Annotated in this window: 54 protein-coding genes and 1 tRNA gene (2 of these 55 running past the window's edge); 31 read left to right on the forward strand and 24 right to left on the reverse strand. The window is 70.9% G+C overall.

Annotated features, from left to right (window positions below):
* Window positions 1–518, forward strand: the 3' portion of a protein-coding gene (locus IE209_RS13970) for a metallophosphoesterase family protein (protein WP_189687568.1). It extends 220 nt beyond the left edge of the window; only the last 518 of its 738 coding nucleotides appear in the window; the start codon falls outside the window, past its left edge; the stop codon is at window positions 516–518.
* Here the strand turns inward: IE209_RS13970 and IE209_RS13975 are convergent.
* The 13 genes from IE209_RS13975 to IE209_RS14035 form a co-directional block, all read right to left on the reverse strand.
* Window positions 512–1000: a cyclic nucleotide-binding domain-containing protein gene (locus IE209_RS13975; RefSeq protein WP_189687569.1), complete on the reverse strand. Its 489-nt coding sequence runs from the start codon at window positions 998–1000 to the stop codon at window positions 512–514. The genes IE209_RS13970 and IE209_RS13975 overlap by 7 nt on opposite strands.
* A 33-nt stretch (window positions 1001–1033) precedes the next feature.
* Window positions 1034–2173, reverse strand: a complete 1140-nt coding sequence (locus tag IE209_RS13980) for a zinc-binding metallopeptidase family protein (protein WP_189687570.1) — start codon at window positions 2171–2173, stop codon at window positions 1034–1036.
* Window positions 2174–2256: 83 nt separating this feature from the next.
* Entirely contained in the window at window positions 2257–2574 is a 318-nt protein-coding gene (locus IE209_RS13985; RefSeq protein WP_189687571.1) for a BON domain-containing protein, read from the reverse strand.
* Between the two features lie 71 nt (window positions 2575–2645).
* The gene (locus IE209_RS13990) at window positions 2646–3128 is read right to left on the reverse strand and encodes a hypothetical protein (RefSeq protein ID WP_189687572.1); all 483 of its coding nucleotides are present in this window, start codon (window positions 3126–3128) and stop codon (window positions 2646–2648) included.
* Entirely contained in the window at window positions 3115–3501 is a 387-nt protein-coding gene (locus IE209_RS13995) for a phage holin family protein (RefSeq protein ID WP_189687573.1), read from the reverse strand. The genes IE209_RS13990 and IE209_RS13995 overlap by 14 nt, the downstream gene beginning before the upstream one ends.
* A 40-nt stretch (window positions 3502–3541) precedes the next feature.
* Complete coding sequence (locus tag IE209_RS14000; protein WP_229882842.1) at window positions 3542–3967, reverse strand: hypothetical protein; 426 nt, start codon at window positions 3965–3967, stop codon at window positions 3542–3544.
* An 85-nt stretch (window positions 3968–4052) separates the two neighbouring features.
* On the reverse strand, window positions 4053–4217 hold the full coding sequence (locus IE209_RS14005) for a DUF1328 domain-containing protein (protein WP_114470432.1): 165 nt from the start codon (window positions 4215–4217) through the stop codon (window positions 4053–4055).
* Between the two features lie 159 nt (window positions 4218–4376).
* Window positions 4377–5717, reverse strand: a complete 1341-nt coding sequence (locus IE209_RS14010) for a CHASE3 domain-containing protein (protein ID WP_189687695.1) — start codon at window positions 5715–5717, stop codon at window positions 4377–4379.
* A gap of 59 nt (window positions 5718–5776) precedes the next feature.
* On the reverse strand, window positions 5777–6151 hold the full coding sequence (locus IE209_RS14015; protein WP_189687574.1) for a response regulator: 375 nt from the start codon (window positions 6149–6151) through the stop codon (window positions 5777–5779).
* A gap of 133 nt (window positions 6152–6284) precedes the next feature.
* Complete coding sequence (locus IE209_RS14020) at window positions 6285–6707, reverse strand: BLUF domain-containing protein (protein ID WP_145546902.1); 423 nt, start codon at window positions 6705–6707, stop codon at window positions 6285–6287.
* Window positions 6708–6716: 9 nt separating this feature from the next.
* Window positions 6717–7448, reverse strand: coding sequence for a GTP cyclohydrolase I (folE, locus tag IE209_RS14025; protein WP_189687696.1), 732 nt, complete (start codon window positions 7446–7448; stop codon window positions 6717–6719).
* Window positions 7449–7463: 15 nt separating this feature from the next.
* Window positions 7464–9215 (reverse strand): ATP-dependent DNA ligase, encoded by a 1752-nt coding sequence (locus IE209_RS14030; protein ID WP_189687575.1) that lies wholly within the window; start codon window positions 9213–9215, stop codon window positions 7464–7466.
* Window positions 9212–10216: a ligase-associated DNA damage response exonuclease gene (locus IE209_RS14035; protein WP_189687576.1), complete on the reverse strand. Its 1005-nt coding sequence runs from the start codon at window positions 10214–10216 to the stop codon at window positions 9212–9214. Before IE209_RS14035 ends, IE209_RS14030 begins: the two co-directional genes overlap by 4 nt.
* Window positions 10217–10329: 113 nt before the next feature.
* On the opposite strand from IE209_RS14035, the gene IE209_RS14040 reads away from it, so the two are divergent.
* Window positions 10330–11631 (forward strand): ArgE/DapE family deacylase, encoded by a 1302-nt coding sequence (locus IE209_RS14040; protein WP_189687577.1) that lies wholly within the window; start codon window positions 10330–10332, stop codon window positions 11629–11631.
* On the opposite strand, the gene IE209_RS14045 is transcribed toward IE209_RS14040, so the two are convergent.
* Window positions 11632–12438 (reverse strand): AraC family transcriptional regulator, encoded by an 807-nt coding sequence (locus IE209_RS14045; protein WP_189687578.1) that lies wholly within the window; start codon window positions 12436–12438, stop codon window positions 11632–11634.
* Between the two features lie 216 nt (window positions 12439–12654).
* Here IE209_RS14045 and IE209_RS14050 point away from each other — a divergent pair, with 216 nt between their 5' ends.
* Genes IE209_RS14050 through IE209_RS14070 form a run of 5 tightly spaced genes read left to right on the forward strand, consistent with a single transcriptional unit; the run spans window position 12655 to window position 18102 of the window.
* Window positions 12655–14244, forward strand: a complete 1590-nt coding sequence (locus IE209_RS14050) for an ABC transporter substrate-binding protein (RefSeq protein ID WP_189687579.1) — start codon at window positions 12655–12657, stop codon at window positions 14242–14244.
* Window positions 14241–15449 carry a serine hydrolase domain-containing protein gene (locus IE209_RS14055; protein ID WP_189687580.1) on the forward strand — a complete coding sequence of 403 codons (1209 nt, stop codon included), beginning with the start codon at window positions 14241–14243 and terminating at the stop codon, window positions 15447–15449. The genes IE209_RS14050 and IE209_RS14055 overlap by 4 nt, the downstream gene beginning before the upstream one ends.
* Entirely contained in the window at window positions 15446–16372 is a 927-nt protein-coding gene (locus IE209_RS14060; protein WP_189687581.1) for a 2-hydroxyacid dehydrogenase, read from the forward strand. The genes IE209_RS14055 and IE209_RS14060 overlap by 4 nt, the downstream gene beginning before the upstream one ends.
* 23 nt (window positions 16373–16395) lie before the next feature.
* Window positions 16396–17379, forward strand: coding sequence for an alpha/beta hydrolase (locus tag IE209_RS14065; RefSeq protein WP_229882843.1), 984 nt, complete (start codon window positions 16396–16398; stop codon window positions 17377–17379).
* 3 nt (window positions 17380–17382) lie between these two features.
* Complete coding sequence (locus IE209_RS14070; RefSeq protein ID WP_189687582.1) at window positions 17383–18102, forward strand: class II aldolase/adducin family protein; 720 nt, start codon at window positions 17383–17385, stop codon at window positions 18100–18102.
* On the opposite strand, the gene clsB is transcribed toward IE209_RS14070, so the two are convergent.
* Both clsB and nudB read right to left on the reverse strand, forming a co-directional pair.
* On the reverse strand, window positions 18096–19301 hold the full coding sequence (clsB, locus tag IE209_RS14075; RefSeq protein ID WP_189687583.1) for a cardiolipin synthase ClsB: 1206 nt from the start codon (window positions 19299–19301) through the stop codon (window positions 18096–18098). The genes IE209_RS14070 and clsB overlap by 7 nt on opposite strands.
* Window positions 19298–19750: a dihydroneopterin triphosphate diphosphatase gene (gene nudB, locus IE209_RS14080; RefSeq protein ID WP_189687584.1), complete on the reverse strand. Its 453-nt coding sequence runs from the start codon at window positions 19748–19750 to the stop codon at window positions 19298–19300. Before nudB ends, clsB begins: the two co-directional genes overlap by 4 nt.
* A gap of 162 nt (window positions 19751–19912) precedes the next feature.
* Between nudB and IE209_RS14085 the strand changes: the two genes are divergently transcribed.
* Window positions 19913–20890: a GMP reductase gene (locus tag IE209_RS14085; RefSeq protein ID WP_189687585.1), complete on the forward strand. Its 978-nt coding sequence runs from the start codon at window positions 19913–19915 to the stop codon at window positions 20888–20890.
* Here the strand turns inward: IE209_RS14085 and IE209_RS14090 are convergent.
* The gene (locus IE209_RS14090; protein WP_189687586.1) at window positions 20883–21809 is read right to left on the reverse strand and encodes a PfkB family carbohydrate kinase; all 927 of its coding nucleotides are present in this window, start codon (window positions 21807–21809) and stop codon (window positions 20883–20885) included. The two genes, IE209_RS14085 and IE209_RS14090, sit on opposite strands and share 8 nt — an antisense overlap.
* A gap of 200 nt (window positions 21810–22009) precedes the next feature.
* Here IE209_RS14090 and IE209_RS14095 point away from each other — a divergent pair.
* Window positions 22010–22085 (forward strand) — tRNA-Lys (locus tag IE209_RS14095).
* A gap of 111 nt (window positions 22086–22196) precedes the next feature.
* On the opposite strand, the gene IE209_RS14100 is transcribed toward IE209_RS14095, so the two are convergent.
* Together IE209_RS14100 and IE209_RS14105 are read right to left on the reverse strand one after the other, a co-directional pair.
* The gene (locus tag IE209_RS14100) at window positions 22197–23570 is read right to left on the reverse strand and encodes an ATP-binding protein (protein WP_189687587.1); all 1374 of its coding nucleotides are present in this window, start codon (window positions 23568–23570) and stop codon (window positions 22197–22199) included.
* Window positions 23567–24232 carry a response regulator transcription factor gene (locus tag IE209_RS14105; RefSeq protein WP_189687588.1) on the reverse strand — a complete coding sequence of 222 codons (666 nt, stop codon included), beginning with the start codon at window positions 24230–24232 and terminating at the stop codon, window positions 23567–23569. The genes IE209_RS14100 and IE209_RS14105 overlap by 4 nt, the downstream gene beginning before the upstream one ends.
* A gap of 231 nt (window positions 24233–24463) precedes the next feature.
* Here IE209_RS14105 and IE209_RS14110 point away from each other — a divergent pair, with 231 nt between their 5' ends.
* The 6 genes from IE209_RS14110 (at window position 24464) to IE209_RS14135 (ending at window position 31286) form a co-directional block, all read left to right on the forward strand.
* A complete protein-coding gene (locus IE209_RS14110; protein WP_189687589.1) occupies window positions 24464–25093 on the forward strand; it encodes a 2Fe-2S iron-sulfur cluster-binding protein in 630 nt (209 codons plus the stop codon).
* Window positions 25090–26064 carry an FAD binding domain-containing protein gene (locus tag IE209_RS14115; protein ID WP_189687590.1) on the forward strand — a complete coding sequence of 325 codons (975 nt, stop codon included), beginning with the start codon at window positions 25090–25092 and terminating at the stop codon, window positions 26062–26064. The genes IE209_RS14110 and IE209_RS14115 overlap by 4 nt, the downstream gene beginning before the upstream one ends.
* Window positions 26061–28217: a xanthine dehydrogenase family protein molybdopterin-binding subunit gene (locus IE209_RS14120; protein WP_189687591.1), complete on the forward strand. Its 2157-nt coding sequence runs from the start codon at window positions 26061–26063 to the stop codon at window positions 28215–28217. The genes IE209_RS14115 and IE209_RS14120 overlap by 4 nt, the downstream gene beginning before the upstream one ends.
* On the forward strand, window positions 28214–29227 hold the full coding sequence (locus IE209_RS14125; protein WP_229882844.1) for an AraC family transcriptional regulator: 1014 nt from the start codon (window positions 28214–28216) through the stop codon (window positions 29225–29227). The genes IE209_RS14120 and IE209_RS14125 overlap by 4 nt, the downstream gene beginning before the upstream one ends.
* 98 nt (window positions 29228–29325) lie before the next feature.
* Window positions 29326–30120, forward strand: coding sequence for a MipA/OmpV family protein (locus tag IE209_RS14130; protein ID WP_189687592.1), 795 nt, complete (start codon window positions 29326–29328; stop codon window positions 30118–30120).
* Entirely contained in the window at window positions 30120–31286 is a 1167-nt protein-coding gene (locus IE209_RS14135) for an alpha/beta hydrolase (protein WP_189687593.1), read from the forward strand. The genes IE209_RS14130 and IE209_RS14135 overlap by 1 nt, the downstream gene beginning before the upstream one ends.
* A 116-nt stretch (window positions 31287–31402) precedes the next feature.
* On the opposite strand, the gene IE209_RS14140 is transcribed toward IE209_RS14135, so the two are convergent.
* The 3 genes from IE209_RS14140 to IE209_RS14150 form a co-directional block, all read right to left on the reverse strand.
* Window positions 31403–34210: an endo-1,4-beta-xylanase gene (locus IE209_RS14140; protein ID WP_189687594.1), complete on the reverse strand. Its 2808-nt coding sequence runs from the start codon at window positions 34208–34210 to the stop codon at window positions 31403–31405.
* 39 nt (window positions 34211–34249) lie between these two features.
* Window positions 34250–34825 (reverse strand): cohesin domain-containing protein, encoded by a 576-nt coding sequence (locus IE209_RS14145; protein WP_189687595.1) that lies wholly within the window; start codon window positions 34823–34825, stop codon window positions 34250–34252.
* 610 nt (window positions 34826–35435) lie between these two features.
* Window positions 35436–36410, reverse strand: coding sequence for a LysR family transcriptional regulator (locus IE209_RS14150; protein ID WP_189687596.1), 975 nt, complete (start codon window positions 36408–36410; stop codon window positions 35436–35438).
* Window positions 36411–36567: 157 nt separating this feature from the next.
* Between IE209_RS14150 and IE209_RS14155 the strand changes: the two genes are divergently transcribed.
* The 16 genes from IE209_RS14155 (at window position 36568) to gspD (ending at window position 53018) form a co-directional block, all read left to right on the forward strand.
* Entirely contained in the window at window positions 36568–37575 is a 1008-nt protein-coding gene (locus tag IE209_RS14155; RefSeq protein ID WP_189687597.1) for a TRAP transporter substrate-binding protein, read from the forward strand.
* Between the two features lie 67 nt (window positions 37576–37642).
* Window positions 37643–39424 (forward strand): IlvD/Edd family dehydratase, encoded by a 1782-nt coding sequence (locus IE209_RS14160; RefSeq protein ID WP_189687598.1) that lies wholly within the window; start codon window positions 37643–37645, stop codon window positions 39422–39424.
* A 61-nt stretch (window positions 39425–39485) separates the two neighbouring features.
* Window positions 39486–40706, forward strand: coding sequence for a fumarylacetoacetate hydrolase family protein (locus IE209_RS14165; RefSeq protein WP_373305342.1), 1221 nt, complete (start codon window positions 39486–39488; stop codon window positions 40704–40706).
* Window positions 40707–40741: 35 nt separating this feature from the next.
* Window positions 40742–41299: a TRAP transporter small permease gene (locus tag IE209_RS14170; protein ID WP_229882845.1), complete on the forward strand. Its 558-nt coding sequence runs from the start codon at window positions 40742–40744 to the stop codon at window positions 41297–41299.
* A gap of 19 nt (window positions 41300–41318) precedes the next feature.
* Entirely contained in the window at window positions 41319–42599 is a 1281-nt protein-coding gene (locus IE209_RS14175; RefSeq protein ID WP_189687601.1) for a TRAP transporter large permease subunit, read from the forward strand.
* Window positions 42600–42651: 52 nt separating this feature from the next.
* Window positions 42652–44370, forward strand: coding sequence for a GspE/PulE family protein (locus IE209_RS14180; RefSeq protein WP_189687699.1), 1719 nt, complete (start codon window positions 42652–42654; stop codon window positions 44368–44370).
* Window positions 44363–45592 carry a type II secretion system F family protein gene (locus tag IE209_RS14185; protein ID WP_189687602.1) on the forward strand — a complete coding sequence of 410 codons (1230 nt, stop codon included), beginning with the start codon at window positions 44363–44365 and terminating at the stop codon, window positions 45590–45592. Before IE209_RS14180 ends, IE209_RS14185 begins: the two co-directional genes overlap by 8 nt.
* Window positions 45576–46031: a type II secretion system major pseudopilin GspG gene (gspG, locus tag IE209_RS14190; RefSeq protein WP_189687603.1), complete on the forward strand. Its 456-nt coding sequence runs from the start codon at window positions 45576–45578 to the stop codon at window positions 46029–46031. The genes IE209_RS14185 and gspG overlap by 17 nt, the downstream gene beginning before the upstream one ends.
* Before the next feature lies 1 nt (window position 46032).
* Window positions 46033–46512, forward strand: a complete 480-nt coding sequence (locus tag IE209_RS14195) for a GspH/FimT family pseudopilin (protein WP_189687604.1) — start codon at window positions 46033–46035, stop codon at window positions 46510–46512.
* On the forward strand, window positions 46509–46910 hold the full coding sequence (locus IE209_RS14200) for a prepilin-type N-terminal cleavage/methylation domain-containing protein (RefSeq protein WP_189687605.1): 402 nt from the start codon (window positions 46509–46511) through the stop codon (window positions 46908–46910). Before IE209_RS14195 ends, IE209_RS14200 begins: the two co-directional genes overlap by 4 nt.
* The gene (locus IE209_RS14205) at window positions 46907–47551 is read left to right on the forward strand and encodes a prepilin-type N-terminal cleavage/methylation domain-containing protein (RefSeq protein WP_189687606.1); all 645 of its coding nucleotides are present in this window, start codon (window positions 46907–46909) and stop codon (window positions 47549–47551) included. Before IE209_RS14200 ends, IE209_RS14205 begins: the two co-directional genes overlap by 4 nt.
* A complete protein-coding gene (locus IE209_RS14210; RefSeq protein WP_189687607.1) occupies window positions 47551–48402 on the forward strand; it encodes a type II secretion system protein GspK in 852 nt (283 codons plus the stop codon). The genes IE209_RS14205 and IE209_RS14210 overlap by 1 nt, the downstream gene beginning before the upstream one ends.
* 3 nt (window positions 48403–48405) lie before the next feature.
* On the forward strand, window positions 48406–49503 hold the full coding sequence (locus IE209_RS14215; RefSeq protein WP_189687608.1) for a PilN domain-containing protein: 1098 nt from the start codon (window positions 48406–48408) through the stop codon (window positions 49501–49503).
* Entirely contained in the window at window positions 49500–50069 is a 570-nt protein-coding gene (gspM, locus tag IE209_RS14220) for a type II secretion system protein GspM (protein WP_189687609.1), read from the forward strand. The genes IE209_RS14215 and gspM overlap by 4 nt, the downstream gene beginning before the upstream one ends.
* Window positions 50066–50710 carry a hypothetical protein gene (locus tag IE209_RS14225; protein WP_189687610.1) on the forward strand — a complete coding sequence of 215 codons (645 nt, stop codon included), beginning with the start codon at window positions 50066–50068 and terminating at the stop codon, window positions 50708–50710. The genes gspM and IE209_RS14225 overlap by 4 nt, the downstream gene beginning before the upstream one ends.
* Window positions 50711–50747: 37 nt before the next feature.
* Complete coding sequence (gene gspD / locus IE209_RS14230; protein WP_189687611.1) at window positions 50748–53018, forward strand: type II secretion system secretin GspD; 2271 nt, start codon at window positions 50748–50750, stop codon at window positions 53016–53018.
* Between the two features lie 3 nt (window positions 53019–53021).
* On the opposite strand, the gene IE209_RS14235 is transcribed toward gspD, so the two are convergent.
* Window positions 53022–55037 (reverse strand): 4-oxalomesaconate tautomerase, encoded by a 2016-nt coding sequence (locus IE209_RS14235; protein WP_189687612.1) that lies wholly within the window; start codon window positions 55035–55037, stop codon window positions 53022–53024.
* 83 nt (window positions 55038–55120) lie between these two features.
* A protein-coding gene (locus tag IE209_RS14240; RefSeq protein ID WP_189687613.1) for a Bug family tripartite tricarboxylate transporter substrate binding protein crosses the window boundary here: on the reverse strand, window positions 55121–55774 show its 3' portion. Its footprint extends 330 nt past the window's final position; the window shows 654 of its 984 coding nt (coding positions 331–984); its start codon lies off the right edge, out of view; its stop codon occupies window positions 55121–55123.

Below are 55774 nucleotides of genomic sequence, written 5' to 3' on the forward strand. Positions count from 1 at the left end.
ACAGCCGCAATGCCGCGGGCGAGAAGACGGCCGACTGGCTCGACGGCCTGCGCAGCCCGCGGCTGGCGGTCGACGGTGACAGCGTCTGCATCGGCGGCACGCTGTTCACGGTCTGTCCATGGTGGGATGGCCCGCATGCGCAGGACGCAGTGCGCCGGCAGCTGGACGCCGCCGCGCTGCGCCGTGGCGAGACCGCGCAAGGCCGCTGGGTCTGGGTCTACCACGCCCCGCCCGAGGGCGGCCTCAGCTGGACCGGCCGGCGCCACTACGGCGATCCGCTGCTGCCCGAGCTGGTCGCACGCCTGCGTCCCAGCGCCGTGCTCTGCGGCCACATCCACGAAGCGCCATTCAAGGCCGGCGGCGCCTGGGCCGAGCGCATCGGCGGCACCTGGCTGTTCAACGCAGGCCGGCAGATCGGCGATGTGCCCGCGCGCATCGAGATCGACCTCGCGGCCGGCACCGCCACCTGGGTCTCGCTGGCCGGCGTGGAAACCCGGGCGCTGGAACAGCTTCAGTAGTCGGGCACGTCGGCGCGCTCGGAGCCCGGCGCGTGCGGCGGCCTGGGCTGTTGCTCCATGAGGCGCGCCAGCACCTGGTCCATCAGCGCCAGGTGCGTGCCGATGTTGGCGTACTGCTGCTGCAGGTCGACGAGGTAGGCTGTGACGGTCTGCAGCCGGCGCGCCAGCAGTTGGGCGATGGCCAAGGTGAGGGCAGGGTCGCTGCGCACCGCCGCGCCAGCGGGGTGGATCACCTGCACCAGGCTGTCGGTGGCGGCGACCACGCTGGCGCTGGCCGGCGCATCCAGCAGCGGCGCGATCTCGCCCAGGAAGGCGCCGGCTTCGCGCACCTGCACGATGCGCACGCCCGCGCGCACGATGTCGAATGCGCCCTGGCGCAGCACGTAGAGGTGGTCGCTGCGCTCGGCCTCCCGGATCAGAACCGTGCCGGCCGGAATCGCGCGCTCGGGCCAGGGGCTGGCCGGGGAAGAGGGGTGGGGCATGGCCCCGATTCTGAGGCCCGCGCGCGCAGGGGTCTACGCCGGCGTGGGCTCGGCCGGGGCATCGGACGGAACCGGTGCGCCGGCCTGGGCGATCACGTCGTGCACGAAGCGCAGCTTGCGCAGCGCCTCCTCGCTGAGCGCGAACGGGTAGGCATCGTCCTGGCCCAGGCTGCGGTTCAGGCTGTTGAGCAGCAGCGTGACCGGCACCCATTGCGCGATCCATTCGTCGAAGCTGCTGCGGCCGTCCTGGAACGGGTCGGCCGGTCGGCTCGGCTGCGCGCCCTCGGCACTGGGCAGCACGATGCGCGTGCGGTAGGAGGCCGCGGTCTCCAGCAGGTCCACCATGTGCAAGTAGTGGGCCCAGGTCTCGGCCCAGTCTTCCCAGGGGTGGGCGGCCGCATACGCGCTCACGAAGCTGGGACGCCAATCGGGCCGGCCGTCGCCGGCCGCATAGTGGGCCTGCAGGGCCTGCATGTAGTCCTGGCTCTCGTCGCCGAACAGCGCGCGGAAGTCGGCCAGGCGCTGCGGATGGTCGCGCACCAGCTGGTCCCAGTAGTAGTGGCCCGACTCGTGGCGCAGGTGGCCCAGCAGCGTGCGGTAGGGTTCGAACAGCTGCACGCGGCGGCGCACGCGCTCGTCGTCGTCGGCCTCGGCCACGTTCAGCGTGATGACGCCGGCCGCGTGGCCGGTCATGACCGGGGCCTGGCCGGGCAGGTCGGCCATGAACTGGTAGACCGGGCCTTCCTTGGCCTGCGGGTCGGCCAGGCCCAGGCGCAGCAGGGTGTAGAGCAGGCGCCGCTTGGCCGTCTCGATGCGGATCCAGCGCGGCACGTTCTCCGGCACCGACAGGTCGGGCAGGATGCGCGTCTGCCGGCAGGACATGCACAGCGGGTTGGGGTCGTCGGCGGCCACCGTGAAGTTGCAGGCCTGGTAGCGCGTCTGGTTCTGGCACAGGCGGTAGCGCTGCGCCGCGCCCTCGCCGGCGCCGCGCGGTTGCCACAGGGGCTCCGCGGGTGGCGTCTGCGGGTCGGTCGGCGCGGCATCGGGCACTGGCTCGATGGCCGTGACGGCCATGCGCTCGGGCACGAAAGCCAGCGCGCTGCCGCACTGCAGGCATTGCACGTTCTCGAAGAACACGGGGTGACCGCAATGGTCGCAACTGAAGATCTGCATGGAGTGCCTTGTTGGCCGTCGCGCGAAAACGGGCGCGCACCCTTGGCGCGCGCCCGTTCAGCCCGGGGTGGGCGGAATGTGGCTCAGGGCCGCACGGCCAGCGTGTTGCGCACCTCGCGCACGCCCTTGACCTCGCGCGCGAGGCGCTCGGCCTGGGCCCGCTCCGCACCGGACTTGGCGAAGCCGGACAGGTTCACGGTGCCGTTCAGCGTCTGCACGTTGATGGCGCCGGCGTCCACGGTCTTGTCTTCCACGAACTTGGCCTTCACCGCGGTGGTGATGGCGGCGTCGTCGACGTAGGCGCCCATGGTCTGCTGGTCGCGCACGACGGCGCAACCGGTGATGGTGGCCACGCTCAGCGCGGCAACGAGGACGAGGGTGACGGGGCGGAAGGTGCGCATGGATGGCTCCTGTGGTTTGTTGTGGTGCGGAACGGTGGCAGCGACAGGTTGCACGAGACCTGGCGCCGGTTTCACGTCGCTCCCGCGCGCTGGCCAGTGGCCACCGCTGCGGTCGTGCGTGGGGTTTCCTCCTCGCGAGGATCGGTGTCCGCGCCTGGTGGCGCGGCGACGAAGGAACGCGCCGTGGCCTTCAGGTCGGACGATTTCATGAGCGCGAACGCCACGCCGGTCAGCGGCAACAGGTGCCATACGCGCAGCAGCGCCAGTGCAGCACCGGCGCCTGCCGCCATGCCGACCAGTCGGTAGGGCTTGTCTTCGGCATAGTCCTGCAAGGCAGGGCGCGCGAAGTCCACCGCGTTGTGGATCGGATGCGAGTGCCACCAGACCCGGGCCGCGCGGCGCATGCGCGGCAGCATGCCTTGCTGCGCCAGCGCCGGATCCTCGGCCGGCAGGCCGGGACGGCGGCGACGCGCAAGCTGGCGCGCCAGCGCGTTGCGGGTGATCTCGAGCCGCTCGCGCGGCGTGGGCTCGCTGGCCAGTTCAATGGTGTCCATGGCCACCTTCTCCTGCAGTGCGCAACAGGCCGATGTCGGCGGCCATTTGCCGGCGCAACTCCGCGAAGCGCTCGCCCGGCGACGGGCGCCGGCTGGCCAGCAGGGCCCCCAGCGTGATCAGCAGGGCGATGCCGGGCACGGCCGCCAGTCCCCAGTGGAACTGTCCGTGCAGCAGGCCCAGCATGGCGGCCACACCGGCCAGCAGCACGAACATCAGTCCGAAGACGCCCGCCACGGCCAGCGCCACGGCGCGCAGTTTGAGATCGCGGCCTGTCGCTGCCGCCTCTTCGCTGGCCAGCGCCACGTAGGCCGACAGGTGGTCGACCACGAGGTCGGGCCGCGAGACCACGGTGGAAAAGATCGGGTGCAGCATCATCGTGGTGGGTTGGAGCGTGGGGATGGCGAAGTGCGGCTCAGTAGCTGCGGTTGCGGTGCTCGCGCCGCTTGCGCGCGCTGTTCGCGCTGACCATGGCCAGCGCAGCGATCACGGCGCCGGCCGCGGCGGCGATCAGGATGGCGCGCACGGGCTGGTCGGCGACGTAGCGCTCGGTCACCGCAGCGTACTGGCGCAGTGCCTGCTGGGCGCGCGCGCCGCTCTGCGAGGCCAGGTCCAGGCTGCGGTGGGCGAGCTTCTGGGCGTTGCTGGCGATGTCCTCGAGCGCCGGTTCGACGCGGCCACGCGCCTTGCGGATGGCGCTGTCGGCTCCGTCCAGCGCGTGCTGGGCCAGGTCGCGCGTGGATTCGACCGCTTCGTGGGCCGACTGCAGCACGCGGTCGGAGAGGTGGCGGGTCATCTGGTCGGCGTCGCGGGCCAGGCCGTTGTGCGTGCGGAGGTTCATGACAGGTTCCTTTGTGTTCGTTGGAAGGCGAGGGGACCGGCGCGCTTGGGTGCGCGGGCTGGGCGGCGCCGGCCGCTGGCGGCGCTCAGTTGCGCCGCACCATGCTCACGACGAAGCCCACGATGGCCATGATGGCGAAGATGAAGAACAGGATCTTGGCGATCTCCACGGCACCGGCGGCAATGCCGCCGAAGCCGAAGACGGCTGCGATCAGTGCGATCACCAGGAAAACGACCGAGTAGTGCAGCATGACGGACTCCTTGTGGCTGTTGGTCAGACCATCGTCGTGGTCTGGTCGCAAGCGTACGGAGTGGGGCGCGAACCGTTGATCAGCGGCTGGCGGCTCGCACCGTCGGTTGCGGTGCGCTGGCGGCGTAGGAGGGTGCCGACCTGCGCGCCCTGGAGCCGTTCAGCCGTCTGCGCGCGTTGCAGGAGTGCGCAGCGGCAGCGTGGCGGAAACCCGTGTGCCCTGGCCCGGCGTGGAATGGATGACCAGCCGGCCCCCGGCGGCCTCCACCCGGTGCCGCATGCCGGCCAGGCCGTGGCTGGCCGCCGGCATGGTGCGCGCGGTATCGAAACCCTGGCCGTCGTCCTCGACTTCCACCGTCACATGGCTGCCGTAGTTCTGCACGCTGACATGCACCTGCTGGGCACGCGCGTACTTGCCGATGTTGGTCAGCGACTCCTGCACCAGCCGGTAGACGGTGAGCTGCGCGGCCTCGTCGAGATCGACGGACTCCAGATTGGTGGTGACCGACAGCACGGAACGTTCGCCGAACTCGCGCGCGAGGATCTCCAGCGACGTGACCAGCCCGAGGTTGGTCAGCGAGGAAGGGCGCAGGTCTTCGATGATGCGGCGCTTCAGGGCGATGCCGCTGTTGAGCGTGTCGGTCAGGTGCTGGATGCGCTGTTGGGCATCGGGCGAGTCCGCGCCCAGGCGCGACTTGAGCCGCGCCACGTCCAGCTTGGCGGCCGTGAGCAGCGCGCCGAGTTCGTCGTGCAGCTCGCGCGCGAGGTGGCCGCGCTCGCGCTCGCGCACCTCCTGCAGATGGGTGGCCAGCTCGGCCAGGCTGGCCGTGCGTTCCTTGACCTGCTGGCCCAGCAGGTCGCGCTCGCGCTGCAGGTCTTCCTGCACACGCTGGTCCACGGCCTGCAGCCGGCGGGTCTGGCGCAGGTACATGTAGAAGGCCAGCAGGCCGACCAGGGCCACCAGCGCGATGCCGATGCGCGAGAGCTGCAACGCCTGCGTGATCTGGGCCTCGCCCGCCGCCTGGCGCAGCATGGCGGCCTGCAGCAGCTGTGCGGACTGCTCGCGGATCGCGTTCATGTGCTCCTGGCCCACGTCGGTGCTCAGCACGAACTTCCAGGCGTCCTCGTGGCCCTGCTTGCGCAGGCGCACGCTGACGTCCATCTCGGCCAGTTTGCGCTGCACGTTGCGCGAGAGTTCGGCGAACAGCTCCAGCTCGCGCGGGTGCTGCAGGTACAGGCCGCGCAGCGCGTCCAGGTTCTGCGCGATGACCGAGGTGGCGCTTTCGTAAGGCTCGAGGTAGCGCGCATCGCCGGTCAGCAGGTAGCCGCGCTGGCCGGTCTCGGCGTCGAGCATGTGCTGCAAGAGCTGGGTGACGCCGCTGCGCGTTTGCTGCACCTGCGTCATGCTGGACAGCGCGGCCATGGAGCGGCTGTGGCCCGTCTCGTTGATCGCGATCAGCACGGCCGCGGCGAGGATCGCCAGCGGCAGGCTGATGGCCATGGTGGGAATGGACAGCCAGCGCGGACGTGCGAAGCGCGGCACGCGTCAGCCTCCCGCGCTCAGGCGCGCGAATGCTCGACGCAAAAATCGATCAGTGCATCGATCTCGTTGGACTTGTCGAACACCGCGTCCACGCCCAGCTGGGCGCAGCGCTTGCGGATGTCGGGCGTGGCGTAGTTGGAGAGCACCACGAGCTTTTGGCCCGGCGCCCGGTCCTTGCAGGCGTGCAGGATGCCCAGGCCGCTGCCCTGCTTGAGGAACAGGTCGATGATGGCGAGATCCCATTGCGGGCCATTTTCGGTGAGCCAGGCCTTGCCCTCGTTCTCGGTCTCGGCGCTGCCCACCGCCTGGATGTTCGCCAGTTCCTCCAGGGTCGCGACGAGGTTCTCGCGGATGGTGGCGTTGTCTTCGACGATGTAGGTTCTGAGCGGCACGGCGGTTGGAGTTCTGGCCGCGGGAAGGGGTTTCACCCGCGCTCGAAAGATTGTGCCAGCCTGCCCTTGGCAGACACGTAGGAGCTTGCCTACACATCGGCGGCTCCGTCCTCCGGGTATACACCCGGCCTCCTCACACCCGCCCGATGATGGAGGCGGTGGCCATGAGCTCCTCGAGCAAGGCCAGCGAGACCCTGCCCGACACCGCGTACGGGTCGAGCTCGGCCTTCTCGGAGTACTTGAGCAGGATGGAGTGGTTGAGCCGGTTCAGGTTGACCTGGCCCATGGTCCACCCGCCGAAGCGCCGCTCGGTGATTTCCTCGAAGTGCAGCAGCGCCACGTCCTGGTGGCGCGGGTCCTTCTGGATGTGGCCGAAGAGTTCGCTCACGGCCATGCGGCCGCCTTCGATGGCCTGCAGGAAGATGCCGCCGCCGTAGCACAGGATGCCGGTGATGCCGCAGCTGGGATTGTGTTCGCGGGCCTGGGTCAGGATGGCCTCGATGGCGCCGGGGCTGGTGTCCACGGCGCGGCTGGCGTAGAGCAGACGGACGAGCATGGGCGGCCTTCAGGACTTGCGTTGGGGGATCAGCGCGAGGAATTCGCGGCGCAGGTTCGGGTCCTTGAGGAACACGCCGCGCATGACGGAGTTGATCATCTTGCTGTCCATGTCCTTCACGCCACGCCAGGCCATGCAGTAGTGGCTGGCTTCCATCACGATGGCCAGACCGTCGGGCTGGGTCTTGTCCATGATCAGGTCGGCCAGCTGCACCACGGCCTCCTCCTGGATCTGCGGGCGGCCCATGATCCACTCGGCCAGCCGTGCGTACTTGGACAGGCCGATCACGTTGGTGTGCTCGTTGGGCATCACGCCGATCCAGACGCGGCCGATGACGGGGCAGAAGTGGTGCGAGCAGGCACTGCGCACCGTGATCGGGCCCACGATCATGAGCTCGTTCAGATGCTCGGCGTTGGGGAATTCGGTGATGCTGGGCGCCTTGACGTAGCGGCCACGGAACACCTCGTTGACATACATCTTGGCCACGCGGCGCGCGGTGTTGTCGGTGTTGTGGTCGCGCTCGGTGTCGATGACCATGCTGGAGAGCACGCCCTCCATCTTCTGCGTAACCTCGTCGAGCAGCTGCTCGAGCTCGCCGGGCTCGATGAAGTCGGCGATGTTGTCGTTGGCGTTGAAGCGCTTCTTGGCCGCGTTCAGGCGTTCGCGGATCTTGACCGAGACGGGCGTGCCTTCGTCGTCGGCGGAGGAGGGGGACAGCGCTGCTGCGCCTGGCGGGTGCATGAGCATCGCGGGATATTAACCCAGCGCCTTTTCGGGCGTGGTCTGCGGCGCGGGTGCCGTGGCGTGGAGAAGGTCCTCGAGTTCGCCCAGCGTGCCGGCCTCGTGCAGGGGCTTGTCGTCGCGGATGCGCAGCATGCGCGGAAAGCGCACCGCGATGCCGCTCTTGTGGCGCGGGCTGCGTGCGATGCCCTCGAAACCGAGCTCGAACACCAGCGAGGGCACGACGCTGCGCACGGGGCCGAACTTCTCCAGCGTGTTCCTGCGGATGATGGCGTCCACGCGGCGGAATTCGGCGTCGGTCAGGCCCGAGTAGGCCTTGGCGAAGGCGACCAGCTGCAGTGCGCCAGGCTGGGCCGGCTCCTTGCGCGCGATCGCGTCGATCACGGCCTGGGCCTCGGCCGCGTCCTGCGGTGCGCGGTTCCAGACCGCGAAGGTGTAGTCGGTGTAGACCGAGGCGCGCCGGCCGTGGCCGGCCTGGGCGTAGACCAGCACGGCGTCCACGGCCATGGGATCGATCTTCCATTTCCACCACAGGCCGTCCTGTTTGGTGCGGCCGGTGCCGTAGGCGGCGTCGCGGCGTTTGAGCATGAGGCCTTCCACGCCGCGCTCGCGCGATGTGGCGCGCGCGGCCGCGAGGGCCGGCCAGTCGGCACCTGCGACCAGCGGCGACAGGCGCAGCCCGGGATGGCCGGCCAGCAACCACTCCAGTTCGGCGCGGCGCGTCGATTGGGGCCGGGCGCGCAGCTCCTGGCCCGCCAGTTCCAGCAGGTCGTAGGCGACGAAGGCCACGGGCGCGTCGGCCAGCAGCTTGCGCGGCAGCGTCTTGCGCGCGATGCGCTGCTGCAGCAAGGCGAAGGGCGCGGGCTGCTCGGCCCCGGCCGGCCAGACCAGGATTTCGCCGTCCAGCACCGTGCCGTCGGGCAGGGCCTGCGCGGCGGCCACGATTTCGGGGAAACGCTCGGTCACGAGTTCCTCGCCGCGCGACCAGAGCCAGACCTGGCCCGCGCGCTTGACGATCTGGCCGCGGATGCCGTCGTACTTCCATTCCACCTGCCAGTCGTCCACCGGGCCCAGGCGCTCGGGCAGTCCGGCCAACGGCGTGTCGAGCTGGTGGGCCAGGAAGAAGGGGTAGGGCTGGCCGGGGTCGGCCGGCGCGTGCGGGCTGTCTTCGTCCAGCGCCGCATGGGTCAATGCCGCGAAGCGCTCGGGCGTGGGCATGCTGCGCGTGTCGGTGTAGCCCATCATGCGCTGGGCCACGCGCTTGGCGTCCACGCCGGCGTGCGCGGCCAGCGCGCGCTGCACCAGCAGCTTGCTGACGCCCACGCGAAAGCTGCCGCCCACGAGCTTGATGAGCAGGAAGCGGCCCTGCGGATCCAACTCCTGCCAGTAACTGCGCACGCGCGCCGCGACCTCGGGCTCGGGCAGGCCGCGCAGCGGCAGCAGGCGTTCCTCGATCCAGGCCGCCAGGCCCAGCGAACTGCTGCCGCCGTCCAATGGCAGGATGTAGGCGATGGTCTCGGCCAGATCGCCCACCGCCTGGTAGCTCTCCTCGAACAGCCAGTCGGGAATGCCGGCCATCTCGCAGGCGATCGCGCGCAGGCTGGCCGTGCGCACCACCTGGCGCGGCTTGCCACCGGCCAGGAAGTAGACGGCCCAGGCCGCGTCGGCCGGCTGGGCCTGGGCGAAGTAGCGCTGCATGGCCTGCACCTTGGCGCTGGTGGAGGTGGTGGCGTCCAGCTCGCTGAACAGGCGCGCGAACAGCTTCATGCGGCCTCAGTCTCCAGTGCCTCGTCGCCGTATTCGGTCTGGAAGGCGCCGGCCTGCAGGCCCTGCTCGGCCAGGTAGCGCACCATGACCGGGATGCTGCCATGGGTCACGATCACGCGTTGCGCGCCGGTGGCACCGATGGCGCGGTGCAGGCCGGGCCAGTCGGCATGGTCGCTGAGCACGAAGCCGCGGTCGTAGCCGCCACGCCGGCGCGCGCCGCGCAGCTGCATCCAGCCGCTCGCGAAGGCCGTGCCGATCTCGCCGAAGCGGCGCGCCCAGGTGCTCGCCGCCGCGCTGGGCGGGCACAGCACGAGCGCGCGCTTGAACAGGGTGCGGTCCGTCACCTCGGTCGCCAGCTGCGTGGCGGGCAAGGCGACGCCGGCCGCGCGGTAGGCCTGGTTCAGCGGCTCCACGGCACCGTGCACGACGATGGGACCGATGGCCGCGTTCACGCCCGCCAGGATGCGCTGGGCCTTGCCGAAGCTGTAGCAGGCCAGCAGGCTGGCGCGGCCGAGTTCCGCATTGGTCTGCCACCAGGCATCGATCTCGGCGAACAGCTCGGCATCGCTGCGCCAGCGGTAGATCGGCAGGCCGAAGGTCGATTCGGTGATGAACACGTCGCAGCGTTGCGGTTCGAAGGGCGCGCAGGTCGGATCCGGCGCGACCTTGTAGTCGCCGCTGGCCACCCAGACCTGGCCGCCGTGGGCCAGGCGCACCTGGGCCGAGCCCAGCACGTGGCCGGCCGGGTGCAGCGAGATCTCCACGCCCTGGTGCACGAGGCGCTCGCCATAGGCCAGGGGCTGCAGCGTGATCTGGCCCAGGCGCTGGCGCAACACGCCTTCGCCCGGCGCGGCCGCCAGGTAGTGGCCGTGGCCGGTGCGCGCGTGGTCGGCATGGGCATGGGTGATCACGGCCCGGTCCACCGGCCGCCAGGGATCGATGTAGAAATCGCCGGGTGGGCAGTAAAGTCCTTCGGGGCGCTGCACCACGAGTTCGCTCATGGGGCGGCATTGTGCGGCTGGCCGGTCTGCGACAGAGAACGGCCCGAACGCAATGGTCGCGTCGGCCGCCGCCCCGCACCATTGGCAGCCATCTTCCCGTTCCCCGGACCATCATGCACCGAGACCTTCCCACCGAACCCCGCGCCGACGAGGCCGCCATCGTGTCCGCCGCCCGGGCCCTGCGCGGCGATGCCGTGCAGATGCTGCAGGAACTGGTCGCCCAGCCCTCGCTGCTGGGCCACGAACAGGGCGCGCAGGACGTCATGGAGCGCGCCTTCCAGCCGCTGGACCTGCGCGTGGACCGCTTCGCGATCGACGAGGAGCGGCTGCGCCAGCACCCGGCCTACTCGCCGTCCATCGTTTCCTACGAAGGCCGCACCAACGTGGTCGGCATCCACCAGCCGCGCGGCCTCACGCGCGGCAACTCGCTGATCTTCAACGGCCACATCGACGTGGTGCCGGTCGGGGCCGAGGCGCTCTGGTCGCGCCCGCCGTTCGAGCCCTGGATCGACGGCGACCGGCTGTACGGCCGCGGCGCCTGCGACATGAAGGCCGGCCTCGTGGCCTACACCATGGCCTTCAAGGCGCTGCGCGCGCTGGGGCTGGAACCCGCCGCGCCGGTCTACCTGCAGTCCGTGATCGAGGAGGAGTGCACGGGCAACGGGGCGCTGGCCTGCCTGGTCGAGGGCTACCGCGCCGACGCGGCCATCATCACCGAGCCCGTGGGCGGCATCACGACCTGCCAGATGGGCGTGCTGTGGCTGCGCATCGAGGTGTTGGGCAAGCCGGTGCATGCCTCGGTCGCGCAGACCGGCGTGGGCGCCATCGACTTCTCGATGTACCTGTTCTCCAAGCTCAAGGAACTGGAGGCGCGCTGGAACGCGCCCTCGGCGCGCTACCGCTGCTTCGCCCACAACCAGCACCCGGTCAACTTCAACCTGGGCCGCATCGAAGGCGGCGAATGGGCCTCGTCCGTGCCCACGGCCTGCCGCAGCGACATCCGCATCGGCTTTTACCCCGACATCAAGGTGGGCCAGGTCAAGGCCGAGGTCGAGGCGCTGCTGGCCGCCGCCTACGCCGCCCACCCGGCCAGTGCGGCGCTGCAGTACAAGGTGGTCTACGAGGGCTTCCAGGCCGACGGCTTCGACCTGCCGCTGGACCTGCCGGTGATCCAGGCGCTGCAGCAATGCCATGAGGACATCGCCGGCGCGCCGCTGCTGCCCTTCGCGTTCACGGGCACGACCGACGCCAAGTTCTTCAACCTCTACGGCGACACGCCCTCGGTCTGCTACGGACCCACGGGCGCGAGCTACCACGGCATCGACGAATGGGTGTCGCTGGCCAGCCTCATGGAAGTCACGGCCGTGCTGGCCGTGTTCATGGCGCGCTGGTGCGGCGTGAACCCGCGCGCCTGATCAGTCCAGGGCCGCGTCCTGGCGCCCGAGGTAGTGCCTCGGCGTCTTGCCCATCACGCGGCGGAACATGGCCGTGAACGCGCTGGGGCTGTCGTAGCCCAGGTCCAGCGCCACCGTGGTCACGGGCTGGCCCAGCGACAGCCGCGTCAACGCCTCCATGAGCCGCACCTGCTGCAGCCACAGCGTGAGCGTGATGCCGGTCTCCTGCCGGAACAGCCGCGTGAGCGTGCGCCGGCCCAGGGCGCCGATGCGGGCCCAGTCGTCCAGGTCGCCGCCCTGGCCGGGGTCGGCCAGCAGTGCGCGGCAGATCTTGAGCAGGCGCGGGTCGCGCGGCATCGGGATGTGCAGCGGCATCTTGGGCGCGGCGCAGATCTCGTCCAGGATCAGCCGCATCACGCGGCCGTCGCGGCCGTTCTCGTCGTAGAGCAGCGGGATCTGCGTGGCCTCCAGGATCAGCTGGCGCATGAGCGGCGACAGCTCGATCACGCGACAGTCGGTCGGCAGGCCGGGCGAGGCGTCGGGCTGGATGTAGAGCGAGCGGTTGGAGACGGCCTGCCCGCGCGCATGCATCTCGTGCACCACGCCGCCCGGCACCCAGACCGCCCGGTTGGGCGGCACCAGCCAGGCGCCCTCGGCCGTGTGCAACGAGAAGATGCCCTTGACCGCGACGGCCAGCTGGGCCTTGGGGTGCGAATGCGACGGCACGATCAAGGAGGGCTCGGGCGCGTGCTCCACGATGATCATCGAGACCGGCCGCGGCACGACCTGGTAGGCGTGGAAGGTGTCGCTACGGCTCAGGTCCTGCATGGTGGTGGTGCTCCGCAAAACATCGTGGGGGCGTCATCCGGGCAAAGCGAATGGCAGTGCATTTTCCGTGCCACGGCCGCGCATGCTGCCTGCGCGCCAGCGCTTCGGTCAAGCCTTCGCGCGGATGGCCCGCGCGGAACAGAACTTGGCTCAAACCCGCCAATCCTGCGCCAGACCCGTTCCTACACTGGATCGCACATCCACCGAGGACGCACCATGAAGAAACGGGATTTCCACAAGTTCGCGCTCGCCGCTGCCGCGATGGGGCTGGCCGACATTCCGCTGGGCATCACGCGGGCCCACGGGCAGACCCGCGGTGGCACGCTGAACTCCATCGTGCAGCCCGAGCCGCCCATGCTGAACCTGGCCGTGAGCCAGCTCACGCCCACGCAGATGGTGTCGGGCAAGATCTTCCTGAGCCTGTTGACCTACGACGTCAACTTGAAGCCGCTGCCCAGCCTCGCGAAGAGCTGGACGGTCTCGCCCGACGGGCTGACCTACACCTTCCAGCTCGAACCCAATGCCAGGTGGCACGACGGCAAGCCGCTGACGGCCGAGGACGTGGTCTACACCGCGCGCGAATTCCTGCCCGTGACGCACCCACGTGCGCGCGACATCTTCGGGCGCTGCGAGTCCATCACCGCGGCCGGCCCGCACACCGTGGTGTTCAAGCTCAAGGCGCCCTTCGGCCCCTTCCTGAGCGCCTTCGACATCTCCAACCTGCCCGTGATGCCCAAGCACATCTACGCGGGCACCGACCTGGCCAAGAACCCGGCCAACCTGAACCCCGTCGGTTCGGGGCCCTACAAGCTCAAGGAATGGGTGCGCGGCTCGCACATCCACCTGGTGCGCAACGAGGACTACTTCAAGCCCGGCCTGCCGCACCTGGACGCCATCATCTACCGCGTGATGCCCGACGGCGCCTCGCGCGCGCTGGCCATCGAGAAGAGCACGGTGCAGCTCACGCAGTGGACCGACCTGGAACTGTTCGACGCCCAGCGCATCGCCAAGCAGTCCAACCTGGCCATGACGACCAAGGGCTACGAGTACTTCGCGCCCATCATGTGGCTGGAGATGAACAACCGCACGGCGCCCATGAACGACAAGCGCTTCCGCCAGGCGGTCATGCACGCGATCGACCGCAACTTCATCAAGGACCGCATCCTCTACGGCTTCGGCAAGGTGGCGACGGGGCCGGTCAACTCCAAGACCAGGTTCTACGAGCCGGACGTCAAGAAGTACGACTTCAACGTGGCCAAGGCCAATGCGCTGCTCGACGAGATGGGCCTCAAGCCCGACGCCAAGGGCATCCGCGCGCGGCTGCGTTTCCCGGTCTCGCCCTATGGCGAGATGGTGCAGCGCTCGTGCGAGTACATCCGCCAGTGCCTGTCCAAGATCGGCGTGGCCGTCACGCTGGAGTCCACCGACCCCGGTAGCTACACCCAGCGCATCAGCCAGTGGGACTACGACCTGAACCTGTCCTGGCTGTACCAGTTCGGCGACCCGGCCCTGGGCGTCACGCGCAACTACGTGAGCTCGAACATCCGCAAGATCCTGTTCACCAACACCGTGGGCTACTCCAACGCCGAGGTCGACCGCCTGGCCGATGCCGCGGCCCTGGAGACCGAGGACGCCAAGCGCCAGGTGCTGTACAGCCAGATGCAGAAGCAGCTTGTGGAAGACGTGCCGATCGCCTGGCTCGTGGAGATGGAGTTCCCGACCATCCACGACAAGCGCATCCAGAACCTCGTGACCACGGCCATCGGCATCCACGAGAGCTTCGACCAGGTTTCGATCAAGGCATGAGCATGGCGCCCACCGTGGAGCTGGGCTGGCGCATGGGCGCGCCGGACCTGGCCGACGATCCCGAGGCCTGGTCCTGGCCGCGCGTGCGCGAGCGCTTTTGCAGCATGCGCGGCGTCATCCCCACGGCCAATGTCTGGCGCGGCGAAGGTCCGGTCGCCGCGCTGCCGCGCGCGCCGCGCGACGACATCGACGCCGTGCGCTTCACGCCGCTGGGCGGCAGCGAGACCATGCGCTGGGACGCCTCGCTCGCAGCCAACCGCACGGACGGCATCCTCGTGCTGCACCGCGGCCGCATCGTCTACGAGCGCTACGACGGTCCGCTGCGCGCGGAGCTGCCGCATGTGTGCATGTCGGTCACCAAGTCGCTGGTCGGCACGCTGGCAGCGGCCGAGGTGGCCGAGGGCCGGCTCGACCCGGCCGCGCCCGTCGCCACCTACGTGCCGGGTCTGGACGGCAGCGCCTGGGCCACGGCCACGCTGCGCCAGGTCATGGACATGACGACGGCGCTGCACTACGACGAGGACTACACGCGGCCCGATGCCGACGTTTGGGCCTACCTGCGCGCGGCCGGCCAGCTGCGGGCCGCGCCCGGCGTGCCGGTGCCGCGCGGCATCCACGCCTTCCTGCGCACGGTGCGCGCGAGCGGGGCCCACGGCCAGGGCTTCACCTACAAGACCGTCAACACCGAGATGCTGGCCTGGGTGCTGCGCGAGACCACCGGCCTGCCGCTGGAGCAACTGGTGTCCGAGCGGCTCTGGGCGCCCATGGGGACCGAGCAGGACGCCTACTTCGGCGTGGACGCGCTGCGCCTGGCCGGCGCGGGCGGCGCGCTGAGCGCCACGCTGCGCGACCTGGCCCGCTTCGGCGAACTGATGCGCTGCGGCGGCGTGTTCAACGGCCGGCGCATCCTGCCGCAGGCGGCGGTGGCCGACATCGCGCGCGGCGCCAGCCCCGCGGACTTCCGCCATGCGGGCTACGCGTTGCTGCCGGGCTGGAGCTACCGCGCCATGTGGTGGGTCACGCACAACGCGCATGGCGCCTACTGCGCGCGCGGCATCCACGGCCAGGGCATCTACATCGACCCGAGCGCCGAGATGGTGATCGCACGCTTCGCCTCGCACCCGGGCGCGGGCAATGCCAACCTGGACCCGACCACGCTGCCGGCCTACCACGCGCTGGCGCAGCACCTGGTGGCCAACCCATGACGCGCGTGGCGCTGCTGAGCCGCTCGGCCGACCTGGACTTCCTGCGCCCGCTGCTGCTGGCGCAGGACGCCAGCCTGGACATCGCCACCTGGCCCGACCCACGCTGCCTGCAGGCCGAGGTCGCCGTGTGCTGGCAGACGCCGCCCGGCCTCTACGCGCAGATGCCGCATCTGCGCCTGGTGCACAGCATCGCCGCGGGCGTGGACAACGTGGTCGCCGGCCAGGACCTGCGTGGCCTGCCGGTCTGCCGCGTGGTCGACCCGCTGCTGGCCCAGGGCATGCTGCAGTACGTGCTGTGGGGCGTGCTGCACTTCCACCGCCACTTCGACCGCGCGCTGGCCAACCAGCGCCGCGCGCACTGGCAGCGCCATGCGCAGACGCCGGCGTCCGGCTGCCGTGTGGGCCTCATGGGCCTGGGCGAGCTGGGCGGCCTGGTCGCGCAGCGGTTGGCGGCCATGGGCTATGCCGTGGGCGGCTGGTCGCGCACGCCGCGCAGCCTGGCCGGCGTGCAGACCTTCAGTGGCGCGGAAGGTCGGCAGCCCTTCCTCGCGCGCACCGACGTGCTGGTCTGCCTGCTCCCCCTGACCGACGCCACGCGCGGCATCCTGGGCGCGGAATGCTTCGCAGCGCTGCCGGCCGGCGCCGCGCTGGTCCACTGCGGCCGTGGCGAACACCTGGTGCCCGACGACCTGCTGGCCGCACTCGACAGCGGCCACCTGCGCGGCGCCGTGCTCGACGTGTTCGAGACCGAACCCTTGCCGGCCGAGCACGCGCTGTGGCGTGCGCCCGGCGTGGTCGTGACGCCGCACATGGCCTCCATGGCCGGCTTCGACGTGGTCGTGCGCCAGATCGCCGACAACGTGGCGCGGCTGCGCGCCGGCCGGCCCCTGCAGCACCAGGTCGATTCCACCCAGGGCTACTGAACTTCTTTTCCCGACGATCCACGATGCTCATCGATCCCGAATTCAAGGCCGCCATGCACGGCACCCAACCCGCCGCGCTGGACCCCAAGGTGCGCGCGTTCGTGCTGGGCATGGCGGCCGATGCCGCCAAGTTTCCGCGCCGCGACACCGTGTCCATCGCCGAAGGCCGCGACATCGCCGAGCAGGTGCGCGCGCCCTGGGCCAAAGGCGGCCCGGCGATGGCGCAGACGCAGAACCTGCCCGTCCCCACGCGCCACGGCGAGGTGCAGATCCGCGTCCACACGCCGTTGGAGCGCCGCCAGCCGGGCGCCTTCATCTACATCCACGGCGGCGGCTACGTGCTGTTCAGCAACGACACGCACGACCGCCTGATGCGCGAATACGCGCAGCGCGCCGGCATGGTCGTGGTCGGCATCGACTACACGCGGGCGCCCGAGGCGCGCTTTCCGCAGCCCATTGAGGAGTGCATCGACACCGTGCGCTGGCTGCGCGGCCACGGTGCGGCGCTGGGCTTCGACGCGGCCCAGCTGTTCATCGGCGGCGACTCGGCCGGCGGCAACCTCGCGCTGAACACCTGCCTGCACTTCCGCGACGCGGGCGAGGCGGTGTTCCGCGGCATGGTGCTGAACTACACGGGCTTCTCGACCAACCTGTACCGCGACTCGGTGGTGCGCTACGGCGCGGGCGACCACGGCCTGTCGCTGCACATGATGGTCTGGTTCTTCCGCAACTACCTGCGGCGTGCCGAGGACTTCCACGACCCGCGCATGAACCTGCTCGCGGCCGACCTGCGCGGCATCCCCCCGGCCTACCTGGTCATCACCGAATGCGATCCGCTGTACGACGACAACGTCGACATGGTGGCCAGGATGCAGGCCGCGGGCGTGGACGTGGCGTCCAAGGTCTACCAGGGCACGGTGCACAGCTTCCTGGAGGCGGTGTCCATCGCGCCGGTGGCCGGCGAGGCCTTCGACGACACCGTGCGCTGGATGGCCAGCAAGGCCTGATCGATGAGCGACCCCGAAACCGCGACGCGCAACGAGCTGGCCGCGCTGTACCGCCTGGTCGCGCATTTCCGCATGACGGACCTGATCGACACCCACATCAGCGCGCGCATCCCGGGCACGCCCGACCGCTTCCTGATCAACCGCTACGGCGTGCTGTTCCACGAGGTGCGGCCCGAAGACCTGGTCACGATCGATCCCGAGGGCCGGGCGGTCCACGGCCCGGACGACCCGTCGCAGCAGGTCAACCAGGCGGGCTTCACGATCCATTCGGCCATCCACATGGCGCGCCACGACCTGGCCTGCGTCATCCACACGCACACGGCCGACGGCATGGCCGTGGCCTGCCAACAGGACGGGCTGTTGCCGATCACCCAACACGCGCTGAAGTTCTACGACCGGCTCGGCTACCACGCCTACGAAGGCATCGCGCTGGACCTGGACGAGCGCGCACGCCTGGTGGCCAGCATGGGCCAGCACCGCGCCATGGTGCTGCGCAACCACGGCTTGCTGGCGGCCGGCCGCAGCATCGCCGAGGCCTTCGTCAACATCTACTTCCTGGAGCGCGCCTGCCAGGCCCAGGTCAAGGCGCTGACCGGCAACCGGCCACTGAGTCTGCCGCCGCCCGAGGTCTGCGAGCGCACGGCACGCCAGTTCGAGCGCGCCGACAGCCTGGCGCACTGCGAGCTGGCATGGCGGGCGGCCAAGCGGCTGCTGGATCAGTAGCGCTTGCGCGTCACGAACAGGGCCAGGCGCATCACGAACATGGCCAGGTTCTCCTTGCAGCGCTGCAACCAGGGCCGGCGGCCGTGGTGGGTGGGTTCCATGCGCCGGCCTTCCTCGCGCATGGCGCGCAGCAGGCGTTCGCGCAGCTGCTGCGCAAAGGCCTTGTCTTCGACGACCACATTGGCCTCGCGCGCGAGCAGCAGGCTTAGCGGGTCGAGGTTGGACGAGCCCACCGTGGCCCAGTGCCCGTCGATGACGGCGACCTTGGCATGCAGGAAGCTGGGCGCATATTCGTGGATCTCCACGCCGGCGTCCATGAGCAGGCCGTAGACGGGCCGCGAGGCGTGGTACTGCATGAAGTACTCGTAGCGGCCCTGCAGCAGCAGCTGCACGCGCACGCCGCGCTGGGCCGCACGCACCAGTGCGTTGCGCAGCTTGCGGCCCGGGATGAAGTAGGCGTTGGCGATCACGACCTCGCGGTGGGCCGCGCCGATGGCCTTGAGGTAGGCGCGCTCGATGCGCTTGCGGTGGCGCAGGTTGTCGCGCAACAGCAGGGCGGCGCGCGCGCCGGAGGGGCCGGGCGGGGCGCCTGCGCCGCGTTGGCCGCCGTCGCGCAGCAGGTCTTGCACGGCTTGCAGCGGTTCGCGGCGGCGCAGGTCGTGCACGGCCTGCAGCCGGCGCCACAGCAAGGCCATGGTCTGCTGGGCGTCGGCCACGAGCGGCCCCGTCACGCGCACGGCGAAGTCCAGGCGCGGCGCCTCCAGCCGGCCCCAGCTGGGGTCATGGAAGTCGTCCAGCACGTTGATGCCACCGCAAAAGGCCACGTGGCCATCGACCACGCAGAGCTTGCGGTGCAGCCTGCGCCAGCGCGTGGGCAGCAGCAAGGCCAGCGCGTTGACGGGCGAGTACACGCGCCAGTGCAGGCCGGCCTCGGTGAAGCGCTGCTGCCATTCGGCGGGGACCGTGCCCGTGCCCAGTCCGTCCACGGCCACGCAGGTCTGCACGCCACGGCGCGCAGCGCGCAGCAAGGCTTCGGCGAGCTCGGCGCCACTGCCCGTGAAGTCGAAGATGTAGGTCTCGAAATGGACCAGCGTCTGCGCCGCGTCCATGGCCGCGATCAGCGCGGGAAAGAACTCGCGCGTGCCTTCCAGCAACAGCAGTTCGTGGCCGCCCTGCGGGCGGGCCGCCGCACGCGTCATGCCCGGGCCGCGAAGCGCGGCAGCATCAGGATGGCCTCGGCGTTGGACGGCGAGAAGCAGGCGTCGGCCGCGGCCTGCCAGGGCAGCCACTGGAAGGCCGTGTGCTCGCGCGCGTGCAGCCGCACTGGCGTGCCGGCCGGCACGGCAAGGCTGAACAGGTGCTCGGTGTTGTGCCGCACGCCCGGTGCATAGCGGTGCAGCCACTGCGGCCAGATGGCGTAGACGTTCTCCAGCTGCCAGTCCACCAGGCCCGCGCCGCAGGCAATGCCGGTTTCCTCGAACACCTCACGCACCGCGGTATCGCGCAGGTCTTCGGCCTCGGTGTCCTTGCTGCCCGTGACGGACTGCCAGTGTTCCTGCGCATCGGCGCGCCGGATCAGCAGCACCTCGAGCGCAGGCGTGTGGATCACGACCAGGACCGACTGCGGGATCTTGTAGGGGCGGGACATGGCGGCGGGATTCTAGGACGCTGCATGGGGATACCCGCGCGGCTAGAATCAGTCACCGGGCCCAAGTTATTGGCACCCGGTTTTTTGTTGTCTGCATCGACGGCAAGCCGGACCAGTCCAAGCGCTCAATCTTGTTCAAGCATTGATGAAAGCTGGATTGCCATGGAAATCTTCGACTACGACAACATCCTTTTGCTGCCGCGCAAGTGCCGCGTGGAGAGCCGCTCCGAATGCGACGCCAGCACCACGCTGGGTTCGCGCAGCTTCCGCCTGCCGGTGGTGCCGGCCAACATGAAGACGGTGGTGGACGAGGCCACCTGCCTGTGGCTGGCGCAGCACGGCTACTTCTACGTGATGCACCGCTTCGACCTGGACAACGTGGCCTTCGTGCGCCGCATGAAGGACCAGGGCACCTTCGCCTCGATCTCGCTGGGCGTGAAGAAGCCGGACTACGACACCGTGGACCAGCTGGTCGCCCAGGGCCTGGCGCCCGAGTACGTGACCATCGACATTGCGCACGGCCATGCCGACAGCGTGAAGAACATGATCGCCTACCTCAAGGACAAGCTGCCCGAATCCTTCGTGATCGCGGGCAACGTGGGCACGCCCGAGGCCGTGATCGACCTGGAGAACTGGGGCGCGGACGCGACCAAGGTCGGCATCGGTCCCGGCAAAGTCTGCATCACCAAGCTCAAGACCGGCTTCGGCACGGGCGGCTGGCAACTGTCGGCGCTCAAGTGGTGCGCGCGCGTGGCGACCAAGCCCATCATTGCCGACGGCGGCATCCGCGACCATGGCGACATCGCCAAAAGCATCCGCTTCGGCGCCTCCATGGTCATGATCGGCTCGCTGTTCGCCGGCCATGAAGAGTCGCCGGGCCAGACCGTGGAGGTCGACGGCAAGCTGTTCAAGGAGTACTACGGCTCGGCCAGCGACTTCAACAAGGGCGAGTACCGCCATGTCGAAGGCAAGCGCATCCTGGAACCGATCAAGGGCCGGCTGGCCGACACGCTGATCGAGATGGAACAGGACGTGCAAAGCTCCATCAGCTACGCCGGCGGCAAGAGGCTCGCCGACATCCGCAAGGTGAACTACGTGATCCTGGGCGGCGACAACGCCGGCGAGCACCTGCTCATGTGAGGGCAGGGGCCTGCGCGGCGAGCAACTGCTCGACCTCCGCGCAGTCCGGCCCATGGGCCACGCCGCCCGGGCGCTGGCACTTGAGCGCGGCCGCAGCGCAGGCGAAGCGCATCGCGTCCTCGTCGGGCAGGCTGCGCGCCATGGCCATGGCCAGCGCGGCATGGAACACGTCGCCCGCGCCGTTGGTGTCCACGGCCTGCACGGGGAAGGCCGGCAGGCTTCTCACCGGGCCGCCCGGCCGTTGCCAGCGCACGCCGCGCGCGCCCAAGGTCACGGCCGCCAACTGGGCGCCCGATGCGAGCGCGGCACCCAGGCCATCGGCCAGCGTCGCCTGCGGCGCAAAGGCCGCCAGGCCCGATTCAGAGAACACGGCCCAGTCGGCCAGCGCGGCCAAGGCCTGCAGGTCCTCCGTGGGCGACAGATCGCCATCGAGCAGTGAAGGCACGCCGGCCTGCCGTGCCCAGCGCAGGGCGGCCAGTGCGCCGGGCATCCAGCGCGGGTCGGCCATCAGCACGTCGCAGCCGGCCAGCACGCCGGTGTCGAGTGCGGCAGCGCGCGCGAGGGCATCGCCGCGGTGGTTGAAGATCTGGCGTTCGCCGCGTGCGTCGATGACCACGGCCGACACCGAGGAGGCCGCGCCGGCCACGCGCTGCAATTGCCGGCAGTCCACGCCGGACGCGCTCAGGCACCGCACCAGGAAGTCGCCGGCATCGTCGTCACCGATCGCACCATGCAGGCGCACCGTCGCCCCCAGGCGCACGGCCGCGATCGAGGCGTTGGCCGCCATGCCGCCGGAGATCGCCTGGTAATGCCGTGCTGGCGTCTTGGTCGGCGCAGGGGGGAAGTCCGCGATGGAGAAGCAGTGGTCCAGTGCGGCGTGGCCCACCGTGCAAAGTGTCCACGGGCCGGATGTGCGCATGGTGTGGTCCTTCTTCTTGTGGCTGGCGGTGCGCTCATCTTAGTGGCCCCCTGGCGCCAAAAAATATGAAAAATCTTGCGCCGTCCACAAAAAGTAGGTTATAGTCTAGGGCTTCCGGGGAACACAAGGTTACTTGCAAATACCCGGCGATGATTGCGAAGACGGTTGGCCCCGAAAGCCGGCCGGCAGCACAAGACATCGGGCTCTTAGCTCAGTTGGTAGAGCAGCGGACTCTTAATCCGTAGGTCGAGTGTTCGAGTCACTCAGGGCCCACCAAATTCAATTTGGTAGATCAAGCGCTCAGGTCGAAGGACCTGGGCGCTTTTTCTTTGCGTCCCGATCCTTTGGCGCAGCTGGCTGCAAACGCCGTCGCCCCGGTGCACGCCGTCAAGGCGGCGCGGCCACCGGCAAGGAGGCCGCAGGGAACTGCACCCGCACGCTGAAGCCCAGGCCGTCGATGCCCGTGCCGGTGAGGACCGTGGCCTCATGCAGCCGCGCGATCCCGGCCACCAGGGACAGGCCGATGCCGCTGCCGCGCGTGCCGTTGCCCGGCACGCGGTGGAAGCGATGGAAGATCGCTTCGCGCTCGGCGGCGGGAACGCCAGGCCCGTCGTCCGCCACCTCCACATAGCCCGCCGGGCCAGCGCCCGTGTCCATGCTGCCGCAGCGGATGCGCACGCGGCCGCCCTGGGGCGTGTAGCGCAGTGCGTTGTCCACCAGGTTGCGCAACAGGATGCCGATCTCATCGATGTTGCAGTCGATGCCAGCGGGGGCAAGGTCCAGCGCCAGGGTGCGCTGGTGGGTCTGGGCGAAGATTTCGAACTCGCGCGCCACGTGCAGGACGAGTTCGCTGAGATCGGCCCTTTCGCGCTGCGGCGCATGTTCACCGGCGTTCAGGCGCGCGAGGTCGAGCAGCTGTTCCGAAAGACGTGTGCTGCGCTCGGCGACAGCGATCAGTTTGACCAATGCGGCGTCTTTTTCCGCGGTTGTCCGCGCATGCAGGGCGACGTGCGCCTGCGCCTGCAGCGCGGCCAGCGGGGTGCGCAGCTCGTGGGCTGCGTCGCCGATGAAACGGCGTTCGCCTTCGATCGCCACGTCCAGTTGCGCCAGGACGTGGTTGAACGACTCCACCAGCGGTTGCAGTTCGGTCGGCAGGGCCGTCGCCGGCAGCGGGGTGAGATCGAACCTGGCCCGGCGCCGCAGTGTTGCTTCCAGATCCGCGACGGGCCGAAGCGACCGGCGCACCGCCAGGAAGGTCAGCATGCCGATGGCGCAGACCACCGTCGTCAGGACGCCGACCACGGTCAGCGCCTTGCGCTGCAGTTCGGCATCGAGTTCGCTGTGCAAGCGGCCCACCTGCACGAACTTGCGCCCGGCGCTGTCGGACACCGAGTAGACACGCCAGCGCTGGCCGCCGACCAGCAGGCTGGCGAAGCCGTCGGCAAAGTCCGGCTTGAGCGCAGAAGCCGGCGCACCCGGTGTGTGGGCAACGAGCACCGACCGGTCTGCCCACACCTGGAACGCGAGCAGTGGATCGTCGGGCAGCGCCGATGGCTTGGGCGATGTCCCGGGCCCGGGCGCCAGCGCATCCCGCTGGGGAATGGCCTGCAGGATGCGCGTGGCGAAGTTCCTGAGCCCGTTGTCGGCGATGCTGGTCTCGCTGTGCTGCAGCAGGAACCACAGCGCCACCAACGCCAGCATCCAGCTCAGCAGGACCGTGCCGCCCAGGACGCGCAGCACGTGGCCCTGCAAGGAGTTCACGGCAGGGCCTCGCCGATCATGTAGCCATGGCCGTGCAGGGTGGTGATGAGGTCTTCGCCCAGCTTGCGGCGCAGCTGGTAGATGAACACCGCGATCGTGTTGCTCTCGATGCTGCCGCTGCTGCCGTAGACCACATCTTCCAGATGGGCGCGTGTGACCACATGGCCCGGCCGCTCGAGCAAGGCCAGCAACGTGCGGTACTCATGGGCGCTCAGCGACACGCGCTTGCCCGCGCGCGTCACCAGGCGCTTGCTGCGGTCGAGCTGGATGTCGCGGAAGGTGAAGACGGGAACCACGCGCCCCTGGCTGCGGCGAATGACGGCGCGCACCCGCGCCCACAGCTCGTCGACCTGGAACGGCTTGACGAGATAGTCGTCCGCTCCGGCGTCCAGCCCCTGGATGCGTTCGCTCAGCTGGCCGCGGGCCGTGAGCATCAGGACGGGCGTCACGTCGTAGCTACCGCGCATGGCCTTGAGCACCGACAGACCCGAGGCCCCGGGCAGGCCGATGTCCAGCAGCACCGCGGAGTAGGCGTGGTCGACCAGCGCCAGACGCGCGCCGGCCGCATCGCCCACGTGGTCGATCTGCCAGGCGTTCTGGCGCGCACCTTCGCACACCGCATCGGCGAGCATGGCGTCGTCTTCCACAAGCAGCAGGTGCATGGTCCCAATGTTCTGGTGATCGATGACCGATTGTGGTCCGGCGCGATGAAGAGGCGATGAAGAGCCGCCGGCCTGCCGTCGCCGCGTCCCCGCTGTCGCGCAGCCTGCCGCTGCCGCTGGCAAGGCATCGGCTTTCTGGCGGATCAGGCAAGACACCCGCGCGATCGGGCAACCGCTGCGCCGGGGCCGCTGCGACGATTCGCAGCCATGCACACACCATGTTCCACACCCATGACGGAGCCGGCCGCCCACGGCCCGGCCTGCTCGCGCCGCGGCTTCCTGGCCAGCAGTGCTGCAGCGGCATTGCCAGCGTCCTCGCTCGCCCAAGCCTCCGACCCGCCCCAGGCGGCCACCGCCGCCACCGTGCGTCTGCGCGTGAACGGCACGGCGCACGAGCTGGCGCTGGACCCGCGCACCACGCTGCTGGACGCGCTGCGCGACCGGCTCGATCTCACCGGCACCAAGAAGGGCTGCGACCATGGCCAGTGCGGCGCGTGCACGGTGCTGGTCAACGGGCGGCGCATCAACAGCTGCCTGTCGTTGGCGGTCATGCACGAGGGCGACTCCGTCACCACCATCGAAGGCCTGGGCGCGCCCGGCCAGCTGCACCCGATGCAGGCCGCATTCGTGCGGCACGACGGCTTCCAGTGCGGCTTCTGCACGCCGGGGCAGATCTGCTCTTCCGTCGCGATGCTGCAGGAGCTGCGCAGCGGTGTGCCCAGCCATGCCACCGCCGACCTCATGCGCGTCGTGCCCTCCGACGCCGAGCTGCGCGAGCGCATGAGCGGCAACCTATGCCGCTGCGCCGCCTACCCCAACATCATCGCGGCGATCCGCGAGGTCGCAGGAGCGCCTGCATGACCCCCTTCACCTACCAACGCGTGAGCAGCGCCCGCGAAGCCGCGGCGGCCGTGGCCGCGGTGCCTGGCGCGCGCTTCATCGCGGGCGGCACCAACTTGCTGGACCTCATGAAGCTGCACGTGGAGACCCCGACCCACCTCGTCGACGTCAACCGCATCGGCCTGGACGCCATCGCGGCCACGCCGGATGGTGGCCTGCGCATCGGCGCGCTGGTGCGCAACACCGACCTGGCCGCCGACGCGCGCGTGCGCCGCGGCTACGCCGTGCTGAGCCGCGCGCTGGTGGCCGGCGCCTCGGGCCAGCTGCGCAACAAGGCCACGACGGCCGGCAACCTCCTGCAGCGCACGCGCTGCCCCTACTTCAGCGATCTCGCCATGCCCTGCAACAAGCGCACGCCGGGCAGCGGCTGCGCGGCCATGGGCGGCGAAACGCGCCACCACGCCATCCTCGGCACCAGCGCGCATTGCATCGCCACCCATCCGTCGGACATGGCGGTCGCGCTGCGCGCGCTCGACGCGCAGATCGAGACCGTCGACGCCTCGGGCCGCACGCGGACGATCCCCATCGCCCAACTCCATGCGCCACCGGGTGACACGCCGCACCGGGACACCATCCTCGCTGCGGACGAGCTCATCACCGCCGTCACGCTGCCCGCGCCCTTGGGCGGCGTGCACGTCTACCGCAAGGTGCGTGACCGCGCCTCCTACGCCTTCGCCAACGTGTCCATCGCGCTGGTCGCACAGCGGCGGGGCGGCCGGCTGGTGCCCCAGCGCCTGGCCTTCGGCGGGCTGGCGCCGGCGCCCTGGCGCGTGGAAGCGGCCGAACGGCTGGGGGAGGGCGCGTCGGCCGGCGCGATCGCCGATGCCGTGCTGCAGGGCGCGCGCCCCACCGCCCACAACGCCTACAAGATGGCGCTGGTGCCGCGCGTGCTGCAGGCCAGCCTCGCCCAGGCCGCCGAGGTGCTGCCATGATCGGCCAGCCCATCGATCGCGCGGACGGCCCGCTCAAGGTCACCGGCCGCGCGCGCTACACGCTGGACCGGCGCGAGGCCGGTGCCACGCTCACCGGCGTGCTGGTGGGCGCGGCGGTCGGCCGTGGCCGCATCGTCGGCATCGACACGGCACGGGCCGAGCGTGCCCCGGGTGTCGTGCTGGTGATGACGCACCGCAACGCGCCCGCCCAGGGCGCCCTGGACACCAGCGTGGCCTCGCAGTTCGCGCGCGCCCGGCCGCTGTTCGCCGACGGCACCGTGCACCACGCCGGCCAAGCCGTGGCGCTGGTCGTGGCCGAGACGCTGGAGCAGGCCCAGGCCGCGGCGCTGCTGCTGCGGATCGACTACGCCAGCGAGCCGGGCCGCTTCGCGCTGCAGGACCAGGAAGGCTACGCCCCGGCCCGCGCCAACGCCGGCTTTGCCACCGACACGGCCGCCGGCGACGTGGACCGTGCCATGGCGGCAGCGCCCGTGGTGGTGGACCGCAGCTACCGCACGTCCTACCAGATGGCCCATGCCATGGAGCCGCACGCCTGCATCGCGTCCTGGCGCAACGGCCAGCTGCACGTGTGGACCAGCCTGCAGCGCATCGTCACCACGCGCCAGGCCATCGCCGCAACGCTGCAGATGCCGCTGCACGACGTGCACCTCGACGCGACCTTCGTGGGCGGCGGCTTCGGGTCCAAGCTGTCGCTGCACGCGGAGATCGTCGGCGCAGCGTTGGCCGCGCGGGCCCTGCAACGGCCGGTGCGTGTGGCCTTGTCGCGGCGGCAGATGGCGAGCATGGTCGGCGGGCGTCCCGAGACCGTGCAGCGCGTGCGGCTGGCCGCCACGCGCGACGGCAGGCTCACCGGCATCGCCCACCATGTGCGCATGCAGGGCAGTCCGGGCGAGGAGTTCACCGAGCAGACGGCCACCGTGACCCGCGCGCTGTATGCCGCACCGCACCGCGCCACCGCCCACCGCGTGGTGGTGCTGGACCGCGTCCTGCCCGAGCCGGTGCGCGGGCCCGGCGAGCTGCCCGGGCTGCTGGCGGTCGAGACGGCCATGGACGAGCTGGCCATGGAACTGGGCATGGACCCGGTGGCGCTGCGCCTGCGCAACGACACGGCCACGGACCCGGAACGCGGCGTCCCGCTGTCCGGCCGCAAGCTGGCCGACTGCCTGGTCGCCGGCGCCGAGCGCTTCGGCTGGGCGCGCCGGCCGGCGCGGCCCGGCACGCAGCGCGATGGCCGCTGGCAGGTGGGATGGGGCGTGGCATCGGCCATCCGCATCCACTTCCAGGGGGCCACGCGCGTGGTCGTGCGGGTGGGCGAGGACGGGCGCATCCAGGTGCTCTCCGACATGACGGACATCGGCACCGGCACCGCGACCATCCTCGCACAGGTGGCGGCCGAGAGCCTGGCGGTGCCGCTCGCGGGGATCGAGGTGCAGCTGGCGCGCAGCGACCTGCCGGTCAGCGCCGGCTCGGGCGGCTCCTGGGGCGCGGCCAACACCAGCGTGGCCTTGCAGCGCGCCTGCGAGGCGCTGAAGGTCAAGGCGCGTGCCGCCGGCCGCGCGCCTGGTGCGGGCCAGCAGCCCTATCCTGCCGGGCTGCAGGCCGAGGGCAGCATCGTGGGGCAGGGCGACGATCCGCGCTACCGCATGTTCTCCCAGCACACCTACGGCGCCACCTTCGCCGAGGTCGGCGTGGACGTGGACACGTGCGAGGTCCGCGTGCGCCGCATGCTGGGCGTGTTCGCGGCCGGACGCATCCTCAATCCCAAGACGGCGCGCTCGCAGCTGATCGGCGGCATGGTCTGGGGCATCGGCTCGGCCCTGCACGAGGCCGGCCACCTGGACGCGCGGCACGGCCACATGGTCAACGGCGACTTGGGCGAGTACCTGGTGCCCACCCATGCCGACGTGCCCGCCATCGACGCCGTGCTGCTGGACGATTTCGACGGCGAGGCCAATGCCATGGGCATCAAGGGTGTGGGCGAGCTCGGTGTGTGCGGCAGCGGTGCGGCCGTGGCCAATGCCATCTTCCACGCCACCGGCGTGCGGGTGCGCAGCTTCCCGGTCACGCCCGATCGGCTGCTGATGGCCTCGCTCGAACAGCCGGGCGTGCCCGGTGCAGGGAGCGCCGCATGACCACCGCCGCGACCACCCAGGCCCTGGCCCGCTCGCCCGACCGCCTGGCCGACTGCTATGCTTTTCTGATGCCGGACCTGCCATCTCCTGCCCGCACCGGCGGCGACCCGCTGCGGCGTGCGGCCTGCCTGGCCGAACTGGCGCGCTGGGCCGAGGCATTCGCACCGCACGACGGTGTGCATGCCACGCCGATCCCCAAGCTGCGCCTGATCCGTGCGAGCGCACCGTCGGCCCTCACCCATGTGATGTACGAGCCGGCCGTGTGCCTGCTCGCGCAGGGACGCAAGCAATTGCAGGTGGGCGATGGGCTGGTCGAGTACGACCCGGCCCACCACGTGGTCGCCGCGCACCACATCCCGGTGGCGGGGCAGATCGTCGAGGCGTCGCCGCGCCGGCCCTACCTGTGCATCTGGATCGACCTGGATCCCGCGCTGCTGGCCTCGTTGCTGGCCGAGCGTGGCACGGCAAAGGGCGAGCGCCACCGGGACGGCAACGTGCCGCGCGGCATCTACGCCGCGTACACGGGCGACCAATTGCTCGATGCGGTGCTGCGCCTGTGCCGGCTGCTGGACACACCGCAGCACATCCCCCACCTCGCGCCGCTGGTGCACCGCGAGATCATGTACTGGCTGCTGGCCGCCGACGACGGCTGGAAGCTCGCGCAGCTCGTGACGCCGGGCACCCAGTCGCAGCGCATCGGCCTGGCCATCGACTGGCTGCGCCGGCACTACCGCGAGCCGCTGGACATGGACGACGTGGCCCGGGCGGGCCACATGAGCCGCTCGTCCTTGAACGCGCATTTCCGTGCCGTCACACGCATGAGTCCGCTGCAGTACCAAAAGCAGCTGCGCCTGCTGGAGGCGCGCCGGCTGTTGGTCACGCAGGCGTGCAGCGCGGAGCATGCGGCGCGCGAGGTCGGTTACCAGAGCGCCTCGCAGTTCAACCGCGAGTACACGCGCGCCTTCGGCAACAGCCCGCTGCGCGACGCGCGCCTGCTGCGTGCCGCCTGAGCGACCTGGCACGCCGCCCATGAATTCTTAAAACTTCTAAACGGCGCTTCATCGCACCGGCGCAGGATGGGGCCACCACCCACTCCCAGGATTTCTGCATGGACCCGATCTCCGCCCGCGGCCGCCGCGCCCGCTTCCTTGGCACCGCTGCCGGCGCCGCCCTGTGCGCCCTCGGCGCCGCCCCAGCCTTGGCGCAGGCCCCCACGGACGACAGCGGCGGCGCAGCGCAGTGGGGCCTGGGCATCGGCGTCGGCTACGAGCGCAGACCCTACCGCGACTTCGACGACAAGGCCCGCGCGCTGCCGCTGCTCATGTTCGAGAACCGCTACGTGAGCCTGCTGGGCACGCGCGCCGACATCAAGCTGCCTTCCTACGGACCGCTCCATTTCAGCGTGCGCGCGCGCTATGCGCTGGACGGCTACGACGCCGGCGACTCGCCCTTCCTCTTCGGCATGCAGGAGCGCAAGGACAGCCTGTGGCTCGGCGGCACCGTCAGCTGGCGTGCCGCGTTCGGCACGCTGTCCGGCGAAGTGCTGGGCGATGCCTCGGGCCACAGCGAGGGCACGCAGTTCCGTGTGCAGCTGGAGCGGCGACTGCAGCGCGGCGCCTTCGCCTTCACGCCGCGCGTGGCAGCGCACTGGATGGACGACAAGTACGTGGACTATTACTACGGCGTGCGGGCGTCCGAGGCCCGCCTGGGCCGCCCCGTACACCGCGGCGAGTCCACCACCAACCTGGAACTGGGCCTGCGTGTGGACTACACGCTGGCGCCGCGGCAAAGCCTGTTCCTGGACGTGAGCGCCACGCGCCTGGGCAGCGGCATCGAGGACAGTCCGCTGGTCGACCGCTCCAACGTGACCGGCGTGCGTCTCGGCTACCTGTACCGCTTCTGATGCGCGCGTCCCGATGCGGTCTGTTGGCTGCGCTGGCGGCGGCGGCCCTGGCCATGGCCTGCGCATCGCCCCCCGGGCCCGGGTCCGGTGCGCCGACCGGTCAGGCCAGCTTCGATGCCTACGTGCACGAGACGCGCGCCTGGATCGCGGGGCGGCGCGCCTTCCAGACGGCCAGCCCGGCCGACGAGCTGGACTGGAACGCCCCGCGCGAATGGCGCCCTGCGGGAGCGGCGACGCGCGGCGTGCTGCTCGTGCACGGGCTGGGCGATTCGCCATGGTCGTTCACCGACATCGGCGCCATGCTGGCGGCGCAGGGCTACCTAGTGCGCACTGCACTGCTGCCCGGCCATGCCACCAGGCCGGAAGACCTGGTGGGCGTGGACCTGGAGGACTGGCGCCGCGTGGTGCGCGAGCAGGCCACCCTGCTGGCGCGCGACGCACCGCAGGTCTACCTCGGCGGCTTCTCCACGGGGACCAACCTGGCGCTGGAGTACGCGCTGGAGCACGACCATGTGCAGGGCCTGCTGCTGTTCTCGCCGGCGCTGAAGGCCGGCGTGGCGGGCGGCTGGCTGCTGCCCTGGCTGGCAGGGGTGAAGACCTGGCTGCGCCAGCCCGACGACGTGCAGGCGCAGCAATCGGCGCTGCGCTATCTCAACGTGCCCACCAACGCGTTCGCCCAGTACTACCGCAGCAGCGTGGCCGTGCGCGAGAAGATCGCGCGCCAGGTCTTCGACAAGCCGGCGGCGCTGGTCCTGGCCGAGCACGATTCGGTGGTCGACGTGCAGCACGCGCTGCAGACCTTCGCCACCCGCTTTACGCACCCGGCGAGCCGCATGATCTGGTACGGCGCGCTGGCGCCGCAGGCCACGCCCGCGCGCGTGCTGGTGCGCCCGGACCAGCTCGCCGCACAGCGGATCAGCCAGTTCTCGCACATGGGCGTGCTGTTCGCGCCCGACAACCCCCTGTACGGCGCCGCGGGCAGCCAGCGCATCTGCTGGAACGGCCAGGGCCACATCGAGCGCGCGCGCTGCCTGGCCGGCGACCCCGTGTGGTATTCCGAATGGGGTTACCGCGAGCCCGGCAAGGTGCATGCGCGGCTGACCTACAACCCGTGGTTCGATTGGCAAGGCGGCGTGATCCGCACGGTCATGGCGGCTGCGGACTGAGACCCCACGCAGGTCCGGGCATGCCGGCCCAGTGCGCAGGCCGGCTCCCATCGCCGGGTGGGAGCCGCCCGCTTCGGCGACCCGCCGCTGCCGGCCCCAGCCGGCAGCGCGGGGCCTCAGGGGCAGGTCGTGCCTGCCGGAATCAGCCGCGAGATGGCCGAGATGTCGCGGATGTCGACGACACCGTTCTGGTCGACGTCGGCAGCGGGGAGGAAGCCGGCCTGCCCCGTGCGCTTGCCCACGGCGGCTTTCGCGGCCGAAAGGTCCGGGCACGCGACCACGTCGTTGCCGTCCACGTCGCCATAGACATAGGGCTTCATGTCGTAGGCGTACAGCTTCATGGCCGTGCCGCTGTCCGGGCCGGCCGCGCGCAGCGCGACGAAGCCGCCGGTGGCGGCCTGCCGCTGGCTGATGGCGTTGCCGCTGTCGCGGTTGGGCGTGTCGCCGCTGTCCACTTCCTTGAGCGCGTAGTGCTGGTCACTGCCGTCGCGTCCCGTGTAGAGGAACATCTTCGTCAGCCCGGTCTTCGGGTCGATGGGCGTGTGGAACCACACGGCCTGGTCCAGCGCCCGGTCGGCGACCGGCGTGCCTTCGGCGCCGTTCTGTTGCCGCGTGATCAGCGCGTGATAGTCGCCGACCACGGTGCCGGCCGCCCCGTTGCCGCGGAACATCACGTTGGGATAGACGTTGGTGCCATGGATGAAGCTCTCCATGGTGTAGCCGTCCTGCCCGTCGTAACGGCCGGCCGCCGGGCTCTTGACCGCCTCCAGCATGAACTTGAGGTTGTCCTGCGCCAGCGCGGGCTCGCCCTGCGGTGCGTTCGGGTTGCGCAGGGGCACGAGCGTGTCGCCGCGCAGCACCACCGGCGTGCGCGACAGCGACTCGGGTGCTGCCGGTGCATTCGATGTGGTGGTCGCGGGCTTGCTGCGGTTGGTCAGCACGTAGCCCCTGGTTTCCCCGTCGGCCTGGAAGGTCGAATCCGCGGACAGCAGCATGTAAGTGCGGCCCGGTTCGATGCGGTTGGCCACGCGCCAGGCCTTGGTGGTCGTCGCGTCCTTGTTCAGACGCAGGCCGGCCGGGTTGGCGATCAGCTCCTGCGGGTTGAGGACCAGCGTGCTGCGGCCGTGCCTGGGCACGGCCTTGGTTTCGCTGGCGCCGGTCGCACGGAGAACCCCGTCCGGGCCATTGGCCGTCTTGTGCTGCTTGAGCTTGGTCGCACCGTCGCTGAAGCGGACCTCGGCGAAGGCGTAGGGCGCCTGCAGGGAGGCCGTGTCCTCGAACCACGACACCGCCATGTTGCCGAAGGACAGCACGTAGGTGGCGGTGTTCTCCACACCCACGCTCTGGTAGGCCGGCGCCGGATCGGCGCCGCGGGCCTTCACCGTCACATGGCAGGGCCGCCCCGGCACCACCGCGCAGTCCGACGGGCTGTAGGTGATGCTCTCGACCGCGTAGCCCGCGGGCAGGCTGATGTTGTCGGCCGTGAAGCTCACGTTCTTCGTGCCGGCCGGCACATGGATGTCCAGCTTGGCATGGGTGTTCTTGCCGCCCCAGGTCCTGGCGCTGAAGGTCTCGCCACCGTACTTGAATGTGGCCGTGACACCGCTGGCGGGCAGGCCCGCGTCCGCGAGGTACTGGTCCGGATTGGCCACGGCCCAGTAGGCTTCCTTGGGCTGGCCGACGGCGGACCACAGGTAGCCGTTCGTGTGGTAGCCCGGGTCCGTCAGGCCCCACCAGGACACCCGGTGCACGCCGCCCTGGTACTGGCGGTTCTTGCCCGCGGGCCCCACCGCGTACTCCTTGAGCATGTTCAGCATCTTGGCGTAGTAGACGCCCTGGGCCATGAAGATCTCGTTCATCTCGGGGCCGTTCTGGATCCGCTGGCCCTTGTCCAGGCCCAGCACGGGCGCGGCCTCGAGCTCGGTGATGTCCACGTCCACGCCGATGTCCAGGTAGGTCTTCACCGTCCGCTCGAAGGCGTCCAGGTTGAGCCGCATGTTCAGGTGCCCCTGGGTGCCGATGACCTCGACCAGCGGCCGGGGCTTGCCATTGGCGTCCCGCAGGATGCGGCCCTTGCCCGCCGCCGACTCGGCCGCATAGCGCTCGTTGAACTCCTTGACCATGGCCGCGATGGCGTTGGCCTTGGACTCGCGCTCGTTGTCGTTGAAGTCGTTGTAGACCAGCCGGGCGGTGGTGTTCTGGCGCGCATGGAAGTACGCGTCGTACATGTAGTCCCAGCTCTTGCCGCCCTTGGCATAGGCCTGGGCCCAGCGTGCGGGACGCTCCTCGGGGCTGTAGCCCGAGCGCAGCGCGTTGCGCCAGTCGGAAGGGTTGTCGGGGTTGTCCTTGAAGGCCTCGTTGACCACGTCCCAGGCGTACAGCTTGCGCGGTTCCTGGTCGAAGTGCGACGCCACCGTGCGCACGTAGTACTCCAGGTTGGCCTTCGCCGTCGCGTTGTCCCAGGGCGTCTCCCACAGGCCCTCGGGCGTCAGCAGGTTGGCGGCCGGCCAGGTCGGCGACTGGTTGTGCCAGATCAGCACGTGCCCGGTGACCTTGACCCCGGCCGCGTTGGCCGCGGCGATGTCGGTGTTGACGCCGGCGGCCGGGTTCAGGAAGCCCGGGTTCTCGTCGGTGCGGCCACCGCCCCAGATGGACTGGGGCTTGAGGTTGTTCTCGGGCGTCACCGCGTTGAAGTGCTTGCGCCGCATGGCCGAGGCCGAGTCCTCGCCGGGCTGCACGTTGGGCGCATAGGTGGCGGCACTGGGCCCTGTGGTGCCGATCAGGAAGTGGTTCTTGTAGACCTCCTTGAGGGCCGGCCAGTCGGCCGGGTTGGTCGGCCGGTCGGCGGCCAGTGCCGCGCCGGCGGCGAACAGGGTGGGCAGGGCAACGACGATCGCGTTGCGTGGGAATCTGTTGAACATCATGCGCGTTCCTCCTTTTTGATCTCCGGGTGCCAAGGGGTCTCAGCGCGCCCTGGGCTTGATTGCGCGGCCACCGAGCAGGGCGAAGAGCCCGGTCGCGGCCAGGAAGAGGCTGCCGGGTTCCGGCACGGCGCTGACCTCGGCCGTGAGCGCGCGCGCCTCGATGGCGATGTCCGCCAGGTTCGAATCGAGGAAGCCCAGATCGGAGAAGCTGAAGCTGGCCAGGCCGCTGTGCTGCACGTCGAACGAGAACGTGGCCAGCTCGCCGGAGCCGTCGACACCCGCGACCGGTCCGATCAGCCCGCCGAGCACGAACGAGATCGAGCCGGCGAGGTTGTCGATGCTGCCGGCGTCGAAGAAGGTGGTCGCGCCCGTGCTCTGCAGGAACGTGCCCTCCGTGCCCGCGACGGCCCGCAGCAGGGCCGGGTCGAAGTTCAGCGTGAACTGGTAGCCGTAGAGGTCCACGACATCCCGTGCGCTGACGGTGAGCTGGATGCCGGTGGCCGAGGCCACCGTCGACATCTCCAGGACCGGTGCGGCCTGCGCGGGAGACAAGAACGCCAGCGCGAGCGCGCATGCTCCCGCAGCATGCGATGCAAGACGCAATGGATTCAGCATGTGATTTCCTTTTTGGATGGTTGATGGCTTGGTTGCACTTGTGGAGCAGGCATGGCGAAACCGACGCGGTCGCGCCTGCTGCTGGGGGACAGTTCCGAAGCCACGCCGCCGTGGACCGGCCCGTGGCTCCGACCCTGAATCAGGATGCGGCGTGGTCTCGCCGGGCGGCGGTGCGCAGTGGCACGGCCGCCGGAACGTCCGCGATCCGGTGTCCGGTCGATGGGGCCGCCGCTGGCGCGTGGTGCAGGCGCCGTGGTGGCGCTGGGCGGGCAGCGAGCCGGCGCCGCGCCGGAGCATCCGCCTCGGTCCTGCGCGGCGCGCAGGCGCGCGCCGGCGCGGCGACGGCACGGGCGTGTGCGGGGCCGGTCGGGCGGATGGTCGGGATGGGATGGCGCAGCGGTCGCGGCATGGGCGTCTTGTCTCCGGTTGGGATGCAGGCCCAAGGTGTCTGGGCCCTCAGCGTCTGCGGCCTTCTTCTGTGCAGGCCGTCAGCGACGCGGCGCGAAGATTAGGTTTCGCGCCTGCCCGGGTCCACTGAATGTTTTGCCACGACCCATTCCAAACGCTGATGGGTCAGCGGCCTGTCGCCGCGCCGGCGGCGGCCGGCCGTTCAGGCCATGGAAGGCGTGGGCGCCGGCTCCGCCATCTCGCGCAGCACCTCGATGAAGGCCTGCGCCGACGGCGTGGGCGGCTCGCCCAGCCGCGTGATCAGGCCATAGCTCGGCATGTGGTCGGGCAGCTCGACCGGAATGCGCGAGAGCAGCCCGCGGTCCACGTACTTCTGGATCAGCGCGGCGGACTGCAGCGACAGCATGTGGGTGGTGTTCATGAGTTCCAGCGCGAACAGGAACGAGGGTGTCTCCACGACGCCGGCCGTGAGCGAGAGCCCGGCACCGCCGAACAAGTCGTCCGAGACCTTGCGCACGGCCGTGGAGCCCGGGTACAGGATCCAGGGCCAGTGCGCCAGCTCGCTGAGCGTGAGGTCCGTGGCGCCGCGCAGCGGGTGGTGCGGGCCACCGGTCACGTGCAGGGGCTCGGCCGACAGGCGCTCGTAGTGGAACTGGGCGCGCTGGGCGTCGTCGGTGAAGCGGCCGATCATGAGGTCGATCTTGCGCTTGGACAACCAGGCGATCAGCTGGTCGCTGCTCTGCTCCAGGATCTTGATGACCAGGAGCGGGCGCTGGCGCTGGATCTCCTCCACGGCGGCGATGAGCAGGTGCGCGGCCGAACCGGTGATGGCACCGACCGTGAGGTGCCCGTGGCCGCCTTGCTTCAGGGCGTTGAACTTCTCCACGAAGCGGCGCTGCCCATCCAGCGCGGCGCTGGCGTAGCGCAGCGTGAACTGCCCCAGTTCGTTGGGCCGCATGCCACGCGAGAGGCGGTCGAACAGGCGTGCTTCCAGGATCTCCTCGATGTCCATCAGGATCTTGGTGGCGGCGGGCTGCGTGACGTGCATCTGCTCGGCCGTCAGGCGCAGGTTGCGGGTGCGGCCGAGGATGTCCAGGAACTGCAAATGCCGGAACCGCAGGCGTGCACAAGCCTGCGCCAAAGTCAAGGGTTTACCCGGATATTGGTCTGAAGTCATAAGCGTTGGGAATGGATTCTCGCAAAACATTCAGTGGACCCGGTGGGGCCCCGAAACCTAACCTTCGGCCCGCGCTGATCCAGGCCACCCGAAACAAGCCGCACGCGCCGAGGTCCTCCCCTGCGGGGTCCCGCCATTCCAACGAAGACAAGACACCATGCAATTCAAGACCCTCGCCCTGGCCGCCACCCTGCTGGCCGCGCTGGCCGCCCCCGTCGCAGCCCAGATCAAGGAACACACCTTCAAGGTCGGCATCGGCCTCAGCGACGACCACCCGCAAGCCCAGGCCGTGCGCCACTTCGCCGAGCGCCTGCAGGCCAAGAGCGGCGGCAAGATGAACGCCAAGCTGTTCGCCAGCGGCACGCTGGGCAACGACGTGAGCATGACCTCCGCCCTGCGCGGCGGCACGCTGGAAATGACGATCCCCGATTCGTCGACGCTGATGTCGCTGATCAAGCCCTTCGGCGTGCTGAACCTGCCGCTGACCTTCAACAACGAGCAGGAGGCCGACGCGGTACTCGACGGCCCCTTCGGCCAGAAGCTGCTGGCCATGCTGCCGGAGAAGGGCCTGGTCGGCCTGGGCTTCTGGGAGAACGGCTTCCGTCACGTGACCAACTCGCGCCGCCCGATCACCAAGGCAGACGACCTGGCGGGCCTGAAGCTGCGCGTGATCCAGAGCCCGCTGTTCCTGGACACCTTCAATGCGCTGGGCAGCAACGCCATGCCCATGCCCTTCACCGAGCTCTACACGGCCATGGAGCAGTCCGCCGTCGACGGCCAGGAGAACCCGCCCGCCACCATCCTGGCCAGCAAGTTCTACGAGGTGCAAAAGCACCTGGTGCTGTCGCGCCACATGTACAGCGCCTGGGTGCTGCTGATGTCCAAGAAGACCTGGGACAGCCTGTCGGCCGAAGAGCGCAAGATCGTGCAGGAGGCCGCGCGCGAGGCCACGCTGTTCGAGCGCAAGACCATCCGCGCCTTCAGCGAGAACGCGCTGGGCGAGCTCAGGAAGAACGGCATGCAGATCACCGAGCTGCCCGCCGCCGAGCAGACCAAGCTGCGCACCAAGCTGCAGCCCGTGCTGGCCAAGTACGGCAAGGAGTTCGGCGAGGAGACCACCTCGGAGATGACGGCCGAGCTGGCCAAGGCACGCGGCGGCAAGTAAGCCGCCCCCGCCATGGGCGCCGCGCACGCGCGGCGTCCCCCGTCCGCTTCCTGCAACGTCCCGACCCATGACAACAAGAACACGCGGCCCGTTCCGCTCCCGCGAATGGTTCGCCGCCCCCGAGCGTTCGGACATGACCGCGCTCTACCTCGAGCGCTTCATGAACTACGGCCTCACGCCCGAGGAACTGCGCTCGGGCCGGCCCATCATCGGCATCGCGCAGACGGGCAGCGACCTGTCGCCCTGCAACCGCATCCACCTGGACCTCGCCCGCCGCGTGCGCGACGGCATCCGCGACGCGGGCGGCATCCCGATGGAATTCCCGGTCCATCCCATCTTCGAGAACTGCCGCCGCCCCACGGCCGCGCTGGACCGCAACCTGGCCTACCTGGGCCTGGTGGAGATCCTGTACGGCTACCCCATCGACGCCGTGGTGCTGACCACGGGCTGCGACAAGACCACACCGGCCGGGGTGATGGCCGCCGCGACGGTGGACATCCCGGCCATCGTGCTGTCCGGCGGCCCCATGCTGGACGGCTGGCACGAAGGCCAGCTCGTGGGCTCGGGAACCGTGATCTGGCGCAGCCGCCGCCAGCTCGCGGCCGGCGAGATCGACGAGGAAGAGTTCCTGCAGCGCGCCTGCAGCAGCGCGCCCTCGGCGGGCCACTGCAACACCATGGGCACGGCCTCGACCATGAACGCCGTGGCCGAGGCACTGGGGCTGTCGCTGCCCGGCTGCGCCGCCATTCCCGCGCCCTACCGCGAGCGCGGGCAGATGGCCTACGCCACCGGCCGGCGCATCGTGGAGATGGCGCACGAAGACCTGCGGCCCTCGCGCATCCTCACGCGCGAGAGCTTCCTGAACGCGCTGTCGGTCGTCAGCGTGGCCGGCGGCAGCAGCAACGCGCAGGTGCACATCATGGCCATGGCGCGCCACGCGGGCGTCAAGCTCGAGGCGCGCGACTGGACCGAACACGGCTACGACCTGCCGCTGCTGCTGAACATGCAGCCCGCGGGCCAGTTCCTGGGCGAGCGCTTCTTCCGCGCCGGCGGTGTGCCGGCGCTGATGTGGGAGCTGCAACAGGCCGGGCGCCTGCATGCCGGCTGCGCCAGCGTCACGGGCAAGACCGTGGGCGAGAACCTGCAGGGCCGCGAGACCTCGGACCGCGAGGTCATCCGCCGCTTCGACGATCCGCTCATGCACAAGGCCGGCTTCATGGTGCTCAGCGGCAACCTGTTCGACTTCGGCATCATGAAGACCTCGGTGATCTCCGAGGCCTTCCGCCAGCGCTACCTGAGCCGGCCGGGCCAGGAAGGCATCTTCGAGGCGCGCGCCGTGGTCTTCGAGGGCGCGGACGACTACCACGCGCGTATCAACGACCCGGCCCTGGACATCGACGAAGGCTGCATCCTCGTCATGCGCGGTGCCGGGCCCATCGGCTGGCCCGGCTCGGCGGAGGTGGTCAACATGCAGCCGCCCGATGCGCTGATCCGGCGTGGCATCAGCACCTTGCCCACGCTGGGCGACGGCCGCCAGTCGGGCACGGCGGACAGCCCTTCCATCCTCAACGTGTCGCCCGAGAGCGCGGTGGGCGGTGGCTTGGCCTGGCTGGCGAGCGGCGACATGCTGCGCATCGACCTCAATACCGGCCGCTGCGACGCGCTGGTGGCGCCCGAGGAGATCGCGCGCCGCCAACGCGAACTGCCGGCACCGCCGGTGCCGGCCAGCCAGTCGCCGTGGGAAGCGCTGTACCGCGAGAAGACCGGCCAGTTGGTCGATGGCGCGACGCTGGACTTCGCGCTGGACTTCGCGCGCATCGCCGAGCGCACGCCGCGCCACAACCACTGACCCCCACGTGTGGACGGCGTCCGTCCACGCGGCATTTTCCGAAGGACATTCCATGAACGACATGACGGATGCGGCGTTCGCCGCGCGGGCCAGCGCACCTCAAGCGAGCCTGCAGGTGCTGCCCGACGACGGCCTGCAGGGCACGCTGGTGGGCCGCGTCTGGGCGCCCCAGGGCCCGGTGGCCGGCCCGGCCGTGGTGGCCCTGCGGCCGGACGGCGTGTTCGACCTCAGCGCGCAGTACCCCACCATGAGCACGCTGCTGGACACCGCGGCCCCGGCGCAGGCCGTGGCCGCAACGGCCGGCCAGTTCCTGTGCAGCGTGGACGCGCTGCTGGCCAACAGCCAGCCCGGCGCACGCGACACCACGCGCCCCTGGCTGCTGGCCCCGTGCGACCTGCAGGTGGTCAAGGCCGCGGGCGTGACCTTCGCCTCCAGCCTGATCGAACGCGTGATCGAGGAGCAGGCGCGCGGGGACGCCACGCGCGCCCAGGGCCTGCGCGCTCAGGTGACCGGGCTCATCGGCGAGAACCTGGCCGCCATCCGCCCGGGCTCGCCCGAGGCCATGGCCTTGAAGAAGCTGCTGCAGGACAAGGGCCTGTGGTCGCAGTACCTGGAGGTTGGCATCGGCCCCGATGCCGAGGTCTTCACCAAGGCGCCCGTGCTGGCCTCGGTCGGCTGCGGCGACGACATCGGCATCCGCGCCGATTCGGCCTGGAACAACCCCGAGCCCGAGGTGGTGCTGGCCGTCAACAGCCGCGGCGAGATCGTCGGCGCGACGCTGGGCAACGACGTGAACCTGCGCGACATCGAGGGCCGCAGCGCGCTGCTGCTGGGCAAGGCCAAGGACAACAACGCCTCCTGCGCGCTGGGCCCGTTCATTCGCCTGTTCGATGCGGGCTTCGGCCTGGAGCAGGTGCGCAATGAGACCGTGCACCTGCGTGTGGCGGGTAGCGACGGCTTCGAGCTGCGCGGCATCAACACCATGGCCAGCATCAGCCGCGACCCGGCCGACGTGGTGGCGCAGACGCTGGCCGCGCACCAGTACCCCGACGGCTTCATGCTGTTCCTCGGAACGCTGTTCGCACCCATCGAGGACCGCGACGAGCCGGGCAGCGGCTTCACGCACAAGCTCGGCGACCTGGTTTCCATCCAGAGCGCCTGGCTGGGCGGCCTGCACAACCGTGTCACGCACAGCGAAGCCGCCGCCCCCTGGCGCTATGGCCTGCGCGCCTTCATGGGCAACCTCGCGCAGCGCGGGCTGCTGCAGGGCGCGGCACTCTGAACCCGGCGATGACAGAACAAGAACGGAGACGACCCGTGCTGGACACCCTGATCGACCGCAGCTGCCGCTGCATCAACCTGCTCATCGCGCTGGCGCTGGCCGTGATGGTGCTCATGGTCTTCGGCAATGTGGTGCTGCGCTACGCCTTCAATTCCGGCATCGCCATCAGCGAGGAGGTATCGCGCTGGCTATTCGTGTGGATCACCTTCCTGGGAGCTGTCGTGGCGATCCGGGAACACGGGCATTTGGGCACCGACCTTCTGCTCGTGAAGCTGCCCCCGTGGATGCAGCGGGCCTGCCTGGTCGTAGCACACGGCCTCATGCTGTTCTGCACCTGGCTGTTGTTCAGCGGCGCCCTGGCCCAGACGCGCATCAACCTGGATGTGGAAGCGCCGGTGACAGGTGCCTCGGTCGGCATCTTCTATGCCTCCGGCGTGGTGTTTGCAGTGGCCTCGGGCCTGCTGTTGCTGCTCAACCTGTGGCGGCTGCTGTCGGGTCGGGTGCGCAACGACCAACTTCTTCGCGCGTCCGAATCGGAAGAGCTGGCCGCGCTGCATGGCGTGCATCCGGAGCGCGCCGAGACGCGCCCTTGAACAAGCGGCTGAAATCCTCATGACAGTCTTCATATTTCTGGGCGCCCTGCTGGCCGCCATGGCCATCGGTGTTCCCATCGCATACGCGCTGCTGGTGTCGGGTATCGCCCTCATGTGGCACCAGGACCTCTTCGACGCGCAGATCCTGGCGCAGAACGTCATCAACGGTGCCGACTCCTTCCCGCTGCTGGCCGTGCCGTTCTTCATGCTCGCGGGCGAGATCATGAATGTCGGCGGCCTGTCCAAGCGCATCGTCAGGCTCGCGCTCACCTTGGTCGGTCACAAGCGTGGCGGCCTGGGCTTCGTCGCCATCCTGGCGGCGTGCATGCTGGCCGCGCTGTCGGGATCGGCCGTGGCCGACACGGCTGCGCTCGCCGCGCTGCTGCTGCCCATGATGGCGAGGGCTGGGCACGACAAGGGACGCGCGGGGGGGCTGATCGCCTCGGCCGGCATCATCGCCCCGGTCATCCCACCTTCCATCGGATTCGTGGTCTTCGGCGTGGCGGCGAATGTCTCGATCAGCAAGCTTTTCCTGGCGGGCATCGTGCCTGGTTTGCTGATGGGCCTGTCGATCGCGCTCGCGTGGTATTGGGTCGCGAAGCGCGAGAACATCGAGCCGCCTCCTCGGGCGTCGGCCGCGGAGATGCTGGAGGCGCTCAAGGAATCCACCTGGGCGCTGTTCCTGCCCGTGATCGTGATCGTTGGTCTGAAGATGGGCGTGTTCACGCCCACCGAGGCCGCCGCCGTGGCTGCCGTGTACGCCCTGCTCGTGGCCACGCTCGTCTACCGCGAACTGCACTGGCGCCAGCTGACGAGCGTCTTCGTCAGTGCAGCCAGGACGACGGCCGTGATCATGTTCCTGGTGGCGGCCGCCATGGTCAGCGCCTGGTTGATCACCGTTGCCGACATCCCACGCCAGCTGGTGGCCTTGCTGCAGCCGTTCATGGACAACCCCGTCCTGCTCATGGTCGCCATCATGGTGCTGGTGATGGCAGTCGGCACCGCCATGGACATGACGCCGACCATCCTGATCCTGGCACCCATGCTCATGCCCGTGGTGAAGGCGGCGGGCATCGACCCGGTCTACTTCGGGGTGCTGTTCATCATGAACTGTGCGATCGGCCTGATCACGCCGCCAGTGGGCACGGTGCTCAACGTGGTGGCCGGCGTGGGGCGCATGCGCATGGACGAAGTCGTCCGTGGGGTGCTCCCGTTCATGGCGGCGCAGTTCGCAGTGATGTTCCTGCTGGTGCTGTTTCCGTCCATCGTGCTGGTGCCGATGCGCTGGTTCGTCGGCTGAGGCGCACGCCGCGAGGGCCGCCAATGCCGGACCGCAACGCACCATGGACGCGATGACCGTGCCGGTCGCGCCGCCCGCCGACGCAGCCCCTGCCGACAGCAGCCGGCTGCGCATCGGCGAGCTGCTCGTGCAGTCCGGCAGGTTCGCCGCGCGCGACCTGGAGCGTGCGCTGGCGGCGCAGCAGGAACTCGGCGGGCTGATCGGCCGCGTGCTGCTGCGGCTGGGCCTGGTGTCCGAGCCGGACCTGGTGCAGGCGCTGTCGGTGCAGCTGGGCCTGGCGGTGGTGCGGGCCGGCGACTTCCCGGCCTTCCTGCCCGAGGTCGAGGGGCTGAATCCGCAGTTCCTCGTCCACAACGCCATCTGCCCGCTGCGCGTGGAGCAGGGCGAGCTGCATGTGGCGATGGCCGTGCCGCAGGATGCCTTCCTGGTGCAGGCGCTGGCCCTGGCGAGCGGCCTGCGCGTGCGCCCCTGGCTGGCGCTGGAAGCGGACATCGAGAAGGCCCTGGCCGAGCCGCCACCGGGCGAAGCAGCCACCGAGGGGCTGGAGGACGGCCTGGACGGCGCCGAGTTCGTCGAGCACCTGAAAGACCTGGCGAGCGAGGCGCCGGTGATCCGGCTCGTCAACACCATCATCGGCCGCGTGACCGACCTGCGCGCGTCCGACATCCACCTGGAGCCCTTCGACGACGGCCTGCACGTGCGCTACCGCGTCGACGGCGTGATCCACCCGGGTGAACGCGTGCCGCCGCGGCTGGCGGCTGCCGTCGGTTCGCGCGTGAAGCTGCTGGCGCACCTGGACATCGCCGAGCGCCGGCTGCCGCAGGACGGCCGGATCCGCACGCGTGTGAAGGGCCACGCGCTCGACCTGCGCGTGTCCACCGTGCCCACCGTGCACGGCGAGAGCGTGGTCATGCGCGTGCTGGACCGCGCCGAGGTCCGGCTCGACCTGCAGCGCATGGGCTTTGCGGCCGACACGCTGGCGCAGTTGCAGCGGCTGCTGGAGCGGCCGCACGGCATCCTGCTCGTGACCGGGCCGACCGGCTCGGGCAAGACCACCACGCTGTACGCGGCGCTGTCCCGCATCGACGCGGGCGCGCACAAGATCATCACGGTCGAGGACCCGGTCGAGTACCAGCTCGAGGGCATCAACCAGATCCAGGTGCACCAGCAGATCAAGCTGTCCTTCGCCAGCGCGCTGCGCTCCATCCTGCGGCAGGACCCGGACATCATCATGATCGGCGAGATGCGCGACGGCGAGACCGCGCAGATCGCAGTGCAGTCCGCGCTGACCGGGCACCTGGTGCTGTCCACGCTGCACACCAACACGGCAGCGGGCGCCGTCATCCGGCTCAAGGACATGGGGGTCGAGGGCTTTCTGATCACCTCCGCCGTCAACGGCGTGCTGTCGCAGCGCCTGGTGCGCACGCTGTGCGAGGCCTGCCGGCAGCCCTATGAGCCGGGCGATGCCGTGCGCCGCAGCACCGGGCTGGCCCAGCTCGGCGGCGCGCAGGGGCCGGTGTACCGCGCCGTGGGCTGCGCGCAGTGCCGCGGCTCGGGCTACCGCGGGCGCACGGGCATCCATGAGCTGCTGGTGCTGGACGAGCCGATGCGCGCGGCCATCCTCGCCGGCGACGACGGCAACGCGCTGCACGCGCTCGCGCGCCGGCACGGCATGCGCACGCTGTACGAGGACGGGCTGCGCAAGGTCGCGGTGGGCCTGACCTCGCTCGACGAACTCGCCCGCGTGGTGCAGGACCAGGGCGATGCCTGAGTTCGCCTGGCGGGCCGTTTCCGCGTCCGGCGCCGTGGTGCAGGGCCGGGCCAGTGCGGCGACGCCGGCCGGGGTGCTGCGCCAGTTGCAGCAGCAGGGCCTGACGCCGCTGGCCATCGACGACGGCAGCGCCGCGCCCGCCGCCGCGCCGGCCGCCGTCCAGCGCCGCGCGCGCGCGGCGAAGGGGCCCATGCGGGCCGCGGACGTGCTGGCGCTGACCTCCGAGCTGGCCATCATGCTGCGGGCCGGCCTGGCGCTGGACAAGGCCTTGCGCCTGCTGGTGGACATGCACCCCAGGCCCAGCGTGGCCGCGCTGCTGCAGCAGGTGAGCGAGGCCGTGAAGGGCGGGGCGCCGCTGAGCGGGGCGCTGGCCCAGCATCCGCGCCAGTTCGGTGACTTTCATGTGAGCATGGTCCGCTCGGGCGAGGCCAGCGGCCAGATGCCCGCCGTGCTCGAGCGCCTGGTCGCGCACCTGGAGCGGCAGCGCGCGCTGCGCGACAGCGTGGTGTCCGCCACCCTCTACCCGGCCATCCTGCTGGTGGTCGCCTTGCTGTCCGTGGTGGGCATGCTGGGCTTCGTCGTGCCGCAGTTCGAGCAGCTGTTCGCCGAGATGGGCGACGCCCTGCCGCTGCCCACCCGCGCCATCGTGCAACTGTCGCAGCTGTTCACCGGCCACGGCCTGCTGCTGGGGACCGCCGCGCTCGCGGCCGGGTGGGCGGGACTGCGCTGGCTGCGCTCCGCCCCGGGCGCCGCCTGGTGGCGCCGGACGCTGCTGCGCCTGCCGCTGGTGGGGCCGCTGGCGCTGCGCTACGAGACGACCTTGTTCGCGCGCGCGCTGGGCACGCTGCTCGCCAATGGCGTGCCTTTGCTCACGGCGCTGCAGGTGGCGACGCAGACCGTCGGCAGCCCCACGCTGCGCCAGGCCCTGGAGCGCCTGCCCGCCATGGTCAAGCAAGGCAGCCGGCTGGCCAGCGCGGCCGAGAGCACGGGCGTCTTCGCGCCGCTCGCGCTCAACCTGCTCCGCGTGGGCGAAGAGACCGGCCGCGTGGGCCCCATGCTGCTGGAACTGGCCACGGTGCTGGACCGTGAGGTCGAGACCGGCATCAAGCGGCTGCTGACGCTGGTCGAGCCGGTGCTGATCCTGCTGCTGGGCGTGCTGATCGCCGCCATCATCGTTTCCATCCTCCTCGGGATTCTGTCCGTCAATGACCTCGCACTCTGACCCCTGCCGTGCCCGTGCGTCCCTCCGTGCCGGAGGGCGCCACCGTGGCTTCACCCTGATCGAACTCATGGTCGTGCTGGCCATCCTCGTGCTGCTGGCCGGCCTGGTCGGCCCGCGCGTGCTGAACCAGCTGGGCGGCGCCAAGGCCAAGACGGCCGCGGTGCAGATCGCCGACCTGGACAAGTCGCTCGAGCTCTTCAAGCTCGACGTGGGCCGCTACCCGACCACCGAGGAAGGCCTGCAGGCCCTGGTGGCCCGTCCCGGCGCGCTGGCGGGATGGGCCGGCCCCTACCTCAAGGGTGCCGGCGTGCCGGCCGACCCCTGGGGCCACGCGTACCGCTACACCGCCGCGAACGGCGCCATCGAGATCCTGTCGCTGGGCGCCGACGGCGCGCCGGGCGGGGAGGGCGAGGCGGCGGACATCCGCAACCTGCCTTGAGATGCGCGCCCGCCGCCATCCGCCTCGCCAGCGCACCCTGCGCGGCTTCACCCTGGTGGAGCTGCTCGTGGTGTTCGCCATCGTGGCGCTGCTGGCGGGCCTGATGCCGATCGCGTTCGACCGGCTGCGCGAAGGCGCGGAATACCGCGACACGGTGCGCGCCATGGCCGGCGAGCTGCGCTCGGCCCGCCACCGGGCCATGGCCCAGGGCCGGGCGCTGAGCTTCGTGGTCGACCTGGACCGGGCGGGCTTCGGACTCAGCGACGCGCGCGCGTTGCGGCCGCTGCCCCGGTCGCTGCGTGTGCGTGCGGTCGTGGCCGGCACCGAGGTCCAGGGAACGGGGCGGGCGGCCATCCGTTTCCTGCCGGGCGGCGGCGCCACGGGCGGCAGCATCGAGCTGGTCCGCGCCTCGGGCGCCGGAACGCGGCTGCGCGTGGACTGGCTGACGGGCCGGGTGAGCCACGAGGGGCTGGCGCCATGACGCGGCGGCACAGCGCCGGCTTCACGCTGCTGGAGCTGCTGGTGGCGCTCGCGGTCATGGGCATGTCCCTGGGGTTGCTGTACCGCGCCAGCGGCGCCGCCGTGCGCAACGTCGGTGCCATCGAACAGCTGCAGCAGGCCATGCTCGTGGCCCAGTCGCTGCGCGCGCTGCACGACGACGTGCCGCAGCTGGGCTGGAACGCGACGGGCCGCTCGGCCGGCCACGACTGGCAGGTCCGCAGCGCGCCGTACGACGCCGGGTCGCCGGACGCCGGCCAGGTGCCCCTGCACGAGGTGCAGATCGTGGTGCGTTGGGAGGACGCCGGCAAGGCCCGTGCCTTCGAGCTCTGGACCCTGCTGCCTGAGCAGCGCGCCAGCGTGCCGGGAGCCGCGCCATGAAGACTGCCGGTGGCACGCGCGGTTTCACCTTGCTGGAACTGCTGGTGGTGATGGCGCTGCTCTCGCTGCTCATGCTGGGCATGGGCTCGGCGCTGCGCAGCACGGCGCGGGTCGAGCAGGGGGTGGACGCGCGGCTGGCGCGCGCCGATGCGATGCGCGTCACCTCGGACTTCCTGCGCACCGTGCTGTCGCGCGTGTCGGCGCGCCAGGGCGCGCCCTCCGCTGCGCGGCCCGACGCGCATTACTTTGCCGGCAGCGCGGACAGCCTGTGGTGGCTGGGTGTGATGCCGGCGCGCCATGGTGCGGGCGGCATGCACCACTTTCGCCTGGGCATCGAGGCCGCCGGCCTCGTGCTGCGCTACCAGGCCTGGCGCGGCGAGGCCCTGCCGGACTGGGACCGTGCCGAGTCGCTGCTGTTGGTGGCCGGTGCCACGCAGATGGCGCTGCGCTTCGAGGACGACCGGCGCCTGCCATCGCGCTGGGTGGACGACTGGACCGCGCCCGAGGCGATGCCGCGGCGCGTGTCTCTGGAGGTGGCCACGCCGTCGCAGGCCTGGCCGGCCGTCGTGGTGCAGATGCGCGCCCTGCCGGGCACCGACCCCACGCTCGCCAGCGAGCCGTCCTACGGAGGAGGCCGCTGATGCGTCACGCCAACCACTCCCGCATGCAGGGCATGGTGCTCGTCGCCGTGCTGTGGACCGTGGCGGCCCTCTCGCTGGTCGTGGTCGGTCTCGTGCACGGCGTGCGCCAGGAGGCCCGCGTGCTGTCGACCCAGCGTGCGCTGGCGGTGGCCGGCGGCATCGGCGACGCGGCCGTGCAACTCGCGCTGCGGCGGCTGGCGGTGCTGGACGCGCTGCCGACGCGCATGCTGAGCTGGCCCCTGGCCTACCGGCAGACCCCGGTGGCGGTGCGCGTGATGCCGCTCAATGGCCTGATCGACCTGAACGCTGCCGGTGCCCCTTTGCTCGCCGCCTTGTATGAGGTGGCAGGTGGCCTGCCGCGTTCCGAAGCGCAGCGCCTGGCGGCGCACACGCTGGCCTGGCGCGCAGGGTCCGCCGGCGCCCGCGCCGAGCGCTTCGAGGCCGTCGAAGACCTGCTGCGCGTGCCTGGCATCGGACTGGACCTCTATGCGCGGCTGGCTCCGCTGGTGGCGGCGGAGAACGGCGGCAGCAGCGGCGGCGTGAACGCGCTGGCCGCGCCGCTGGAGGTGCTGGAGGTGCTGGCCGGTGGCCGCGCGGGCATCGCCGCCCGGATCGCCGCCGCGCGCGATGCGGGCGATGCCGGCATCGACACCACGGACCTGCCTGCCGCCTTCCTGGAGAGCGGCGCCGTGCAGCGCTACCGGATCGACGCCAGGGTGCCCCTGCCCGACGGCGGCTGGCTGCACGTGGCGCACCACGTGCAGCTGGGCGCCGAGCCCCAGGCACGCCTTCCCTGGCGCACCTTCCACACGGAGCAGTGGGTGGTGCCCCCCCAATCCCCGGTGTCCTGAACCATGCCATCCGTCTCGCGCGATCTGCGTCTGTTCGGCCTGGACCTCGGGGCCCTGTGGGCGGCCCTGCGCCGGCCCTGGGAGGCCGCGCCCGGCTGGCCCATCGTCTCCTGGCTCGCGCCCGACCAGCCGGTGCGCGTGGTGCGTGCCGATGCGCCGGACGCGTTCTGGCAGGGCGCGCGGGGCCGCATGGCCCAGCCGCCTGCCGGTGCGCCGTCCACCGTGGCCGTGGCGCTGCCGCAGGCCATGGTGCTGCAGCGCACCGTCGTGCTGCCGCGTGCGGCGGCGACCGAAGCGGCGCACGCGCTGGCGCTGCAGGTGCAGGGCTGGAACCCGTTCCCCGCGCAGGACCTGGTCTGGGGCTGGCGGCGCCGGTCCACGGCCGGTGGCGGCATCGCGGCCGATGTCGCGCTCGCGTCCCGCAAACAGGTGGCCAGCCATCTGGAAAGCCTGGCCACGCGGCTGGAGAGCGCCGCCGCCGTGCCGGAGATCTGGGTCGCGCCCGACGACGGGCCTCCCATCGTGCTGCCGGACTACGGCGAGGGCCGGCGCGCGGCAGCGGCGCGCCGGCACTGGCGGCTGTGCCGCGCCTTGCTGGTACTGGCGGTGCTGCTGGCCCTGCTGCTGGCGCTGACCCCCAGCCTGCAGCTGTGGCTGCGCGAGGCCCAGGCGGCCCGTGCGCATGCAGAACTCGCCGCGCAGGCACGGCCCGTGCTGGCCCGGCGCGAGGCCCTGGTGCAGGCGCAGGAGGCGATGGCCGCGGCGGCGAAGCTGCTGGACCAGCGCATCGACCCGCTGCGCGTGCTGGAGTTGCTGACGCAGGCGCTGCCCGACGGCACGGCCGTGCAAAGCCTGCGCCTGCAGGGCGACGTGGTGACGCTGTCCGGAACGACCGGCGACGCCGCCAGCCTCATGCAGGGCCTGGGCCGGCAAGCGGGCCTGCGCAATGTGCGCGCACCCGCGGCCGCGACGCGGCAGCCCGGCGCGGCCTTCGAGAGCTTCACGGTCAGTTTCCAGCTCGATCCCGCCGCGTTCGCCCTGGCGTCGCGCGGTGGTCCGGCGCCCGCAGCAGCCACCGCGGCGGACGGAGGCGGCCGATGAAACCGCGCAGGGGCTGGCAGCGCCAGGACCGCACGTGGCTGGGCATCGGCCTGCTCGCGATGGCAATGCCGCTCGTGTTGGTGGCGTGGCAGGTGGCCGAATGGCACCAGCGCACCCAGGCCGGTCTGGAGCAGCTGCAGGCCCGCCATGCGCGCCTGCTCGGCCTGGTCGCGCAACGGGGCGAAATCGATGCGGCGCTGCAGGCGGCGCAGCTGGAACGCAGCGCCCAGGTCTACCCCGCCAGCGACGACGCGGCCCAGACCGGCAACCTCGTGCAGCAGCGCATGCGCGCGCTCATGGCGCAGGCCGGCATGCAGGTGCGCAGCAGCCAGGTGCTGCCACCGACCGAGGAACAGGGGTTCGACCGCGTGGGCGTGTTGCTGGGCCTGGAAGGCGACCTCGCGGCCTTGCAGCGTGCGTTGGCCGCGCTGGCGCAGCAGTCGCCCGTGGTCATGGTCGACGACCTGGACATCCGCCTGCAGGGCGCGCTGGCCAGCCAGCGGCCGACCGAATCGCCGCGCCTGGCGGTGCGGCTGCGCCTGGGCGTGCTGCGGGGCCGTGCATGAAAGCCCCTGCGCTGCGCGTGCTCGCCGCGTTGTGCGCGGCGCTCGGCCTCGTGCTCGTGGCCCTGTGGGTGACGCCGCAGGGTGCGCTGCGCGCGTCCGCGCAGTGGCAGGCGCCCGCGCCGCACCTGGGCGACTACCGCGCGGGCGACGCCGCGTCGGCGCAGCGCGCGGCGCCCGACGCGCAGCGACAGCCGATGCTGCTGGACCGGCCGCTGTTCGCCAAGACCCGGCGCCCACCCGAGCCCGCCGCGCCCGCACCCGTCGACACGGCGCCCGACCGGCTGGGCCAGGCGCGGCTGCGCGCCATCGTGGACGGCGGGCCGGCCGGCAGCGCCGTCATCCTCGAGATCGATGGCAAGAGCCACCGGATCGCCCGGCAGGGCGGCTTCGAGGGCTGGACCCTGGCGTCGGTGAGCCCCGAGGCCCAGACCGTGACCTTGACGCGCCGCGGCCAGACGCGGGTGCTGGCCCTGCAGCGCGGGCAGCTGTCCGCGGCCGCAGGGCGTGGCCGCGCCGCCGGTGCGCGCCGTCTGCCGTCGCGCCCTGGCAGCCCGGCGGTGCCGAACCCCACGCCCGCGCAGCCGGGCGCCGGCACCGAGGGCGCGGCTGCGGCCCTGCCCGCCGGCCCGGCGCAGCGCTGAGTCCGTCTCCCCACACGCTTTGACCGAAACGACTTCCATGACCGTCCCACGCATCGCCTGCGGCAGCCTTGCCTTCGTCGTCCTGTCCGCCTCGGCGCAGACCGGCACCGGGCTGGGCGGCACGCAGGATGCCGAACCCACCACGGCGTCGCGCATCCTGCGCGGCAACGACCGCGTCGTCGCCGCGCCGCGCTCCCTGCCCGCGCTGACCGGCGGCCCCGTCTCCCTGCACTTCGAGGAAGCGCCCGTGGCCGACGTCGTGCGGACCGTGCTCGGCGACATCCTCAAGGTGGACTACACCCTGCACCCGCCCATCGACGGCGCGGTGACGCTGTCCACGCGCAAGCCGGTCAGCCCCGACCAGGCCGTGTTCCTGCTCGAGAGTGCCTTGCAGGCCAACGGGCTGGCGCTGATGCGCGACGCGCGCGGCAGCTTCCAGGTGGGGCCAGCGGAGGTGCTGCGCGCGCTGGGCGTCTCGGTCAGCCAGGCGGGCGGCAAGGATCCGCTGCCCGCGGGCTACGGCGCCGTGATCGTGCCGCTGGAATTCATCGGCGCCAATGAGATGGCGGCCATCCTGCGGCCGCTGCTGCAGCCCGAATCCCTGGTGCGCGTCGATCCGCTGCGCAATTTGCTGGTGCTGGTGGGCAGCCGCAGCCAGGCCGAGGCCTGGATGGAGCTGGTGCGCAGTTTCGACGTCGACCTGCTGCAGGGCATGTCGGTCGGCCTGTTCTCGCTCAAGTACGCCACGGTGGCGGACGTGGCGCAGGGCCTGGAGCTGCTCAACCCGGCCGCGGCTGCAGTGGGCGGCGCCGCAGCTGCGCCCGGTGCGGCGCGTCCTGCGCCGGCCATGCCGGCGACCGGGGGCGCGGACGCGGCGCTGGCCGCGTCGCGCGCCTTCCATGGCATGCACGTGATGCCGATCGAGCGCCTGAACGCCGTGTTGGTCGTGGCCCCGCGTGCGAGCCAGCTCGACCAGGCCCGGCGCTGGATCGAGCGCCTGGACCAGCCCAACGAGAGCAGCACCGAGCCGCGCCTGTTCATCTACCACGTGCAGAACGGCAATGCGCGCCACCTGGCGAGCCTGCTGGCGGGCCTGTTCGGCGAGGGCGGGCAGGGCAGCGCGCCGCCTTCGGCCTCCGCGAACAGCGGCGTCGCGCCCGGCCTGCCGACGGCGACCGTCGGCAGCCGGGGCGCCGTGGGCGGCACGGCCGGCCTATCCGGCAGCGCGGGCGGCCTGACCGGCGGCTGGTCCCCCGGCGGGTTGAACGGGACAAGCGGCACGGCCGGGCCGATGGGCACCGCCATGCCGCAGGGCGGCGTGGGGCAGACGCAGACCTCGACGGCCAGCAACGTCGGCAAGTTGCGCGTGATGGCCGACGACGTGAACAACGTCGTGCTGATCTGGGGGCCGCGCTCGGAGTACGCCAAGATCGAGGCCTCCCTGAAGCGCCTGGACGTGCCGCCCAACCAGGTCCTGATCGAGGCCAGCATCATCGAGGTCACGCTGGACGACAGCCTGCAGTACGGCCTGCAGTGGTTCTTCCGGGACGGCCGGCGCAACGGCCTGTATGGCAGCGGCGGCCTGTTCAACGCCGCCTCGGCCGAAGCCGGCCGGCTGACCGGCGCCACCAGTCAGGGCTTCACCTACACGCTGCGTGCCGGCGGCCTGGGCGGCGACATCCGCGTGGTGCTCAACGCGCTGGCCTCCAAGTCGCTGCTCAAGGTGATCTCCAGCCCCTCGCTGATGGTGCAGGACAACTTCACCGCGAACATCGCCGCGGGCACGCAGCAGCCCGTGAACGCGGGCACCACGATCTCGGGCTCGGCCAACCTCGTGACGACCAACATCCAGTACAAGGACACGGGCGTGAACCTGTCGGTCACGCCCTCGGTCAACGCGGGCAACATGGTCAACATGCTGATCAACCAGTCCGTGACGGACCTGGGCAGCCTGGACGATGCGACGCAGCAGTACAGCTTCCTGCAGCGCCAGATCTCCACCAAGGTGGCCGTGCGCTCGGGCGAGACGCTGGTGCTGGGCGGCCTGATCCGCGACAACAGTTCCAACGGCCGGTCCGGCCTGCCGGTGCTGCAGGACATTCCCGTGGTGGGCAAGCTGTTCGGCTCCACCACCAAGGTGGCGGCCCGCACCGAGCTGCTGCTGACCATCACGCCGCGCGTGGTGCGCTCCGACCAGGAGCTGCGCGACGTGAGCAACGACCTGCGCCTGAAGATGCAGGGCCTGTCGTCGATGGCGCCCGCGACCACGGCGGCGCCCGCCGAGGTCATCGTCGAGCCTTTGCGGTAGGCCTCACTCGAGCGCGGTCGCGCGTGGCTCCTGCGCGAGCAGCCCGCCCTGCGCCACCACCGCCTGCCAGCGTGCCAGGTCCGTGCGCACCCGCTCGCCGAGCAGTTGCGGCGGTCCGGACTCCACGCGCGCGCCGTGGCGTTCGAACAGCGCCACCACGGCCGGATCGGCGAGCACCGCATTGAGCGCCCGGTTCAAGGCCTGGACGCGCTCGGCCGGCGTGCGTGCGGGCGCGAACAGGCCGTACCACTGCGTCAGCTCCACGCCTGGGATGCCGGCCTCGGCCAGCGTTGGCACCTCGGGCAGCGCCGGCAGCCGCTGGGCGCCGGCCACGGCCAGCGCGCGCAGCCGCCCGCTGTGCACGAAGGGCGAGGCCGTGAACAGGCTGGGGAACATGAGCTGCACGCGGCCGCTGGCCGTGTCGGCGATGGCCGGCGCGGCACCTTCGTAGCTGCTGCCCACCAGCGTCGTGCCGGTGGCGAGCTGGAACAGGGCGGCCGCGAAGTGCGGCGGCGTGCCGTCGCCGGCCGAGGCGTAGCCATAGCGCCCCGGCGCAGCGCGCAGGGCCGCCACGAGCGCCGGCACGTCCCGTGCCGGCACGTCCGGGTGCACCACCATCAGCGTGGGCGAGGAGCCGACCAGGCCGACCGGCGCGAAGTCGGCCACCGGGTCGTAGCCGAGCTTCTGCAGCGCCGGGTTCATGGCATGGGTCGCCACATAGCCGAACATCAGCGTCTGGCCGTCGGGCTCGGCGGCCGCCACGTATTCGCTGGCCACGGCGCCGTTGGCGCCGGCCCGGTTGTCCACCAGCACCTCCTGGCCCAGCAGCGGCGCGAGCTTGGCGGCGATGATGCGGGCCATGGTGTCGTTGCCGCCGCCGGCGCTGGTCGGCACGATCAGCGTGAGCGGCTTGCGCGCCGCGGGCCGAGCCGCTTCCTCCGGCCGCGAGAACACGTAGTCGGGCAGGTGCAGCTCGCCCTGCATGATCTTGCGCGCGGTGCGCACCAGCGCGGCGCGCCGCACGCTGACCTCGCCGCCTTGCTCGCCCATCTCCACCTCGATGTCGATCTGGCCCGCGGGATGCAGCACGGTCAGCTGGTGGCAGCCGGCCGCGCGCGCCACGCCGCTGGCCACCGTGCCCGGCAGCGCGAAGGCGCTGGCCACGCCGATGGCGCCCGTCACCGCATGCGAGGCATGGCAGCGCCGCGGCGTGAAGTAGCGCGAGATGATGCTGTCCGGCGAATCGCCCGCGCTGACCAGCACCGGCTTGGGCACCACGCTGTTCGACACGTCGCCCAGGCCCATGCGCAGGCCGGCCTCCAGGCGCAGCGACTCGATGCGTTCGAGCAGCGCGGCGTCGGCGTCCAGCGCCACCGGCTTCTCGCGGCCCGTCACGCCCAGGTCGGCCGCGCGGATGATCATGAGCGGCATGGCCGCGTCGATGCAGCTGACCTCCACGCCCTGAATGCGGTCGATGCGCTGGCCGGTCGGGAACACCTTGCCCGTCACCGCGCCCCAGGCGTCCAGGAAGTCCAGCAGGATGGGCGCGGCCGTGCCGGCCACGCCGTCGATGCGCGCATCGCCCGCGTAGGTGACGCGGCCGCCCGGCGTGCGCACGGTCACGTCGATGCGCGCGCCGGTGTTGACGTTGTGCACGCGCACCTTGGTCGTGTCGTCCTGCGCGGGCACCAGGCCCTGCTCGATCGCGAAGGGCGCCACGCCCGAGAGCATGTTGCCGCAGTTGGGCCGCGTGTCCACCGAGCGGTGGCCCACGCCGACCTGGGCGAAGAGGTAGTCGAGGTCGCAGCCCGGAATGCTGGAGCGCGAGACGATGGCCACCTTGCTGTTCAGCGTGCTGCCGCCGCCCACGCCGTCCAGCTGCAGCGGGTCGGATGCGCCGATCGCGCCGATCAGTGCCTGGTCACGGGCCTCGTCGCCCTCGGGCAGCCATTCGCGCAGGAAGAAGGGGCCGCGCGAGGTGCCTGCGCGCATCAGGACGCATGGGATGGTTTTGCTCATGCGCCATTGTTCGGCCTCACGTTCTCGCCGTGAATTGCATTGTTGCTTGCAATTGATCGGGCCGATGCATCAATGGCCAAGCATCACTCCATCTTGATGCCGCGCGACTTGACGATGGCGCCCCACTGGTCCCACTCCTTCTTCATGAACGCGGCGAAGCCGGTGCGTGTGGTCGGCTGCGGCGTCAGGCCATGGTGCGCGAGCGCATCGCGCACGCCGGGGTCTTCCAGCACCTTGACGATCTCCTGGTTCCAGCGGTCCAGCAGCGGTGCGGGCGTCTTGCCCGGTGCGACGAAGGCGTACCAGTTCAGCGCCTCGAAGCCCGGGTAGCCCGATTCGGCCACGGTGGGGATGTTGGGCATGTAAGCCGGCCGCGCGAGGCCCGTGGTGGCCAGCGGAATGAGCCGCCCGGCCTCGACCTGCGGCAGCGCGGTGGGCGGCGCCGCGAAGTACGAGGCGACGCGACCGCCCAGCAGGTCCTGCAGCGCGGGCGCGCCGCCCTTGTAGGGAACGTGCACCATCTCGACGCCGGCGCGCTGGTTGAACAGCTCGCCCGCCAGGTGCGAGGCCGAGCCGGCGCCCGTGGAGGCGTAGTCCACGCTCTTGCGTTTGGCCAGCTCGACGAACTGCTGCAGCGTCTTCACGTTCAGGCCCGGGTCCACCACGAGCACGTTCGGAAAGCTCACACCGCCGGACACCGGCGCCAGGTCCTTGAACGGGTCGTAGGGCAGCTTCAT

This window comes from Pseudorhodoferax aquiterrae (genome assembly GCF_014652235.1).
In the GTDB taxonomy this organism is placed as follows: domain Bacteria; phylum Pseudomonadota; class Gammaproteobacteria; order Burkholderiales; family Burkholderiaceae_C; genus Pseudorhodoferax; species Pseudorhodoferax aquiterrae.

Coding starts and splice junctions, on each gene's coding strand:
- IE209_RS13975 (WP_189687569.1), bottom strand. CDS start 1,000: ATGCCCCACCCCTCTTCCCCGGCCAGCCCCTGGCCCGAGCGCGCGATT.
- IE209_RS13980 (WP_189687570.1), bottom strand. CDS start 2,173: ATGCAGATCTTCAGTTGCGACCATTGCGGTCACCCCGTGTTCTTCGAG.
- IE209_RS13985 (WP_189687571.1), bottom strand. CDS start 2,574: ATGCGCACCTTCCGCCCCGTCACCCTCGTCCTCGTTGCCGCGCTGAGC.
- IE209_RS13990 (WP_189687572.1), bottom strand. CDS start 3,128: ATGGACACCATTGAACTGGCCAGCGAGCCCACGCCGCGCGAGCGGCTC.
- IE209_RS13995 (WP_189687573.1), bottom strand. CDS start 3,501: ATGCTGCACCCGATCTTTTCCACCGTGGTCTCGCGGCCCGACCTCGTG.
- IE209_RS14000 (WP_229882842.1), bottom strand. CDS start 3,967: ATGAACCTCCGCACGCACAACGGCCTGGCCCGCGACGCCGACCAGATG.
- IE209_RS14005 (WP_114470432.1), bottom strand. CDS start 4,217: ATGCTGCACTACTCGGTCGTTTTCCTGGTGATCGCACTGATCGCAGCC.
- IE209_RS14010 (WP_189687695.1), bottom strand. CDS start 5,717: ATGGCCATCAGCCTGCCGCTGGCGATCCTCGCCGCGGCCGTGCTGATC.
- IE209_RS14020 (WP_145546902.1), bottom strand. CDS start 6,707: ATGCTCGTCCGTCTGCTCTACGCCAGCCGCGCCGTGGACACCAGCCCC.
- folE (WP_189687696.1), bottom strand. CDS start 7,448: ATGCACCCGCCAGGCGCAGCAGCGCTGTCCCCCTCCTCCGCCGACGAC.
- IE209_RS14030 (WP_189687575.1), bottom strand. CDS start 9,215: ATGAAGCTGTTCGCGCGCCTGTTCAGCGAGCTGGACGCCACCACCTCC.
- IE209_RS14035 (WP_189687576.1), bottom strand. CDS start 10,216: ATGAGCGAACTCGTGGTGCAGCGCCCCGAAGGACTTTACTGCCCACCC.
- IE209_RS14040 (WP_189687577.1), top strand. CDS start 10,330: ATGCACCGAGACCTTCCCACCGAACCCCGCGCCGACGAGGCCGCCATC.
- IE209_RS14045 (WP_189687578.1), bottom strand. CDS start 12,438: ATGCAGGACCTGAGCCGTAGCGACACCTTCCACGCCTACCAGGTCGTG.
- IE209_RS14050 (WP_189687579.1), top strand. CDS start 12,655: ATGAAGAAACGGGATTTCCACAAGTTCGCGCTCGCCGCTGCCGCGATG.
- IE209_RS14055 (WP_189687580.1), top strand. CDS start 14,241: ATGAGCATGGCGCCCACCGTGGAGCTGGGCTGGCGCATGGGCGCGCCG.
- IE209_RS14060 (WP_189687581.1), top strand. CDS start 15,446: ATGACGCGCGTGGCGCTGCTGAGCCGCTCGGCCGACCTGGACTTCCTG.
- IE209_RS14065 (WP_229882843.1), top strand. CDS start 16,396: ATGCTCATCGATCCCGAATTCAAGGCCGCCATGCACGGCACCCAACCC.
- IE209_RS14070 (WP_189687582.1), top strand. CDS start 17,383: ATGAGCGACCCCGAAACCGCGACGCGCAACGAGCTGGCCGCGCTGTAC.
- clsB (WP_189687583.1), bottom strand. CDS start 19,301: ATGACGCGTGCGGCGGCCCGCCCGCAGGGCGGCCACGAACTGCTGTTG.
- nudB (WP_189687584.1), bottom strand. CDS start 19,750: ATGTCCCGCCCCTACAAGATCCCGCAGTCGGTCCTGGTCGTGATCCAC.
- IE209_RS14085 (WP_189687585.1), top strand. CDS start 19,913: ATGGAAATCTTCGACTACGACAACATCCTTTTGCTGCCGCGCAAGTGC.
- IE209_RS14090 (WP_189687586.1), bottom strand. CDS start 21,809: ATGCGCACATCCGGCCCGTGGACACTTTGCACGGTGGGCCACGCCGCA.
- IE209_RS14105 (WP_189687588.1), bottom strand. CDS start 24,232: ATGCACCTGCTGCTTGTGGAAGACGACGCCATGCTCGCCGATGCGGTG.
- IE209_RS14110 (WP_189687589.1), top strand. CDS start 24,464: ATGACGGAGCCGGCCGCCCACGGCCCGGCCTGCTCGCGCCGCGGCTTC.
- IE209_RS14115 (WP_189687590.1), top strand. CDS start 25,090: ATGACCCCCTTCACCTACCAACGCGTGAGCAGCGCCCGCGAAGCCGCG.
- IE209_RS14120 (WP_189687591.1), top strand. CDS start 26,061: ATGATCGGCCAGCCCATCGATCGCGCGGACGGCCCGCTCAAGGTCACC.
- IE209_RS14125 (WP_229882844.1), top strand. CDS start 28,214: ATGACCACCGCCGCGACCACCCAGGCCCTGGCCCGCTCGCCCGACCGC.
- IE209_RS14130 (WP_189687592.1), top strand. CDS start 29,326: ATGGACCCGATCTCCGCCCGCGGCCGCCGCGCCCGCTTCCTTGGCACC.
- IE209_RS14135 (WP_189687593.1), top strand. CDS start 30,120: ATGCGCGCGTCCCGATGCGGTCTGTTGGCTGCGCTGGCGGCGGCGGCC.
- IE209_RS14140 (WP_189687594.1), bottom strand. CDS start 34,210: ATGATGTTCAACAGATTCCCACGCAACGCGATCGTCGTTGCCCTGCCC.
- IE209_RS14145 (WP_189687595.1), bottom strand. CDS start 34,825: ATGCTGAATCCATTGCGTCTTGCATCGCATGCTGCGGGAGCATGCGCG.
- IE209_RS14150 (WP_189687596.1), bottom strand. CDS start 36,410: ATGACTTCAGACCAATATCCGGGTAAACCCTTGACTTTGGCGCAGGCT.
- IE209_RS14155 (WP_189687597.1), top strand. CDS start 36,568: ATGCAATTCAAGACCCTCGCCCTGGCCGCCACCCTGCTGGCCGCGCTG.
- IE209_RS14160 (WP_189687598.1), top strand. CDS start 37,643: ATGACAACAAGAACACGCGGCCCGTTCCGCTCCCGCGAATGGTTCGCC.
- IE209_RS14165 (WP_373305342.1), top strand. CDS start 39,486: ATGACGGATGCGGCGTTCGCCGCGCGGGCCAGCGCACCTCAAGCGAGC.
- IE209_RS14175 (WP_189687601.1), top strand. CDS start 41,319: ATGACAGTCTTCATATTTCTGGGCGCCCTGCTGGCCGCCATGGCCATC.
- IE209_RS14180 (WP_189687699.1), top strand. CDS start 42,652: ATGACCGTGCCGGTCGCGCCGCCCGCCGACGCAGCCCCTGCCGACAGC.
- IE209_RS14185 (WP_189687602.1), top strand. CDS start 44,363: ATGCCTGAGTTCGCCTGGCGGGCCGTTTCCGCGTCCGGCGCCGTGGTG.
- gspG (WP_189687603.1), top strand. CDS start 45,576: ATGACCTCGCACTCTGACCCCTGCCGTGCCCGTGCGTCCCTCCGTGCC.
- IE209_RS14195 (WP_189687604.1), top strand. CDS start 46,033: ATGCGCGCCCGCCGCCATCCGCCTCGCCAGCGCACCCTGCGCGGCTTC.
- IE209_RS14200 (WP_189687605.1), top strand. CDS start 46,509: ATGACGCGGCGGCACAGCGCCGGCTTCACGCTGCTGGAGCTGCTGGTG.
- IE209_RS14205 (WP_189687606.1), top strand. CDS start 46,907: ATGAAGACTGCCGGTGGCACGCGCGGTTTCACCTTGCTGGAACTGCTG.
- IE209_RS14210 (WP_189687607.1), top strand. CDS start 47,551: ATGCGTCACGCCAACCACTCCCGCATGCAGGGCATGGTGCTCGTCGCC.
- IE209_RS14215 (WP_189687608.1), top strand. CDS start 48,406: ATGCCATCCGTCTCGCGCGATCTGCGTCTGTTCGGCCTGGACCTCGGG.
- gspM (WP_189687609.1), top strand. CDS start 49,500: ATGAAACCGCGCAGGGGCTGGCAGCGCCAGGACCGCACGTGGCTGGGC.
- IE209_RS14225 (WP_189687610.1), top strand. CDS start 50,066: ATGAAAGCCCCTGCGCTGCGCGTGCTCGCCGCGTTGTGCGCGGCGCTC.
- gspD (WP_189687611.1), top strand. CDS start 50,748: ATGACCGTCCCACGCATCGCCTGCGGCAGCCTTGCCTTCGTCGTCCTG.
- IE209_RS14235 (WP_189687612.1), bottom strand. CDS start 55,037: ATGAGCAAAACCATCCCATGCGTCCTGATGCGCGCAGGCACCTCGCGC.